We start from the raw sequence: 47567 nt of genomic DNA, 5'->3' as shown, positions 1-47567 counted from the left end.
GCTAAAGCTCAAGAAGCAGCTGAAGCTCAAGCAGAAGCTAAGGCTCAAGAGGCAGCTAAAGCTCGTGAAGCAGCTAAAGCTCAAGAAGCAGCTGAAGCTCAAGCAGAAGCTAAGGCTCAAGAGGCAGCTAAAGCTCGTGAAGCAGCTAAGGCTCAAGAAGCAGCTGAAGCTCGTGAAGCGGCTAAAGCTCGAAAACCAGCTACACAACAACCTGTTGCAAAGGAAACTGAAACAAGTGCACCATCATCTTCTCGTGAGTTACAAGTTGTAGCAACGGCTTACACAGCAGATCCACTTGAAAATGGTTATAAAGCAGGCGAGCAAGTAAAATCAGCAATGGGTCATAACTTAACAGCTAATCCAAACATGAAACTAATTGCAGTTGATCCAAGTGTCATTCCATTAGGTTCAAAAGTATGGGTTGAAGGTTACGGAGTAGCAATCGCTGGTGATACTGGTGGAGCTATTAAAGGACATAAAATCGACGTTTTAATGCCTGATAAAGGTACATCTAGTAACTGGGGACGTAAAACAGTTACAGTGAAAGTATTAAACTAGTTCGTATAAAAAAGGGTCAGTCTCATTGTTGAGACTGACCCTTTTTTTATGATTTTCACATTCTTTCTTTCTCTTGAAAGTAAGCAATATTGTCTCGAAGCCACTTCCTCTCCGCCATAAACAAGTTTCCACGTTTTTTGTACACTTTATCAAACGTCTTTAAAACTTCTTCATGACCAACAAACTTATGTAAAAAACGCAGGGCGATGACAATCTCTGATTCGTCAGTAGGCTCTACTTCATTTTTACGTCTTCTAGAAACAACTTTCGTTACACGTTCGCAAATTGGTTTAATCGCCATTTCATCTCCATATGCATAAATAGCTCGAATAGCCTCATATTTCACTATGACATTTCTATCAGCTAAACCATCAATATAAACTATTTGTAAGTCTGTTCTTCCGATTTCTGCTAAAGTCTCAATAGCTGCTGAACGAATATACGCACTATCGCAGTGTAAAAGTTTCGTTAAAGGTAGAATTGATCGCTTTGTTCCAATCTCATATAAAGTGGCACATATATTTACAATATCATCTCGATTCTCTTCCACTGTAAGTAACTTCAATAAAGCACCTTCTGCTCCCAACGATTTACACAACTTTAAAGCGATGACAGCAGAATAACGGACTCCACTATTTTTATGATATATGTAAGGAATAATTTTATGCGCATTGCTTGCTTCAGATAATTTACTTAAATCTATAAGCATGCTATTTAACACTATCCTGCTTTCTTCACTTTCTAACCGATCTATCAAATAATCCGCAATATACATCTCTTTAGTATTTATTGCAAGTTGTGTAATTAAAAAATAAAGGTTTGTTTTTATATATATTTTTCGTGCTCCCGTTACTTTCTCTTGCAAACAAGAAAAAAGCGATACATCATTTAACTGTCTTGCTTCTTCATACGCACATTGCTGAATACCTGCTTCTTCATCATCCATCCGCTTTAATAAATCAGCTATATACTCTTCCATCTCCTTCTCTCCCGTCCAAATTAAATCTATCTCTTTGCATTCTACATACGATAGACTACCATTTCAACAGAAAAAAGAGGATGCCATAGCATCCTCTCCTCTCCTACCTTTCCCTATTCCACACAAGTAAACTGTGTCCAAGCTCCTACATAATCTAGTAAGAATAACTCCTCTTCTGCAATTGTACCGACAATATTTTTCCGTTCATCTATCGGCATTTCTTTTAGAATGATTTGCAGTTCACCTTTATACTTTCCGAATGAGTTGTTACCAATTACAACTTGCCCTCTTTCCTGTAATACACTTTCGCGTACTGGGAAGTCATAGTCTTTATACTTTTTACGTACTTCTGTAGAGCGCACCATATATTCTGTTATGTCGCCGCGTCTTACGTGTAATTCTTGCAGCGTGGCTTTCTTCTCTACTTCAGTCGCTTCGTCTACAAAGTGTACCTTTAGCTGTAACATGTAACGATTTAAGTTTCCTAGTTTCTCTAACTCTTCTTCACTCGCATAAGCATTTCCGATAATCACATCATCAATAAGCCCTGTCGCCCATAAATGTTTCGCTTGTACTTCAATCGGTAAGTTACGGTGTTGTTCTAACGTACATAATCCGTCGTTAATATCCCATGGGCCAATGTCAACTGCATGTGACGTAATAAATGCTGCCGTACGAATACCGTGTTTTTTAAAGCGTTCACTACAGCGAATGAAATAATCATACGGAAGACCAGTGAACTTTTGCGGATAGAAGTTATGACAACCAATTAAAGCTGGCTTATTCGCCTGATGCGAAAGAATATTTTCTAAATATGCAATATCATTGCTTACGTTTAGTTCAATTTTTAAGCCATACGGATTATTCGTCATTTTTGCTTCTGTTAATCCGTCAAAACCTAAATCTAGACGAATACCATCTGCACCTAACTCTGCAAAGAATGATAGGTCGCTATAACTAATACCAAGTTGATCAAATACTGCCGGGGCTACATCTAAAATAACTTCCATATTATGATCTTTTGCATGATTAATAATTTCTTTAAATTCAGCTACAATCTCTTCTTTCGGTCGATTCACAGATAATAGACATGTGAATATTCTTGAAAAACCGTGTCGTGCCGCTGCCGAAATGTATGCCATATCTTGTTCTTTCGTTGAATGCTCTGGATAAAGTGAAATTCCTAATTTACGCTCCATGCTTTTGCATCTCCTTCACACGTTGTATTAATGCCATGCTCGTAAATCTATATTTTGCAGATAAACATGTTGCACATAAAATCGTTGGCACAATAATTACGTACGGTGATTGTAACCCTAACATTACATAGGCACCCATTGAACTACCGATAAATAAAATTGATACGAGTAGTAAAACTAATAAAGATTTACTTTGTACCCATTTTGAATAATGTGCAATACACTGCCCCGCTACGAATGTAATTAAGATGATAATTGCTCCGAGCATTCTGTTTTCTCCTCTCCTGCTAATTGTTGTTTCTCATACATTTTGAAGAATGGATAGTAAATAACGAATGAGATAGCAAAGTTAACAAGTACAAGTACACCAGCCATAATTGTCCAGTCCGTACTAATAATAGCTGCAATTGGTGCCAGCATCGTAAATGGCAGTTTCGCCATCATCAGCGGAATCATACCTGAAACAACTGCGAAATATGACACTGTCGTTGTCACTAACGGTGTAATAACGAATGGAATAATTAAAATTGGGTTCATTACAATTGGTGCCCCGAAAATAATCGGTTCGTTAATATTGAATAAGCCTGGCACGAATGATAATCTACCTAACTCTTTTAGGAACTTAGATTTAGAGAACATAAACATAATAACTAAAGCTAACGTTGAGCCTGATCCACCGATCCATACGAACCATTGAATAAATTGCTCTGTAAATAAGTTTGGTAATTGATGTGCATTTCCTGTAGCAGTGAATACTTCCATATTCTCAAGGATTGCTGAATCCCACATCGGACGAATGATTGGTCCTAAAATCGCTGGGCCATGTATACCGAATGACCAGAAGAACACGATTAAGAATACTGTTAATAAACCGCCGAATAAATTATTTCCTACTAATACTGATTTTAGTGGTGCGATTAAATATGTAATTGTTGTATTTACATCAAATTTTAAACCGTAACGAATACCCCAGAATAAAAGAATAACGACTAAAGTTGGAATTAATGCTGCAAACGAATTTGCAACTGCTGGTGGTACACTGTCTGGTAATTTAATCGAGATATTATGCTTAATCATAAAGTGATAAATTTCTACTGCAATTAGTGCTGTAACAATTGCTCCGAATAAAGACGTGGCACTTAATGTTCCTACTGAAATGTATCTACCTGCATCAATAACACCTGGTACAGCTTTCGTAATTTGAATTGGTTCAACTGATGCTAGTAAAAAGGCGAGTACAGATAACAATCCTGCACTTAACTGATTGAGCTGATAAAAATTCGCGAGTGAAGCTCCTACCCCAAATGCTGCGTATAACGCCATTAAACCTACTGTAAATCGGAATGGAATATCTAAAATATGGCGAAACGGTGCAATCCACTCCATATATGCATCAATTGGTAAATTTAAAAAGATAACGAAAAATGATCCGACAATCGTTAACGGCAATGTAGAAATCACTCCGTTTCGAATTGCTAATAAATGTCGTTGTCCTGCAATCTTTTGCGTTGTTGGCATAATCTTTTGTTCCATAAAACTCATAAAACTATTCATCAATACCCCTCCTCTTTCTCTTTACTACGAAAGAATGAAATAAAGTTATAACATTATAATGTTTATATTTAAAAAAATATAATTATGCTAAAACTAATTGTTCTGCTTGTTTCAATACTTTTAAACCGTCACACATGCCATAATCTCGTTGTTCTATAATTGCAACCGGTATATCGTATGAGTTCGCAAGAAACTGTACAGCTGGAAACAAATACTTCACCTGTGGTCCGATTAAAACTACATCAGCATTTTTTATTTCCAGTTTCACAAGTTCTGAATCAACTGCTTTAATTTTATAATCCTTCCCTTGTTTCTTTGCCTCTTCTTGCATTTTTCTTACAACCATACTCGTTGACATGCCCGCTGCACAACATAATAAAATGTACATCTTATACTGTCACTTTCTCTTATACTCGTTTATGAAGAGTGATAAATTCTTCAGCAAGTTCTTTCACTGTAATTGCATTCATTAAATGATCTTGTGCATGCACTAACAGTAAACTGATTTCTGCATGATTTCCTCTTGCTTCTTCTTGAATTAAGTCTGTTTGAATGCGATGAGCTGCTGAAATTTCTTCACTAGCAAGTGTCATCTTTTCACTTGCATTCTCAAAATCTCCTTGTCTTGCAAAAGCGATTGCTTCAAGCGACGCGCTTCTCGCGTTGCCACCATGTAAAATTAACGCAAATGGAGTTTGCATATCAGTCATTTGAAATTCCCCCAACCTATCTTTTTTCTATATTGTTATCTTATTATGAAAACGCATACAATTAAACATAAAAAACTTCCGTTGTGTAACGGAAGTTTTTACATACTTTTCTTATAACGATAATAATATCTCTTGAAAATCTTCAATCACTTTAGCCTGAACTAATTTCTCTATCGTATTTTGACTAGACATAATATCATATAAAAAATCATACAGCCGTTGTAAATCTTCATTATTATTGCGCTTTACACTAAATAAAATAATAACTTGTACTTTTTTATCTCCCCAGTCAACGGACTTATCCAATGTACAAAACATCAAAAATGTTTTCTCACTTAATAACTGCATCGGGTGAGGTATCGCTACTAAATTCCCAACCGCTGTCGGAGATGTATTCTCTCTTTCCATAACAGAATCATAAAAATGTTCTGGTACATAGTTTTTCTCCGCAGCTTTCTCACATAAAAACTGGATAACCTCTTCCTTCGTAGAAGCGCTATGATGTAAAAAGATTAAATCTTCCTTTATATACTGCTGCACACTAGTATTCACATGTGTAAACAACTGCTGACCGATTGACTTAATCTCTTTATCATCAAATATTGAGTTTACTTTTATAACTGGAACGGGCAAACCACTCGGTATATGAATCGTACTAATAATACAATCTATTTTATCTTTATAAAGGTCTTCCACTTTCAATTGATAATAGCCTGTAATTCCCACAATCTCTAATTTATCTCGGAACTGTGATAGAATTTTATATTTCAATAGCTGGGCGCTTCCTTGGCCGGTCGCACAAACTAATAAACATCTTTTCTTTTGATTCTCTTCCTGTAAACGGCTCATCGCTCCACCGAAGTGAATCGCAATATAACCGATTTCACTTTCCGGAATCGATTCTCCCGTATATTCACCAATTATATCTCCAACAAGAACCGCAATTTCAAAAGCATACGGATAATTTTTTTTCACTTCTGCCAATAGAGGATTTCTCGTATTTAACTTATACTTCAAACGGTTTAATAACGTTTTTAAATGAACACCAAAACCAAATAATAATTCTTCATCATAATAAAAAATAAGATTCCGTTCTTCCGCTACTTTAAAAAGAATATGTTGCATGAATGCATATAAATCTTTCCCTAATAGTTCTTCCACATTTTCATAACGATCCTTCGCTGTAACAGCAGTACTTAATAAATGCATTGTTACATATAAAACTTCTTCTTCCGGAAATGAAAGTTGTAACGCTTTCTCTAAATCCCCTAAAATCTCTTTCGCAATTGTATATTCTTTCTTTATAATAAGTTCAGCTTGCTCTTTATTTAGCCCTTTTATATAATGTTGATCTTCACAACGCTTTAATGCGATTGCAATATGAATGACTAAATTATCAATTTCTATATCTGATAAATATATCGTTCCTCCCTCGATATACTTTAATATAACCGAACGGATAAGCGGTATATGAGGTAACGATACATATGTATCACTCTGATCAAATTGCTCATGAAACGGAGTATGGTCATAACGTGGTAAACCATATTGTGATAAACAAGAACGAATATTGAACTCTTCTCCCACAATACGTATACCATAATACGGTCTCTTTTCAATTTGTAATTTATAACGACCACATATATCTGTAACATCTTTCATAATTAAATTCACAGTCGATTTACTCACATAAATCTCCTCTGCTAACTGTGAAAGCTTCACATATCCCTCTGTCATTAAAATACGTTGCAGAATGTACGCTATCCTTTCTTCATAAGAAGTTGGGATTTTTTCTGTCTGTTTTTGAAATAGACCCACACAAAACTCTTCAAACTTCTTCGTTTGTATAATTTCTAGTTCGTATCCGGTCCTCTTTGCGATTCAATTTTCGCTCCGTTTTCTTCCAATATATCATTTAATAATTTTATATCTTTTTGAATCGTCTTCGTTGATACATGTAAACGGCTCGCTAAAAAAGCTCGATTTAACATCGATTTCTCTTCTAAAAACTCCTCTAAAATAGAAACTAATCGCTGATGCACCTTTGTCATAGCTCTTCCTCTCGCAATTTATATATAAAAAGGAAAAAGCTGCTGAAGTCAGTAGTTTTTTCCTTTTTTATTTAATCTATTTCTTTAAAGTAAATCCGAATTTATCCCATGCTTGTAAATAATCTAATAAGAAAATTTCTTCTTCCACAATTCGGCCAACTACATTTGTTTTTCCTGTATTCACCATATCTTTTAAAGCAATTTGCAATTCACCTTTATATTGACCATACTGTTCGTTATCAATTAAAAGATCACCGCGTTTAATTTCGCGTGTATTATGCGGTTTGAACTCTTCTTTCTTATATTTCACACGACTTTGTGTCGAGCGAATCATATATTCAGATACATCTCCGCGATAAAAATGCGGTTCCTCTAATACAATAATTTTTTCTAATTCTGTTGTTGTATCATATAACCCTATATCAAATGTTTGTTTCTCTTTATTTAATGCACCTAGTGCTTGTAATTCTTCTTCTGATGCATAAGCATTCGCAATAATGACATCATCAATTAATTCTGTCGCAAATAAATGCTTCGCTTGTGTTGTCATCGGTAATTCACGATGCTGCTCTAACGTACATAACCCTTCTGTTACTGGCCAAGGTCCGTATGTTGCATCAAATGATGAAATAAAAGCAGCTGTTCTCATACCGTAATCTTTAAATTGTTTCGAGCATTTAATGAAATGATCGTATGATAATCCTGAATAACGATGTGGATAAAAATTATGGCAACCAATTAAATTTTCACGGTTTGGTCTATGGCTCATAATGTTATCTACATATTTCGTACCATTACTCATATTAATTTCAATTTTTAAGCCGTATGGATTGTAAGTCATAATCGATTCTTCTAAACCAGAGAAACCGACATCTAACCGAATACCGTACGCTCCTAGCTCATGGAAGAACGATAAATCATTATATGAAATACCTAATTGTGTAAAGACAGATGGACTAATATCAACTAACACTTGGAACCCTAATGCATTTGCATGAGAGATCGTTTCTTTAAACTCTTCTATAATTTTCTCTTTTTCTCCATCTACAGACAATAAGCATGTGAATACACGATTAAATCCGTATTTACTTGCTAATGTTAAATATTCCTTATCTTTCTCTACTGTTGAATGTTCTGGATAAATAGAAATACCTAATCGTCTCATATGTACACGCCTCTTTCTTCATTGTTTTGTAAACCTTTTCAAATATATGTAGTGAAAAAGTATGTATCCCCTTCTCATTCACTACTTTTGAATCCGCTTTCTTTAAAGAAAAAACAATTTCTATCATTCATAACAACTACCAGTCTATACATCTATACTTTACATCTTTTTTTCATAGTTGTGTAGCTTTTACACAAATTTGTCAGTTTTTCACCTCAAAAATTGTTATACGTTTTCAAGGCACCTTCCTTGACTGTTACATTGACCAATACATATACTCGAAAGAACAGAGATAAAGTGAAACTTTAATCAATGGGGGGTGTTCATCCCCCACTGATGATTAGTTGAACCAATCGGGCATTTACGGGCAGCCCGACTCCCGCCTAACTTCTTTGCTCCAGCCGGATTTTGAGGTGGGAGTTTTACTGCCCGTTAATAGCGGGAAAAATTTATATAGGGGATGAATATATGGGAGAGGCAATACTCGTAAAACGAGAACCGTTATGGACAAAAGAGTTTGTTGCGCTAATTCTAGCAAACTTATGTATGTTTTTAGGGTTTCAAATGTTAATTCCTACTTTACCTGTTTATGTGAAAGAAATTGGCGGCACAAGTTCCAATATCGGATTTGTTGTCGGTATGTTTACCGTTGCAGCACTTTTTGTTAGACCGCTAACTGGTAATGCCTTGCAAAAGTTCAGCAAAAAAATCATTTTAATGATTGGTACTGCTATTTGTTTACTCGCTATGGGCAGTTATCTTTTCGCTTCAACTATCTTCCTATTGCTTGCCGTTCGAATTTTACACGGAGCTGGTTTTGGTATTACAACGACTACATATGGAACTGTCGTTTCAGATTTAATTCCGCAAGCTCGCCGCGGTGAAGGAATGGGATATTTCGGTCTTTCTGGAACGATTGCGATGGCGCTCGGTCCACTTATCGGACTTTGGCTTATGCAAACATATAACTTCACAATTCTTTTTTTATGTGCACTTTCCTGTACAGTAGTTTCATTAATATTAACGAAACTACTTCAAATCAAAAAATCGCCACAACCACCACAGCAAGCATCTGGTACCTTTCTCGATGGATTTATTGAGCGCAAAGCTTTACTTCCTTCATTATTAATATTATGTATTACATTAATGTACGGAGGAATCGGGAGCTTTATTACATTATTTGCTACGGAAGTCGGCATTGCTGATATAAGCCTCTTCTTCTTATTTAATGCACTTGCGATCGCTGTCACTCGTCCGTTTTCTGGAAAGTTATACGATGCGAAAGGTCATACATTCGTTATCATTCCAGGAGTTATTATTACGTTTGTAGGTATTATTTTATTGTCGTATACAACTACCATTCCGAGTTTAATTATTGCAGCAGCATGCTACGGAAGTGGATTTGGAGCGATTCAACCTGCACTACAAGCATGGATGATTGACCGAGTAGCACCGCACCGACGAGGAGTTGCAACAGCTACATTCTTCTCAGCATTTGACCTCGGAATTGGCGCTGGCGCAATTATATTTGGATTCATTGCACATTTTACAAACTATGCAACTGTATATCGCTATTCCTCTCTACTCCTTATTGCTTTCCTGTTCATTTACATCACAAGTGTAAGGAAACAAAAGCATGGAAATAAAAATACAGAAAAAGCTGCTGGATAATTTCAGTGGCTTTTTTTATCGTATTTTTGCTGTTATAAAACTACATGCATTTTCCTACATATTTTTTAACTTTCATCAAAAAATATAAGATGAATTCGCAGACACTTTCCTTCATATTCAACCGAACAATACTATTCTAAAAAGTGTGATTTCTTTACAAAAATACGATTTGCAAAAGATAAAAACCAATTAAATCCAGCTGTTTCTTTAAAGAATTGTAAACTTTTCATCCCTTTGTAAATTTAGTGTAAATTTTACTGATAAACCGTTTACAGTGTCTCAAGGTTTAGTTAATAATTACATCGTACATGAAATTTAAGGAGTGGAATGCGTGGAATATAATGTTCAAGATATGATCTTCCAGTTCATTGGTGGATTAGGTATTTTCTTATTCGGGATTAAATACATGGGCGATGGACTGCAACAAGCAGCTGGAGATCGTCTTCGCGATATTTTAGATCGCTTTACAACAAACCCACTTATGGGTGTACTAGCAGGTATGTTAGTTACTGTATTAATCCAATCAAGTTCAGGAACAACCGCTTTAACAGTCGGACTTGTAAGTGCCGGATTTATGACATTAAGACAAGCAATCGGTGTTATTATGGGTGCGAACATCGGAACGACAGTTACTGCCTTTATTATCGGAATTAAAATCGGAGAATACGCTCTCCCAGTTATGGCAGTTGGAGCAATTTTACTATTCTTCTTTAAAAATAAAAAAGTACATTCTGTAGGTCAAGTTGTATTCGGTTTTGGTATGTTATTCTTCGGTTTAGAATTAATGAGCGCAGGTATGAAACCTCTTCGTTCTTTAGAGTCATTCCAAGAGTTAATGGTTAGCATGAGTGACAATCCAATTTTAGGAATTATTGTCGGTACAGTGTTCACTTTAATTGTACAAAGCTCAAGCGCCACAATCGGTATTTTACAAGAACTATTCGGTCAGGGCGCTATTGATTTACAAGCTTCTCTTCCTGTATTGTTCGGTGATAACATCGGTACAACAATTACAGCAGTATTAGCAGCAATCGGTACTTCTATTGCCGCAAGACGTGCAGCATTAGTTCACGTTATCTTTAATATTATCGGTACCATTATCTTTACAATTTTATTAGTACCATTTACAAGTTTAATCCAATATTTCCAAACGTCATTAAACTTAAATCCAGAAATGACAATTGCATTTGCACACGGAACATTTAACGTAACGAATACAATTATTCAGTTCCCATTCATTGCAGTATTAGCATGGATTGTAACGAAAATTATTCGTGGTGAAGATTCATCTATTAACTTCAAACCGCAACATTTAAATCCAATCTTTATTGAGCAATCTCCAGCTATCGCTTTAACTGAAGCTCAAAAAGAGGTTGTGCGTATGGCTGAATTTTCATTACACGGCTTAAAAGAAGCGAATCAATATTTAAATACACAAGACAAAAAGCATGAAAACATGGCTACTCAATTAGAAGGAGCTATTAACAATTTAGATAAAAAAATTACCGAGTATTTAGTTTTACTATCGGAAAAGCCACTTTCACCAACAGACTCTGAGAAGCATTCTGTTTTAGCAGGTGTAGTCGGAGATATTGAACGTGTCGGTGATCATGTAGAAAACCTTGTAGAACTTGTAGATTTCCAAATTTCGAACCGCGTTTCACTATCAGATGAAGCACTAGCTGAACTAAATGAAATGCTTGAATTAACGATTTCAACATTACAAGACGCAGTCGAAGCTTTAACAAACTTCGATACTGAACTAGCTCAAACTGTAATTGCGAAAGAACGTAAAATCGACCAAATGGAACGTGTTCTTCGTAAACGTCACGTACTACGTCTGAACGAACGTAGCTGTTCAGGTGATGCAAGTATCATCTTTGTTGATATGGTAAGTAACTTAGAGCGTATCGGTGATCACGCTGTGAATATCGCTGATGGTGTTTTAGGTGAACAAGGTAAAATCAATTTAAAACAATCATTATAATAAAAAAGGGACGCTAACTTAAGCGTCTCTTTTTTCATTTCATATTTACAACCGTTCTTCCTTTTAACTTTCCTTGCAATATAAGTGTAAACTTCTCATCTAACTCTTCTAATGTGCATTCTTCTGTATAAGATAGTAACTCTTTATTTTCCCATTCACTTGCTAAGAGCGTCCACACATCTCTTCTCACATCCACTGGGCATTGCACAGAATCTATCCCTAACAGGCTTATACCTCGCAAAATAAACGGATATACCGTTGTTTGTAATTCCTGGCCTGCCACATTACCGCATGTCGTTACGCAACCACCATACTTTACCATTTTTAAAGCGGTTTCTAGCATATGTCCGCCTACAGTATCGATAACCCCAGCGTATATCCCTTTTAACATTGGTCTTCCTGATTCATCATTCAATTCCGCGCGATGAATCACTTTTTTCGCTCCTAGATGTAGTAGCATCTCTTCCTCTTCCATTTTCCCTGTCGCTCCTACTACATTAAATCCTAACTTACTTAAAATACTAACAGCTACGCTCCCTACACCGCCTGTGGCACCCGTTACTAACACATCTCCCATATTAGGCGTGATGCCTGATCCAATAAGCTTATATACTGATAAAGCAGCTGTAAAACCTGCTGTCCCGTACATCATGCTTTCCTTTACTGACATTCCCTCTGGTAAAGGAATAATCCAAGATGCTGGCACGCGAATATATTCTCCGAAACCACCAGAAGTATTCATCCCTAAATCATATCCCGTTACAATGACTTGATCTCCTGCTTTAATGGTAGCATCTTCACTACTCACAACCACTCCTGCTGCATCAATGCCTGGCGTATGAGGATATGTTCTCGTAACACCTTTATTACCTGTGGCTGAAAGAGCATCTTTATAATTTAATGAAGAATAATGAACCAGTATTAATACGTCTCCCTCAGGTAAACTACTTACTTCTCTCTCTACAACGTTTCTTACAAACTGCTTACTTTCTATTTCGTTTACAACAATTGCTCGGAATGATGTATGATTCATTATGCTCTCTCCTTTATCTGTAAATTTCTTCTTTATTATATAGAAGAAATAAGTAAACCTACACATTTCTTCTTGGCTATATTTCAACAAATCTTACTTCTCTATTACTTTCTCACAATACATATTTTCATTTCTACCAAAACAACTTATACTTATTCTACATCTCAAAAATAAAATATAAAAAATCTGACTTTTTATAAATATATTGAATTTTTACGAAATGTAAATGTTTTGTAATGTTTTTTTTCGTCAAATTTCATTATAATAAGTGGATATGAGTGTCGTATTTCAATCCAAATGAAGGAGTACAAGAAATGGAGCAAAACCCATCTTTGCAAGAAAATACACGCAGTAAACCGAAAAAAGGTAAGAAAAAAACAAAAATTATTATAAGCGTTATTCTATTCTTTTTAATAATAGGTGGCGGTTATACTTGGTTTTTAGTAAATAAAGCATCTTCTGCTGTTCGAAATGCCGCACACGATTTAGCGCGCGGTGATAAATCTGATTTACGTGATAAAGCTGTAAAACCTATCGCAAATAACGTCTCTGTCTTAGTCATGGGTGTTGATGAAAGCGATGTCCGCGGGAAAGAATATGGTGAAGCTATAAGAACGGATGCACTATTACTTGCAACGTTTAATAAAGATAGCAAAACTGTAAAACTATTAAGCATTCCACGAGATACATATACTTATATTCCAGTGGAAAAGAAAAAAGATAAAATTACACACGCTCATGCATACGGTTCTACTAAAAACGGAAAAGATGGTGGACCACAAGCAAGTATTGATGCAGTTGAAAAATTAATGAATGTTCCTGTTGATTACTTTGTAAAGTTTAACTTCAAATCATTTATGAAAATTGTCGATGATTTAGGCGGGATTGAAGTCGATGTACCAGTTGAATTTACTGAACAAGATAGTAATGATACTGCTGATGCAATTCATCTGAAAAAAGGTGTTCAAAAGCTAAATAGTGAAGAAGCTCTTGCTCTTGCTAGAACGCGCCACATCGATAGTGATGCAATGCGTGGACAACGTCAACAACTCGTTATTGAAGCAATTTTAAAGAAACTAACAAGCGTTGGATCTGTAACAAAAGTTGGTAACATCATTGATGATATTAACGGACAATTCGTTACAAACTTAACATTCGATGATATGCTTTCATTCTATAAGTATGGCTCGGATTCAGAAATTGAAAAATTACAAATTCAAGGTGAAGACTGCTATATGGCAAAAGGTGACGATACATGTAGCAAATCTGCTGGCGGCGGCCGAACATATTACTACAATCCAGACAAAAAAGAATTAGCAAAAGTTACAAACGATCTTCGTGCTCACCTTGGATTACCTGCATATACAAAAACAGACTCTGATTCGAAGAAAACAAGCACAGAGAAAACAAAAGAATCTAAGTCAGAAAACTCAAGTGAACGCGAATCAAGTAACAATGAAGTGAAAAATAAAAATAGCAGTGAAGATACAGAAACATCGTCTAACGACAATGAATAAAAAGAAGCAGTTCTCTATGGAGGTAGAGAGCTGCTTCTTTTTTATTTCTTCAATACCAAAAATCAGAACTTTCTAACTATCTTTTTTAATATTTTTAAATTATAATAAATAATAGCAATCTATTCCAATTATCAGGGGGCTCATACATATGAAAGCTGCAGTAAAACATAACATCTCAGATTTTAAAGACTACTTAAAATCCAACGATATATACATGGAAGAAAATATAGATGAAAATGATGGTTCTGTTCATTTTTCAGTAGGATTAGAAACAGAAGCCGGCGCAAAAATTCAACTAATCGCTGCTTTCCAAAACGAACATCCTACTGTGGATATATACTGCTTCAATGTTGCTCACGTACCTGATGCAACATCAACAAATGATATTTTGCACGTTATCAATGAATTAAACACATCTTATCGATTTGCAAAATTCACATTAAACAAGCAAAATGCAATTGATATTTCAGCATCACTTGCGTTCTCAGAACCAAACTTTAATCCAGCACTTGTCTTTGAACATACGAGAATGCTATATAAATTAGCAAATGACGAATATAAAAACTTAATGAAAGTTATTTGGGCATAGATCAGCCTGCACCAATCAGGCGATTACTACCTTCAAATAGCGGGATAAATAAAAGGATGGGCTGCAAGCAGCACCATCCTTTTATTTCGATATCATATCAATCCACATCTTAACAGCAGTGCCTACAATCAAAATCGATAACATATATTGAAGTGCTTTTTGATTGATCCTCTTCCCAACTCGCGCTCCAAGCGGCGCAGCAAAGATACTTGCAATCGCAATAATGAGAGCTGGAATTACGACCACTTGTCCAGTTATCACTTTTCCAGTCGTAATCCCGATTGAGGAAATAAACGTAATAGCGATAGATGTTGCTATTGTTGTACGTATCGGCAATTTTAAAATAACTAACATAATCGGAACTAATAAGAAAGAACCGCCAGCACCAATAATACCTGATGCTCCGCCTACAATAAACGCTAGTAAACTTGCTAACCATTTATTGTATTTCACTTTATCACCATTATTTCGCTTCGGTACGAACATCATAATAGCAGCAATTGTTGCTAACGCGGCATAAACAACATTGACCGTGTGTTCCTCTAATACGTTAGCACCAAAACTCCCTATGAAACTTCCTACTAATATACTAGTTCCCATATACATAACTAGCGTTTTATCCATATCATTACTTTTCCGATAGGCCCATGCCCCTGCAAAAGTTGCAAAGAATACTTGCACCGCTGTAATACCACTCACTTCATGTGACGTATAGCCAGTAAATCCTAGCAATACCGGAATGTATAGGATCATCGGATAATTAATAATCGCACCGCCAATTCCAACCATTCCTGATATAAACGATCCTATAAACCCAATTATAAAAAGTAATACGACTAAACTCACCTTATATCCCCCGCCTTCTAAAAAGAAGGTGATTTAAATGAATAAGTTTACATTCCCATCTGAAGCATCTGCTAAATAAGCTCCTACTCCTGCAAACTCTACCCCTTCCATAATCTCTTCCTCTTTTAACCCTAATAAATCTACCGTCATTTGACAAGCTACAAGTTTAATCCCCTGTTCTTTCGCCAAATCCATTAAATCTGGTAAAGGCATCGCATTATGTTTTTTCATAATACCTTTAATCATCTTCGGTCCCATACCGGCAAAATTCATTTTTGATAATCCCATCTTATCCGCACCACGCGGCATCATTTTTCCAAATACTTTTTCTATGAACGTTTTCTTTACCTTCACATGTTCATCTTTCCTTAAAGCATTTAATCCCCAAAAAGTATGAAAAATAGTCACCTCTTGATCGTACGCCGCTGCACCATTTGCAATAATATAAGCAGCCATCGCTTTATCATAATCTCCGCTAAATAAAACAATTGTTGTTTTCTTCTGTTGTTCCATGTTGTTCTCCCTCCAATTACCTATAGGGGTATATTATTATTTGTAAAAAGGCTCAAATCATTTATCTCTGTAACTATACGACTTTACCTTCCCACGCTAACATACCACCTACCATATTGATTGCTCGGAAACCGTAGCTCTCTAAAAACTGAACTGCTCTTCCACTTCTTCCGCCAGAGCGACAAACAATAATATATTCTTTCTTTTTATCCAACTCATGCATTCGAAACTCTAATAATCCTAGTGGAATATTACACGCTTCTGGGATTTTCCCCTCGGCGACTTCTTCTACTTCACGTACATCTACGATATTTACTACTTCTTTACGTAACAATTTTTCTTCTAATTCTTTTGCTGTCATTTCTTTCATTTTAAATTTCCTCCTCACAAGCCATTCATCCCGCCTGAAACATTGATAACGTGCTGAAACCCTAATTTCTTTAATTCTTTTGCTGCTTGCTTACTTCTCATCCCGCTCTGACAAATAACGATTACTTCCTTATTTTTATCTAACTGATTTGCCTTACTCGCTAACTCATTTAGCGGGATATTTTGAAATCCTTTCATATGATTTCCTCTATATTCACCTACTGTGCGAACATCGATAAATTGTTTTCCTTCTTTTCCTGCTATACTCTTTAATTCTTTTCCACTTATATTTTGAACACCTTTCACCGGTAAAAAACGTGAAATAACAAGCGCTGCAGCCAGTACAATGAAAAGCGTACTTAATATTGTATTCATATAACCAACCTCTCTACATTTATAAACATGCTACGCCTTCTTAATCCAAAACTTTAGCACATCAGCTGCTTCTTCATGCTTTATGATGTCATGACCACCTTTATTTGCCCACGCTGGAATATCCTTAACTGACCCTTTATCTGTTACATGTACTTCTAACACTTCTCCAGTTTGTAAAGTATCCATCGCTTTCTTCGTTCTTACAATCGGCATCGGACATGCTAAACCTTTCGCATCTAATACTTGTTTTACATTCATCATCTATTCCTCCATTCTTTATTTTTTTATTATTCATGAACTGCACAACGGTTTGGACCAATCTCCATTTCACGCTCTTCATCCACACTCGGATGGATTTTACCCATATTCGTTTGACGAATTTCTTCGTAAGCATTCGGCTGAGGTGGTAAATTCTCCGTTACAACTTTACGAAACTCTCCCTCATCCTCAATGTTTAGTCCTGCATTATACGCAAACAAATCGTTTAACTTTGCGCTCACAACACCATTCTCATCCATTTCACTTATTTTTGAATAATGAGCTGGTAACACGATTAATTGTTGAGATAGTACTTTATATCGATCATATAAAGTTTCTCGTAAATCACTCACCCAATCTTCAGCCTTTCCAGCAAGATCTGGACGCCCGATTGAATCTACAAATAAAATATCACCTGATAATAAATAGGAATCATCTACAATAAATGATGTACTTCCAATCGTATGCCCCGGTGAGTATAATGCGTCAATTTCAATTTTAGTCCCCCCCACCGTAATAACAGATCCCTCAACAAGCGATTTATATGAGAAAACGACTTCCTCCGCATCTTTTGGCGGTAACCAATACGCACCACCTACTTTTTCAGCTAACTTACGTCCACCCGAAATATGGTCTGCATGTAAATGTGTATCCATTACATTCGTAATCGTAACGCCATGCTCTTTCGCAAACTCTTCATATGCTTCAACTGTTCTTACCGCATCAATAACTGCTGCCTCACCGTTTGAAACGACCATATAAGATAAACAGCCTTTTCCAAGACGGTTAAATTGATATATACTTCCTCCGCCCTGTACATCTCCTACTTTTAACGGCTTCACATATTCACTCCAAGCTTTCATACCGCCAGCTAAATAATAAATATTTTCTAATCCGGCCTCTGTTAATTGCTCTGCCACAAATATAGAAGACCCTTCTTTTGCACATACTACTAAAACATCTTTATCTTTAGGTAATTCACTTACAATATGATCTACACCATCTAACAAATCAAAATACGGTTTATTTATAGAAGAAATTTGTCTCCCTTCAATTTTCCAATCTTCATAATCCGTCTCATTACGAACATCTAAAATAAACAACTCTCCAAATAAAACTTTCTCTGCAACCTCTTTTGCATGTAACGAGTTAACATTCATCTAATTACTCCCATAGGTATATTTTCGTTTAAAAAATTTTACTTTTCCACATTTCCTTGCCACTCTAACATACCTGGAATGACATTTTTCACATTTAAATATCCTCGCTCTTTCAACATTTGGCAAGCTACATCACTACGGTTACCAGTTCGGCAAACAACATAAATTTGCTTCGTCTGATCTAATGCTGCACTGCCCAGTTCGCCTAATGGAACTGAAATAGCCGCTGGAATATGACCAAAAGCGAATTCCGCTGCTTCGCGAACATCTACTACAATACATTCTTCACCGTTTAATAATATATTTTGCAATTCCGCATTTGTAATTGTATGAGGATATTTCACTACTTCATTCACTTCATGCTCGTGTGCTTTTCTAACGTAATGTATCAATAGATTGCCTTCGTGTTTCGTCCCGATATATTGATGACCTACTTTACTCGCCCAACTTTGTATATCTACAGTAGACCCTTTATCTGTTGCCTGAACTTCAATCACTTGCCCTGATGTCAAACCTTCCATCGCCTTCTTCGTCTTCACAATCGGCATCGGACAAGCCAATCCTTTACAATCTAAACTCATATCCACTTTTATACTCATAGTCGATTCCTACACAATTTATATACTTATACCTGTATGGGTATATTAAAATGTTTTTGAAAATCTGTCAACACTTATGTTTGACAGATTATCGGCTTTTTACAAGTAATTGAACAGCTTCTTTAATTAACTCTTCATTTGAACCGTTACCACTTTCAAACTGTTCACGTAAACATTGCTCTAAATTTGTTCCCACAACAAGTCCAATTGTACGATCAAGTGCAGAACGAGATGCCGTTAACTGTGTAATAACCTCTCGGCAATCTTTTCCTTCTTCCATCATACGAAGTACACCACGAACTTGACCTTCAATACGTTTCAATCTATTTTTCATATCTTGATTGTATTCCACTGTAGACCACCTCCGTATTTATAACTACATTATACATTACTTTGTAACTTTGTATAATATCATATACCCTAAAGGGTATATTGTAAAGTGTTATGTTTTTTTGAACCTTTCTAACGTATAGTAAAAATGCAAAAGTCACTGATTTTATTGACCTTTGCATTTCTCAACTACACTGCATTATTATCTTATTTCTTATAAACTTTTTACAAAACTATAATCCATTTCCCCGCCTAGTGCTTCAGCCGTATCACCAGTTTCTCTAAAATCATGTGTATATATTTTTTCAAATGAACCGAAATCTACTTGCCTATAAAATTCAAAACAAGGGAATCCATCATGCTCTCCTTGAATATCAACACTACCATCCTTTTTCACACATACATGTAATAAATAATCTACAGGAGGTGCATATATATTTAACGGATTACTTGCGCTCGCACTCATTTTAAATTGCACACCATCAAGATTCCATACGATATTCTTACACACAATATGTTCAGTACTCGCTTTTCCTATTCTTTTATTCACAGAACCATCTGGATGCGTAACCCTCTCTGTCGTAATACCCGTGTTCGCATATGAAAACACTTCTTCTTTATAAAAATCAACTACTACCTCTTGCTCAACTCTAGAGCGCATAGTATTTACCGCATGTGGTGTAAATTCGCGTGAATCACCTTCGAATTGAATTATTTTTCCTGTTTCCATATCCTTCTTCGGTTCTGTCCAAGACATTGGAATAAATACGTTAGCTCTAATTTTTACGATATTAACCATATGAAACCTCCGTCGATTTTATTTATATAAATCATTATTTGTACTATACAAGATATAATCAATTTGATTGACTATATCTTGTATAGTACAATAGGTTTCACATGTAGTCAACTTAATTGACCACAATTACGGAGGTTATATACATGAATCATCAAACATTTAACGAACTAGACCTTACTTCACTTTTATCGTTATCTTTCAGTACATTAATTACTGAACTGCATGACAGATTAAATGAATTGGGCTTTGAAGATATTAGACCAGCACACGGTTTTATGTTCAAACGTATCCTTCCTAATGGAGCAACAGGTATAGAATTAGCTGATTATTTAGGAGTTTCTAAGCAAGCTGTAAGCAAAATGATAGATTCTCTTGAAAACAGTGGTTATGTGACACGCAAAAAGCATCCTACTGATAAAAGAGGCAAAATCATTATTTTAACTGAACGTGGTTTAGCCGTAATGAAAGCGAAAGAAGAAATAGTAGCTGAAATAGAGCAACGATGGATTGAAAACATAGGTGCTGAACGAATGCAAACGCTCAAAGAAGACTTAACAACATTCGTTACTAAAGAAAACACAGAGAAATTATCATCAAATATACGACCTGTTTGGTAAATAAAAACTCCAAATAAAAAAAGAACGGACATAGAATGCTATGTCCGTTCTTTTCATCACACATACTTCCGATGCACCATCTTCCCATCATAAGAAAACACAACGCCCTTACTCTCAACAATCGACTCCATATGCACCGTTCTTCCCCATAATTGATGAATATATGGCAATACTTTTTCTAAGTATTTTAAATCGAGCTCAATTCCTTCGTAACTATGTTTAATGTACAATTCTCCGTTCTTTAAGTAGTCCCCGTCTTCTACTACTAAGTACGGGAAGCCGCCATTTGTACGCATATTTACGAGCTGATCACGTACATGTTCCCATTCTTTATCTATTACTTTATATTCTTTTCCTTGGCGCTGGAATAAGTACATATCTTCTCTCATTACGAGATCTTTGTTTAAGTAGTTTCTTAAGAACGATACATCCCATTCAATTTCGCGTACTTCAAAGATTTTGTCACGACCAGATCCCGGTTTTACACCGCGTCGTTTCATTTCTTCTGTCGGATTGTTGTAACGTTCTTCAATATCTTCAAACATTTTAATACCAAGGTAGTATGGGTTAATGCTCGTTTTTGATGGCTGAACGACACCTGCATTTAATTTCGCAAATTCGATTGCTTCATCAGATGTTAAGTCCATTTCGCGAAGTATACGTTGATGCCAGTATGATGCCCAGCCTTCATTCATAATCTTCGTTTCAAGCTGCGGCCAGAAATATAGCATTTCCTCACGCATCATCGTTAATATATCTCGCTGCCAATCTTCTAGCTCACGGCTATATTCTTCAATAAAGAGAAGTAAATCTTTCTCTGGTTGCGGTGGAATTTTCTTCTTTTTACGTACATTGGAACGTTCCCTCTTTTTATTGCGATCATCTAAATTCCATAGATCATCGTATTGCGATGCCTTTTTCTTTTCTACTTCTTCTTCCAAGTCATCAATACTCCACGCAAGTTTCGGACGCATAAGCGACGGATCGATATGTTCTTGAATGGCAAGTACGGCATCCAAAAATGTTTCTACTTCTGCCTTTCCATACTTATGCTCATATGCTTTCACGCGATCAGCTGTTGCCGCCATACTCTCCACCATATCTCGTTTCGTATTAGAGAAGCGAATATTATTTTTAAAGAAATCACAGTGTGCTAAAACGTGCGCTACAATTAATTTATTTTGAATTAACGAGTTCGTATCTAATAAAAAGGCATAACATGGATCAGAGTTAATAACGAGTTCGTATATTTTACTAAGACCTAAATCGTATTGTAATTTCATTCTGAAAAACTGTTTTCCAAAACTCCAATGTGAAAACCGCGTCGGCATCCCATATGCACCAAATGTATAAATAATTTCAGCTGGACATATTTCATAACGCATCGGATAGAAATCAAGCCCAAATCCAGTCGCAATTTCCGTAATTTCCGCAATCGCATATTGCAGTGCTTTATCGTCACTTGCTCTCATTATTTTCCCTCCTTACACTTTCCCTTAAGAAAGTGTATGATGAGGAACAAGCTTTCATGAGGATTGATTGCATAATAAAAAGACATCCTCATAAAAACGAGAATGTCTCATCTATTAACCTTCAATAATCTCCATCTTCTCCATAATCGGTGTACGAGCTTTTCCTTCTGGTGCTTTATCGAAATAACCAAGGTGAAGAATTCCAATGATGCGTTGACCTCTTGTTAAACCAAGTCCTTCTATAAATAATGGATTGTAGTTTAATCCGCCTGATTTCCAAACACAACCTAATCCACGTTCCCAAGCAAGCAGTTGGAAGTTTTGCATAAATGCACATGTTGCAGCGTAATCTTCGTCACGTTGAATTTGACGTGGGTCTTCATTTATATATACAACGATTTGTGCCGGCGTGTTTAAGAAACGATCGGATAAAATTTTACCGCGTTTCGCTCTTTCTTCTTCTGTGAAAGAGTTTAATACTGCGTCTACTAATTTTTGACGGCCTTCTCCAATGTATAATTTACAATTCCATGGTTCACGGTGTTTATGATTCGGTGCCCATGTTGCGTCGTTTAATAGTTCAATTAATAACTCTTTATCTACTGCTTTATCTGTAAATGTACGAACAGAACGTCTTTCTTTAATCACATTTGCGATGGAAGTATATGTAGTCATATTTTTCTCTCCCTTATTCTTATCTATATGTATACGTTTGTTATTGATATTGATTTTCAATTTCGATTATACCTTAGTTTTTTACTATTAATCAATGTTTTATGTTGGAAAACTTCCAAAAACGACATTTTATACTGTGAATAAAAAAACTTCATTTGTTCACAAGTATTTCACATTTTATGGAAATGATATGTGTACAGTTTTCCACATTATCCATCTAGGAGGAATTTATATGTACAAAAAAATCGTAGTAAGTATGACTATGGCAGCATTATTATGTGGGATATCTACCTTCCCTGCTTCTGCTTCCGTTACCACACCAAAAGAAGTAGCATTCCATCATCATAAACTCATTTCAGAAGAAGAAATGCAGTCGCTCGAAAAAATCGGCTATAACAAACATGAAATTTGGAAAGCTGCTCATATTGCAAGCATGAGTAAAAAAGAGATAAAAGACGTTTTAGCTTACTATAAACAAAATAAATCTTGGGAGAAAACAGCAAAGCATTTCGGTGTAGATCCAAGTAAATTGAAAAAGCATCATATGAATAAAGAAACGAAAAAAGCACTACTGCAAGAATTAGCAAATATACAAAAATCTACACCAGACGGCCTAAAACAAAAAATGAAAGAATATAATATCGGATTACGTCAGCTCACGGTATTAACAATCATCTCTCAAAAAAGTAATACTCCTCTTGATGATGTACTAAAAATGAAAAAAGACGGAATGGACATTAAACAAATTGCAGAAAAACTGAATGTAAAAAAAGAAGATATACGAGCTGAAATGATTAAATTAGTGAAGTCTATTAAAGAAAAGAAAACAAATTAACATGCCAAAAAGGAAGAGATTTTCAATACTCTTCCTTTTCTTTATGAACTTTCAATTTTCAAGTATAAATTCCCGTCTTTCCCAAAAACTAACATAAGCAAATGATATATGTCGGGGGGTGCGCAAATGTTTCGTGTAACATCAAAAAAGAAAAAACAAACTGTCTGTTCTATTCCAGAATTTATCCATACTATGAAAGAATCAAGCGACTTTTCTTCTTATCACATCATAGAAGATGGGACATTATGTTTGTTTTATTATAAATCTACAGTTGAATCACTTATTATTAATCGATTCATTTTAACACCTATCAAAAAAGAGTTAGATCGCATTCAAAATATAAATGACATAGCTAATATCGTCACACTTGAGGAAATTATCACCAATCCTTCAATTGAGGATATCCGTGAAAAACTATTAGGTGGCTATGTACTTTTACAGCTGAAAATTGATTCTCAAACAACCGAATATGCGCTTATTCGTGCTAAAAGTTTAGCTTTAGGTACACGATTATATAACGATACAGAAAATGAATATAGTGTCATCGGTCCCAAAATTGGATTCGTTGAGAATATTGATACGAATATACATTTACTTCGCCGAAGCATTGTAACAGAGCAATTAATTTTCAAGGAGCTTTCCGTTGGCTCTATCTCGAAAACAAAGATTGTAGTCGCTTATATGGCGGATATTACAAATGAACAGCATGTGAATACTGCAGTACAACGCCTGCGAGATATTGACTTTGATTTTCCATTTGATGCAACTATGATTGAACAGTTTATTAGTGATAATAGTAACTCTCCCTTCCCTGTTTTGCTACCTACAGAGCGTTTAGATCGCTCCGTTTATTCATTACTGAATGGAGGAGTTGTCATTTTAACAGACGGTTCACCGTACGCATTAGCTGGACCAGCGACATTACTCGATTTCTTCGTCTCTCCAGAAGATTATTATTTACCATGGATAGCAGGCTCCTTTCTTAGATTAGTTCGTTTTTTCGGAGCAGCATTCTCTCTATTTTCATCAGCTATTTATACAGCTGTCTTAACGTATCACTATCAAATGATTCCTGCGGATTTACTTGGTCCGATTATTTATTCAAGAGCTAACGTTCCATTTCCCCCAATGTTAGAAGCTCTTTTTTTAGAAATTACAATTGAATTGTTGCGCGAGGCTGGAGCTCGTTTACCGACTAAAGTTGGGCAAACGATTGGTATTGTTGGAGGGATTGTAATTGGGCAAGCATCTGTTGAAGCTGCTTTAACGAGTACCATTTTATTAATTGCGGTTGCATTGTCTGCACTCGCTTCTTTTACAACACCGACAGTAAAAATGTCTTCTACTATCCGATTGCTGCGCTTCCCGCTCATTATTTTAGCTGGAGCGTTTGGCGGTGTCGGACTCATCGTCGGATTTGTATTTATATTAGCTCATTTAATTCGCTTAAAATCACTTGGATCGCCTTATTTATTACCCTTATATCCATTCCGCGGATTAGGTACAGCTGAAGGACTCCTTCGCCTTCCATTTAGTCAAACTGCAGGACGGGCTTCTTATCTAAGGCCGAAAAAGAAATGGCGCTATGATCCAAACAAAGCGAAAGAAAAGCACGACGGTGGGGAAAAATGAAAAATATTTTATTATGCTTTGCTATTATCGTTTTAATTTTCCAGACTGGATGTACACAGCCGAATATAGTAGACACACAGCGAATTATTCATGTAGGCGGATTTGACATAACGAAAGATAAAAAATTTCGCGGGACGATCCTTTATCCCGATTACACAAAAGGGGTCCAGTCAAAACCAGAAACGCAGTCAACTACTGCCGGCACGATTGAAACAATATCTTCACTTCTAAATGCAAAGTCACCACACACGATTGCCGTGGGACAAATGCGTGTTGCCCTGTTTGGAAAATCATTTGGTGAACGCGGCATTGGTGACATTATTAACAACCTACAACGTGATCCAAACGTTGGTCGAGACGTACAACTAGCACTTGTAGATGGTTCAACGGAGGATTTGCTCAAACATATCAAATCAAATGGGTCACTATATCTATCTGATTTACTGGAGCAAAATATAGAAACAGAGACAATTCCTCGGATGGCTTTAAATATTTTTCTATATGATTTTTATTCATCTGGCTGTGATCCATTTCTTCCTTACATTCAAGTGACAGAAGATAAGTCTGCTTCCATTAAAGGACTCGCTTTTTTAAAAAAGGATAAAGTAGCTATGTATACAGATAAAGCAGGCTCTTTCTTATTTAAATTACTCATTAATCCAACTAAAAATGGCCGTTACGAAGTCCCGATACGTCAAGGTAACCATAAAGGGTTAATTGCCACTCAAAACTTATCTGGAAATAGTGTTTGTTCCCTTTCCGACACTGGTGACATTCCGAAAGTTCACATTCGCCTGAAATTAAATGGACTTATAAAAAATGCCCCTGACTGGCTTGATTTATCAAAGAGTGAAAGTGTAACTTACGTAAAAAAACATGTAGAAAAAACACTTGAGAAACATTTAAACGAATTAATAAAACAATTCCAAGAAAAAGGAATCGACCCTATCGGTATACGAGAAGAAATTCGTAGTCACTCAAGAAAATGGAACATGAAACAAATTCAAGATATGTACCCAAACGTAGACGTTGCTGTTAAGGTAAAAATTAATATCGTACAATCTGGTATCGGAGAATAGTGAGGTGCTATCATGACTGGACAAGATAAAACACATACTGTTTCCCCTTATTTCACATTCCTTCTATTACACTCCCTTCAAATTGGGGTAGGTGTGCTAGGATACCAAAGGATTATTGCGCAATATGCTGGGTATGATTCTTGGATCTCCCTTATCGTTGCGGGCATTGCAACTCATATCGTATTATTTTGCATGCTTAAAATGTTAGAAAAAGATAATGATTTGATGAATATTCATACGACATGTTTCGGTAAATGGATTGGAACATTTTTTTCCGTATGCTTTGCCGCATATCTTCTATTATTTTGTCTTACTGTTCTTCGTACATATATTGAAGTTATTCAAGTTTGGGTCTTCCCTACAATTAAGCCATGGAAATTAACTTTATTATTTTTACTTGTAGCTTATTACGTAATTAGAGGTGGCTTTCGCTCTGTAACAGGAATATGTTTTTGGGGTGTTGTCATACCGATTTTCGTCCTATTTTTCTTAGTTTACCCAATGAAATATGCACATGTCCGTAACATTTTCCCAATTCTCACTCATTCACCTTTAGACATTTTAACTGCAGCGAAAGCATCTGCATTAGAGTTTCTCGGGTTTGAAGCGATTCTTATTTTTTATCCATTTATTAGAAAAGAAAAATCGGTAAATAAATGGGCACATGGTGGTATTGCTTTTACGACGCTTCTATACGTAATATTAGCGATTGTTTCTCTTATGTACTATAGCCAAGGACAACTACATCACACAATTTGGCCAACACTAACGATGCTAAAAATCATAAAGGTCCCTTTCATCCAAAGGTTTGAGTACATCATTATTTTCATATGGTATCTTATCATTTTACCTAATCTTTGTTTAACCATTTGGTCTTCTTGTTGCATTACGAAAAGATCGTTTCACATACCGTTTAAAATTACACTTCCATTTTTTATCGCAGCCATATTTATTTCGTCCCTATTTTTCACAAACCGTGAAAGTATCAATACATTAAATACGGTGCTATCTCAAGCTGGTTTATATATTGTATACGCTTATATACCAATTCTATTTCTATTCCATTCACTACGATGGCGCTTCAAAAATCAGTCGAAAAAATCTTCAACCGGTACACCATAATCTCTGATACAATTTGAGTAATACATTTGTAAAGGGGACAAGCGTATGAAGAAATATATATTTTCTTTACTTGCAGTACTGAGTTTAATTCTTACTGGTTGCGGAGCTACTAGTACAAACGAAAAAAAATCATCTGAATCAAAAGAAGAGCATGACCACGCATCGCATACTCAGCAAGCTGACATTCAAGAAAAAACAAAAGGAGTCGACACACTCCCTACCTTCCTAGACAAGCTTGATCCACAAATGAAAGATATCTACACTGTCGCTGGACAAAATGCAGAGCTATTAGATTGGATTCCATGTTACTGCGGTTGCGGTGAAAGTGTAGGACATAAAAATAATAAAAATTGCTTTATTCGTGAAATTAAAAAGAATGGTGAAGTTGTTTGGGATTCCCACGCGACGACTTGTGTCAATTGCCTAGAAATCGCGGTTGAATCTGCTTCGATGAAACAAAAAGGAAAATCAACGCTGGAAATTCGCAACTATATCGACAATAAATACAAAGAGGGTTACGGCAAGCCAACACCTACGCCAATGCCAAAAGCTTAAAAACGAGGAAATACCTCGTTTTTTCTTTTCATTCACTTTTTTTCTTAACAAATTCTTTCAAGTGTATTTCTCCTTGCTTTTCACACACTATATATAACTCCTCAGTAAGGAGGGTACACAGTGCAAACATATAACGACTATGATAAAGCTCTCTATTACACGTATTGCTGTAATTGGGATAAATTACTCGTTCTTATGGTTCAAACGAACGATCAATTATTTTCTAAGCGTATTGAACATTTTTTACACGCTTATCAATACAGTAAAGAACTACCAGAAGTTGATAAACAATTGCAGCTCCTATTTCAATATATTGACCATGCATCCCAAAAGTCACATATAGATGAAGTAGAGCAAATTCAAATGTAAAATATAGCGCTATTCTCTTTATGAGAATAGCGCTTTTTTAAAATGTTTATATCAATAAAAGTTTCCCCTTATAAAACTTTTATTGATAAACATATTTTTTCTTTCTTTTCTGTACCACTTTATACTATAATTTAGTATGTAACTATTATAAGAGAGGTATAAAATATGGGACGAGAAAAAAAGCAAGAATATGCTTTACTTACCGCATGGGGAGCTTCTTTTATCGCTACACTAGGAAGTCTTTATTTTTCCGAAATCATGAAATTTGAGCCTTGTGTACTTTGTTGGTATCAACGTATTTTTATGTATCCATTCGTTTTATGGCTTGGTATCGCTGTAGCAAAAAAAGATTATCGCATCGCAAGTTATTCTTTACCAATTGCAAGTATTGGTGCTTGTATTTCTTTATATCACTATGCAATTCAAAAAGTCCCAGCATTTTCAGCTGCTGGAGCAGCTTGCGGCCGTGTACCCTGCACCGGAGAATTTATAAACTGGTTTGGTTTTATTACAATCCCGTTTTTAGCACTTATCGGCTTTATTACAATCGCTGTATGTAGTTTTATTGTAATAAAAAACAAATAAGGAGATGAAACAATGAAAAAAATGCTTATATTTGGTGGTATTATTATCGCCCTGTTTGCAGCCATTTTCGCTGTCACACAAATGGAAGAAAAAAATGCTACTAGCCAAAAAATTGATAATGCTACTGATAGTAAAACAAATGGCCCTGACTACTATACAAATAAAATCTCTCTTTCAGATCTTCAAAAGAATTTAAAAGAGAAAAAAGAAGAAACAGTATACTTTTATCAAACATCTTGCGTTCATTGTCAAAAGCTATCTCCTGTCGTAGTACCAATGGCTAAAGACTTGAACGTTGATATGAAAGTTATGGATATTGAAAAAATAGATGCTCCTTGGGATGACTATAAAATTAAAGGAACTCCAACAATCATTCACTTTAAAGATGGCAAAGAAGTAAGTCGTATTAGCGGTGAACAACCGAAAGACAAATTACAAGAATGGCTCGAACAAACGAAAAAATAACGAGAAAAGGAAACTCCTTCTACACATGAAATGGGCGTAAAATCCCAAACTAATGTATAAGGAGGGGGTTTTATGCCAGAAGTAAAATGCTCTGTTTCCAATTGTTCATTTTGGGGACAAGGTAACTTTTGTCAAGCAAGTGCAATCGTTGTTCAACCAGATGCACAAGAATCTGGATCAAATGCAAATGATTCGTATACAGGCGCGGTTTTAACAAACGAGACGCTAGAAAGTTCTGTAACAACGAGTGTAGAAACTTGTTGTCATACATTTAAGCCAAAATATTAAACAAAAAAAGCATACGATTAACCGTATGCTTTTTTTTACATTCCCCTCCAAAAATCATGCATCATAAAAAAGTACAAAATAACGAGAATAACTGTCCCACATAAAGTAATGCGCCGATATATACTCTTCTCTCCTTCTCTTGCTTTCACAAATGCCCAAATAAATCCGAAGAACAATATTAAATCAACATATGGAACATAAAAAGAAAAGACGAGAAACGCATACAAATACACGATAAATAAACAGGTCGTTACTAAGAAAATTTTAAAAGCAAACTCACTTTTCATAATGTAACCGCCCCCTATCTGTACTGTATTATATTCAGCAAAATACAATAGTTGCAGTTAAACTCGAAGTAGAAATAAGCTACCGTCCTATAATACGGTAGCCATTACGGAATATTATATTTCCGTTTATATATATTACTTAAAGTCGAAGGAGGAATTTGCTCATAACGAATTTTTTCTCCTGTTTCATCCATAATATACAAATTGTTTCCTATATAATATATTCCATCTTTTCGTTTTGAATACACTGTATATCTTTCATTTGGCAATACCGTTTTCACTTTTGTCAACTGCCCATTTGGTTCTTGCCAATATATATCGGCGCGGTCTACTAACGTAAGTATGCCAATTTGGTCTTTTTCTACTTTACGACCATTCCAGCTTACAACGCGGTAACCAAGCTTATTCGCTTCATATTCAGGACTCGTATGAAAACGAGAAATGATTACTTTTGTTTGTAATTGGACTCGGTCATATAACCACTGTATATCCCTGTCATGCATGCGAATACAGCCATTCGATTCCCGGCTTCCAATCGTCCATTCCCGATTTGTTCCATGAATTGCATACTCCTTTTTATCCAGACCTAACCAACGCGTACCGAGAGGATTATTCGGTGCACCTCCAGCTATTTTTTTCCGATGGTATTCTTTATTTTTAAATTTAGTTATAATACAAAAATTACCTTCAGGCGTAGGTGTACGGTCTCTTCCAGTTGTTACGGGGAATGTCTTTGTATAATTTCCATTTTCAAAAAAAGATAATTGGTTTGTCGCAAGATTCACTAATATTAGATGATCTGTATCAGCAAAAGCACTAACCGGTAGGATGAAAAATAATAGTATGACGAAACATAATTTTTTCATCTATATCCCTCCCCTAGCGCTCACTATAATAAGTGGAATTAACTTTACTTTGCTCTTATCAATGAAAACTATCCATTTACAATAACGCCTCCATTTACATGTATCATTTGCCCGGTAACATAGGATGAATCCCCAGACGCTAAGTATACGTATGCTGGCGCTAATTCATATGGTTGACCAGGTCTTTGCATCGGAACATTGCTCCCGAACTGAGAAACTTTCTTCTCATCAAAACTCGATGGGATAAGTGGTGTCCAAATTGGTCCAGGCGCAACACCATTTACACGAATCCCTTTTTGCACTAATGATTGAGAAAGTGATCTTGTAAAAGCTACGATTGCTCCTTTCGTTGCAGAATAATCAATTAACGTTTCATTTCCTTCATATGCAACGATAGATGCCGTATTTATAATGACATCCCCTTGCTTTAAATGAGAAAGTGCTGCTTTCGTAACGTGAAAATAAGAAAAAATATTAATACGAAACGTCTTTTCTAGCTGTTCTGCTGTAATATACTCTAATCCTTGCTGCGCAACATTATTTACTAAAACATGTAAACTGCCTAGCTGCCGAACGGTCTCTTCTACAATACCTTTACAATGTTGTTCATTACTGAGATCACCTGGTAACAGCACACACTTTACACCTTCTTGTTCTACACGTTGCTTCGTCTCATTGGCATCTTCTTCCTCATCTAAATACGCAATCGCGATATTTGCCCCCTCTTTTGCAAAAGCGATGGAAACAGCTCGTCCAATTCCACTGTCTCCTCCTGTAATTAATATATTTTTTCCTTTTAACTTTTCACTTCCTTTATAATTTGGATCTTCAAACTGCGGTAGAGGATTCATTAACGATTCAATACCAGGTTGTTTATTTTGATGTTGCGCTGGCATTGTTACAAAGTTTTTTTGCTGTGGCATAGCTTCTTTCAACTCCTTTTCCTTATAATGCGCACAATAAAAACTGAAATTCACACATCGGTTTACGATTAATATTCGAATTTAAGACACAAAATATGAATTGTTATAAACTTTTTATGCAAAACTATTGCAAAATAGTTAAAAAACGAATATTATATATAACTGTTGTGAAAATTATTCGTAAACAGAAAGGATGTTTATATGTTTAACCTTTCAAAACATAAAACTTCTATTAAAACTGAAATTATGGCAGGTATTATTACCTTCTTAACAATGGCATATATCATTGTCGTAAACCCTGTCATCCTTGGGGATGCGGGAGTTCCATTTGAACAAGCATTTACAGCAACAATTATTGCTGCTGTTGTCGGAACATTATTTATGGCGATCTTTACAAACTTACCAATCGCAATTGCACCAGGTATGGGATTAAATGCTTACTTCTCTTACTCTGTTGTAAAAGCTCATGAAGGCATGACTTTCGCAATTGCATTCTCTGCTGTATTCGTAGCAGGTATGATTTTAATTTTGTTATCATTTACATCTTTCCGTACAAAATTAATGGAAGTAATTCCTGAAAACTTAAAACACGCACTGACTGCTGGTATCGGTCTTTTTATTGCCTTTATCGGTTTACGTTTAACAGGTATCGTTACAAAAAATGATGCAAACTTAGTTGGACTTGGTGATCTTCACTCTGCTCCAGTACTACTAGCATTAGCTGGACTTGGAATTACAATTGTTCTTATGTCTTTAAATGTAAATGGCGCACTATTTATCGGAATGCTATTAACTAGTATTATTGCTTACTTCACAGGACAATTAACATTCTCAAACGGCGTTACATCAATGCCTGGATTACCAGAAGGAATCATCGTTTCAAATCCAATTACTGCTGTATCTGATGTAATTAACTACGGATTATACGGCGTTGTATTTTCATTCTTCCTTGTTACATTATTCGATACAACAGGTACATTACTTGGCGTAGCTCAGCAAGGTGGATTTATGAAAGATGGGAAGCTTCCAAAAGCTGGACGAGCTCTTCTATCTGACTCATTCTCAGCAACAATTGGTTCTATGTTCGGAACAACACCATCAACAGCTTACATCGAATCATCTGCTGGTGTTGCAGCTGGTGGTCGTACTGGTTTAACAACTGTTACAGTAGCTGTTCTATTCGCACTAGCAGCATTCTTCGGACCATTAGTAAGTGCCGTTTCTGGTGTATCAGCTATTACCGCACCATCATTAATTATCGTTGGTAGTCTTATGATGGGTTCAGTTCGCCACATCGATTGGGACGCATTTGATGAAGCATTCCCAGCATTCTTAGTAATCTTAAGCATGCCACTTACATCAAGTATCTCAACGGGTATCGCACTTGGATTTATTTCATACCCACTTATGAAAATGGCAAAAGGACAATTCCGTGCTGTTCACCCGCTTGTGTATTTATTCGGAATCTTGTTCGCTTATCAATTAGTTTTCTTACCACATTAAAATCCCTCATAAAGAGGGATTTTTTTATACATAAAAAGTAGCGCATCGAAATTCGATGCGCTACTTTCCCTTTGCAACAATCAAACGAACTACTTTCAATACAAGAAGTAAAAGACCATTCACTATCGCTGCAATCCCTAAAAATACCGCTATTATCAGCTCTCCCATTCCATTATTCAATACAAACATAACAGAAGAAATGACAGCCAAAATAAACAATATTAACGTTGGTATATATTTAATAACAGGCTTCTTATATGATTTTTTTGAAAGAAGAAACGTAATTACTAATGTCATAATGATCACAAAATATACTGCAAATAAGAAAATCATAAGAAAGCCTCCACTATTCCTAAAGATAAAAGAAGTTAAAAATTATTAATAGTTTTCATTTACCTGTATTTCTTTACTATACTTTTGAATGAAAACTGATGAAATAACCATTGTCATCCCTACACTAAAACCAATAAGCTGATCTAATAGTATTTCATCATGAATGAACCAGCGCAGTAAAAATACGCCACCCAAAATAAACATCATAGTAAATCCAGTATGTCTAAGCCCTTTATATACATTTTCCATATGTATCACCTCTTCACACACTTTTATCCATATTATACCATATACCCATCAAGCAAATGTATTGTCCGCTGGCAGTATGCAGCTACCTTTTGATCATGTGTAACAACTAGTACCGTTTTTCCTTGGTTATTAATTTCTTTTAAAATACTCATAATTTTTTCTCCGTTTTCTTGATCGAGAGCACCAGTCGGTTCATCAGCAAGTATAATTTTTGTGTCTTGTGCTAAAGCCCTTGCTATCGCTGTTCTTTGCTGTTCTCCACCTGATAACTCGTAAGGATATTTGTTAATATGCCTCTCAATCCCTACCATTTCCAGCATTTCTGTTGATATTTGTATACGTTTCTTATGAGAAATTTTTCTATATATAAGCGGGAGCATTACATTTTCAATAATTGTATAATCATCTAATAGCGAAAAGTTCTGAAACACAAATCCAACTTCCTCATTTCTATACTTATGATAGTTTGCCTTTAATGTACTCGTATCCATGCCATCTAAAAAATACTTTCCAGTAGAGGGGCTATCAATTAAGCCAATAATGTTAAGCAAGGTTGATTTCCCTGAGCCAGATGGTCCCATAATGGCTATCATTTCGCCTTTTTCTATTGTAAGGTTAATATCTTTTAAAGCACTAAAATTACTCTTTCCGTATCCCTTAGCTACATTTGCGAGCTGAATCATCTATAACACCTCTTTCATATATGTATTTTTTATTTTTAGTACATTGAAATAAATGATTGCATATATAACGAGGATCATTACAATTGATAGAGCACCTATAACAATCAATGATTCTATAGAGACTTTTAACGTTCCAAAGAAAGATACTACACTATTTTCTAGCCCTTTCTGAATTTCAATTACTCCGCTATTCTCCCATTGGAAATACATAATTCCTATACATATAGATAAAATGAATAACAACATATACTCAATAACAAACGGAAGACATAGTTGAAAAGTACTTGCTCCTAATGCTGATTTAATAGAAATATTTTTACGTTCCATATAAAGCGTAGCCATTGATGTTAATAAAATAGATAGAAATGAAAAAGATAAGACTGTACCGCTTAATAATAAGGGATATGACATATTATCAATGCCCTGCTTTTCATTTTCTAACAATTTATCCGGATTTGTAACATAATACGAATACCCCTTACCTTCTGTTACCTTTAATACTTTCTTTTGAAATTCATTTATATTTATCTTCTCATTTGTTTCTATAATTAACCCATTGTATAAAAGTTCTACACTATAGAACTCTATTTCTTCTGTTCCAATTGGTAAAATCGCCATGTCATCTAATAATGTAATACGATTATCCAATATTTCACCGCTCCGGGGATATGTAAATGCTGAATTTTTTTCTAAAAAGCCAATTACTTTTAACTTCATTTTTCCAGATGGTATGATATCACCAATAGATACCTTTCCTTTATAATTAGCCCCTAATATAACAGGTCTACTATCAAATACTGATTTATGAAATTCCAATTCTTCAAAATATCTTCCTTGTGAAATTCGTATATGAAAGTATTTATTAATATCTTTATCAACAATAAGAGTCTTTATCGTTCCATTTTCTTTTTTTAAACTAAGTGAATAGTTACGGAACAAATAATTTGTTGTATTTGTTATTGGTATCATATTAGATAACCCTTGAATGAATTGTTGATAATCATCTTTCGCTTTTTCTTCGCTAAATAATGTTATATCTTGCGTCGCATAAAGTTCATAGAAATTTTTATGAGTCGATAAATTATTTGCTACTGTCATCATTTTTTGATATCCCGACAGATTACTAATAAATTCTATAGCTGAAGAAAATGCAACAATTAAAGAGATTACTATAATCAAACTTGGTAAAAACCGTTTTTTCACAGACCGTATAGAATCAAATATAAAAAACATGAAGACCTCCTACGTTCTTAAATGTTTTCCGGGATATATATTTATAATGTGCTTGATTGGAATTACAGTAACAAAAATTGTAAGAAAAATTATAAAAACAACATTACATATCAATACATATAGTGTTAACGGTTTTACTAAGTATGTCTGAAAATAAGTATGAATTGTTCCCGAAAATATTTCTAACGTAATAAAAACTAAGAACATCGCTGCTAGAGAAATAAACAAAATTTGAATATATAGTTCGCAGTAAATAGATATATTAGAAGCACCTACTGCTTTTTTTAATGAAATCTCCCTTTCTTTTTTATAAATCCAAAATAAAACCGCAGAAATGCCAGAAACAATTGCAACAAGAATGAATTTATAATAATACTTATTTGCTGGATCTATATGTGTCACATGTAGTTCCTGAAGATCTCGTTCATTCAGTATTTGAACATCTCCCGAAAGCAGTTCTTTACTCCTATCCATAAACTTTTTTATTTCGTTATGAATAGATGCTGTAGGATTAACAACTGTTAATTGTAATTGTTTACTCGCGATAATACCCTTTTTAGATATAGTAGGTAAGTTTTGAAGTGGAACATATATGCCCGCTACACCGACGTCACTGTCTTTTCTAGATATAGTTCCTATTTTTTTATATGTATCATCAAATTCATATAACTCCTCTACATTCGTTTGATCGCCAACCACCATATCGTTTACATTTTCACGATAAAAATATTGTCCTTCAGAAATATATGGCTTCCAATAATAATCATCTTTTAGGTTCACAGCTATGATCTTTGTTGCCCCTGAACTATTTAATGCTTTTAAATGCTCTACGTAAATATCACTTTTAACAAAAGTATCTTGTATGAAAGGGATTATCTCTTCCAATTCAGTTGCATTCGCTATCGGAACAGTTAAAATTTGATTCTTCTCTGGAAAACCAATTTGAAAAGCAGATATAAAGTTCAGTTTAGATTCTGTTAAAAGCGCGGCTACTGATATAGAAAGAAAAGAAATAAAAAATGCCATAAGAAGAATGACTGAAAACAGTTTGTTGTTTTTTATATTTTTAAAAGCTAAATACATGTCTCTGCTCCTTTTAGATAAGAAGGAGATGATAAACATCCCCTTCTCCTTATCCAAATATTTATAAAGACAACTGTTTAATGCTTTTTACCACTGTAATCGTAAGTTACCATTACTATCAAAAGTACCTTTGTGTGTATCTTCTTGATAGTCATTATTCTCATTAGCATAATGCTCAGAGTATAGTCCTTTTGCACCAAAGGCGTTATATGCACCATTACTCACAGTTGCGTTTAATGATCTTCCAGATTCATGGGATCCTAATTTGTCCGAAGCGCTTTCAATATATGAATTATTTCCATTTGATTTAATAAAAGAAATTGCTACTGAACAACGAGATGCATGTTGATTCGTAGTAGTTTGAGCTCTGTAAGATAGTAGGTTACCGCTTTTGTGACCGCTTAGAGTTGGATAGAATGCACTTGTTGAGATTGATGTTGCTAATATTACTAAAGTCGTAATTGAAAAAACTTTTCTTTTCATTAACAATCACCTCATAAATTTAATAGTTTAGTAGCGCTACATCATCATAATATCCTTCAAATAAATTCTCCTCAATAAGAAACCCGATGTTTTACAAACTCTTTAAACACTTAAACATTAATACATTTTTAAAAAGTAACGTATAAGTGCAATATAAAAAGGCTGCGGAGAAACTCTTCTCCACAGCCTAATCATTATTTTTGTAAAAACGACTGTAAATCTGCAAACTGTCTTTTTGCATCTTCATAGCCTTGCTCATATAAATTTTGTAGTTTTGCCGTATCTTTTTCCATACGATCTACTTGAAGTTGTACTTCTGGACGAATAACAAATAAGTTCCCAGCTTGCTCTTCTTTTTCAATGTAGTGAAGTGTTTCATTATATACTTCATAACGATGCAACATCGTATTAACAAGGTTAGGATATTTTTTATAAGCTTTCGCTGCCACCCATCCAAACTTTGATTTTTTCTTAGCATAACCATGATTTCTCGTTAAAATAACGACTGATTTCTTAAACCCATCTTCCTGCGCTTTACGAACTGGAATCGGATCAGAAATTCCTCCATCTAATAACTGCTTACCACGGTAATTTACTACAGGTGCAATAAAAGGTAATGAACTAGATGCTTGTAATAAATTTAGTGCATCATCATTCGTTCCCTCTTTTTCAAAATAAACAGACTGTCCTGTTTCACAATCTGTTGTGCCTACAAGGAAACGCTCTGGACTATTAAAGTATGTTTCAAAATCAAATGGCACATGCTTTTCTGGAATTTCATGAAAAATAAACTCCATATCAAATAACTGGCGTTTTCTCCATAAATTTTTATACGATAAATATTGTGGATGTGATGCATAATCAATATTTACTGTTTTATTTCTATTTCTTTGTCTGGAAAGATACGACGCTGCATGACAAGCACCAGCTGATACACCGATTACATATGGAAAATATAAATCTTGTTCCATAAAATATTCTAATATCCCGCCTGTATATACACCACGCATACCGCCGCCTTCTAATACTAATCCCGTATTTTCAAGCATGTTATTCTCTCCTCTTTATATATTGACTCTTTAATTATTCACTATGTTAAGTATCTGTTTCTATTATATATGAGTTTTTTTAGAAATTATATTCAAAAGGCTTGAAATGAAGGAGTTTTTTCTTCCAATTATATTTCCAAATGTTTAGAGACATCCTTTATAAACCTTTGAATAAAATCTTGCTCTTCTTTCGTATATCTATCTAACAATAACAGCCACTTTTCTTCAGCTTGTTTATGCAATTTATCATGCGCTTTATATATTTCATTTCCGCTTTCCGTTAAGCGGAAGAAAATTTCTTTTTGATTATCTAACATTTGCATCTTCTCAACGAATTGCTTTTGAAACAACTTTGTACAAATTTTAGAGATTGCGCCCTTCGTCATTCCCATTTCTGTTGTAATAGCAGTTACATTCATCAGAGTATTTTTTCCAATACACTCGATAACATGTAATTCAGATAAAGACATACCACTTATACCTGTTTCACGAAGAAACTTCTCATTTTGCCCTTTCGAATGTTCTTCTTTTTTATGCAAAAGTGTACGAATGTCCGAAAGTATTTCCACTTGTTTCATTGTATGTTCCAATCTGTTCGCCCCCTAGGTTTCCAAAGAAACAATTTAACTATATACCATTTTAAAATCATTTTTTCATATTTACAAGTGAGAAAATCATGTTAAAATAAATTTAGTTTCCTAGGAAACTAAATGACAAGGAGGTTAACATGATGAAAAAATCCAAACTACATTTCATTTTATATGTTGTCTGTATGAGTGCATTACTCGGTTCCTTCGCTCAAAATATTTACACACCTATCTTGCCTGTGATTCAAGCTTCTTTTCACACTTCTCTTTATCTTGTAAATTTAACAGTCTCCCTTTTCACATTTGTTCTTGCGATTATGCAGCTCATATATGGGCCTTTAATTGATACAAAAGGAAGAAAATCTGTCCTTATTCCTAGTTTAATCATTAGTACAATCGGTTCAATCGGATGTGCTTTTTCGCCGAACGTTTATTTATTTCTATTTTTTAGAGCTGTTCAAGCTATAGGAATAGCTGCTATACCTATAGTTGCAGCAACGATTATTGGCGATTTATTTGAAGGAAAAGAACGAGGAGAAGCAATGAGCCTTTATCAAATGTTACTTGCTCTCGCACCTGCGATTGGCCCTCTCATTGGTGGTTATCTCGGTAGTATAAATGGCCACGTATCCGTATTTCTCTTTTTATCTATACTTGCCATTCTCTTATTAATTATAAACATTTCACTACTTCCAGAAACAAAACTAACTGTAATTAAGCAACCGCACTCAAAAAAAGATTACTGGTTTATCTTAAAAAACAAAACTGGATTTTCCATTACTCTTATTGGCTTTATTCAATTTTGTATTTACTTTTGTTTCCTCGTTTTTTTACCAAGCATTTTAACAAATTCATTTCACTTAACTGCAAGTAAAATTGGTCTTATATTTGTACCGATGTCCCTTTCTATTATGTTAGGAAGTTATTGCTTCAAGCTTTTGCAAAAGCGCCTCACAACAAAACAAGCTTTATTCATTACTAGTTTCTTCAATATTATATGTGTCACTTTATTCTCTTTCACATATAACATCAATATCCCATTCATCATTATCGTTACATCTTTGTACGGTTTTAGTATGGGGATTTCTATGCCAACTCACACTACTTTATTAACGGAAGAATTCGTACAAGAACGCGCAACTGCTATCGGTATGTACAACTTTATTCGCTATCTCGGTATGGGTACAGGGCCACTTGTAGGTGGATTGCTTTTATTTAATCAAAGTTACTTTTGGATTTTCTTCCTAGGTGCAATTATGTTTCTACTCATAATCTTATATGCGATGAAAATGCTACGTTTTCATGTTGTGCAAAAAACAAAATAGAGACCTACAAATGGTCTCTATTTTAAGCTCTTTGATCCGCAACGATATGAATATCAATATACCTTGTTTGCCTCATAATCTCATTTACAATTGAACCTTTTCGTATTTCTTCCCAACGTGTTCTTGCCGATTGCCCTAGTAAAATTTGTGTTACTTGTAGTCTTTTCGCGACTTCAATAATAACATCCGCTGGCTTTCTTCCTTTTGCCTCTTCTAAAACAAAACTCGCATCAAATTGATTCGTTAGCAACTTCCACTCTTCAATTGTTTGCTTTTTCCCCGCTGAAAGGGAATCTATCTTTTCCCTTTCAACATTTAATACATACAATTCAGCGTTTAACCGATCAGCCATGCGCCATCCTCGTCTTATTAATTTCTCCGCCGTTGAGCTGTATTGTACACAAACGAGAATTTTTTCTTTCACGCCAATCGGTTCCCTAACGGTTTGGCTAATTTTCTCATCCATATCATCGGCAACTTCCCGAAGAGATAATTCTCTTAGTGCCCCTAAATTATTAAGCGTGAAGAAATTTTGTAAGCTTTGCTCTATTTTTTCTTCTTTATATATTTTCCCGTCTATTAATCTCTTCCTTAATACTTCCGGCGTTGCATCAACGAGCTGAATTTCATTTGCTTTTTGTAAAATAAAATCTGGAATACGTTCTCGCACTTTGACATTTGTAATTTGAGCTACAATATCATGAACGCTTTCTAAATGTTGAATATTAAAAGCTGATAAAACGGATATACCGGCATCTAGCAATTCCTGTACATCCATATAACGTTTCTTATTTTTAGATCCAGGAATATTACTATGCGCGAGTTCATCCACAACAACGATTTGCGGTGCACGTTTTATAATTCCTTCCACGTCTAGTTCATAAAATACTTTCCCTTTATACTCTATTTCTTTTAAAGGAACTTTTTCTAAATCAGCAATTGCTTCTTCTGTCTCTTTTCTTCCGTGCGTTTCAATTAAACCAATTACAATATCCGTACCATCCTTTTTCATCTCTCTAGCATCAAAGAGCATTTTATAACTTTTCCCTACTCCTGGAGCCGCTCCTACATATAGCTTTAACTTCCCACGGTTTTGCTGACGAATATATTCTAAATACTCTTCTGGTGTTCGCCTTTGAAAAGTGGGTTTATAGTCATCCGCATACAAAACACTCACAACCTTTCTTTCGAAACAACGCTACCTCAATCCGTTAGATTGAGGTAGCGTTGTTACTATTTCAGTAGTTTCTGTAATTCCAAATTTAACTTTAAAACGTTCACGCGATCTTCTCCAAATAAACCAAGTGCTGCACCTTCTGTTTGATCTTTAATCAACTGATCTAGCATTTCTTTCGGGATTCTCGTTAATTTTGAAATGCGCTCTACCTGTACGAAAGCCGCCTTCGGACTAATGTCAGGATCTAGCCCTGAACCTGAATTCGTCACTAAATCAATCGGCACTTCTGTAACTGGAACAGCCCGGTTTTGTTTCTTCCACTCTTCAATACTTTTCTCTACTCGTTTCACCAAATCTGGATTAGACGGTGCATAGTTATTAGACCCAGATGCTTCTGCTTTATATTCAATACTAGAAACACGTCCCTGAAAATAACGTGGATCTGTGAAATTTTGACCAATTAATTTAGAACCAATCACTTCATTTTTATCATTATATATTAGACTTCCATCCGCATTATCCTTCATTACTGCTTGTGCAATACCAGTAACAATAAGCGGGTATATAAGGCCGCACAACACTAAAAATGTAAACGTAATACGGATGATTGGTGATAGTATACTTTGTTTCTTCGCCATCTTTTTCCCCTCTTCCCTATATAAACAAGCCGACAATTATATCAATTACTTTAATTCCAATGAACGGTACAATAACCCCGCCAAGCCCATAAATAAGTAGGTTTCGGCCAAGTAGTGCATTCGAACTCATCGGTTTATATGCGATACCTTTCATCGCCAATGGAATGAGTAATGGAATAATAACTGCATTAAATATTAATGCTGATAAAATCGCTGACAGTGGTGATGTTAATCTCATAATGTTCAATGCTTCCATTTGCGGAATCGCAAGTGTAAACATCGCTGGAATGATGGCGAAATATTTCGCGATATCATTCGCAATACTAAACGTCGTTAACGCACCACGCGTCATTAACAATTGCTTACCGATTCCTACAACCTCAATAATTTTTGTCGGGTTCGAATCTAAATCAATCATATTTGCTGCTTCTTTCGCAGCTGTCGTCCCACTATTCATCGCTAATCCAACATCGGCCTGCGCTAATGCCGGAGCATCATTTGTACCATCACCCGTCATCGCTACAAGTTTCCCTTTATCTTGCTCTGCTTTAATAACTGCAATTTTATCTTCTGGTTTACACTCAGCAACGAATTCGTCTACCCCTGCTTCTTTTGCAATCGTTGCTGCTGTTAGCGGGTTATCTCCTGTACACATAACCGTTTTAATCCCCATTTGGCGCAATTGTTCAAAACGTTCACGCATACCTGGTTTTACTGTATCCTTTAAATAAATTAAACCGTAAATACGACTATCCACTGCAACGACAAGGGGTGTTCCGCCCTCTTTTGAAATGAAATCCGCTTTTTGATTTACATCTTTCGGAATCGTTCCACCTTGTGACCTAACCCACTCAATAACGGCACCGACAGCACCTTTTCTCACTTTCGTTCCGTCTTGTAAATCGACACCACTCATTCTCGTTTCTGCTTTAAATGGAACAAATTCACCTTGCTCTGCAAGTGCTCTATCATATGATAGAGATTTCGTTTTTACATATTCGATAACAGATCGGCCTTCTGGTGTTTCATCTAAAACTGAACTAATCGCAGCCCATTTTCCTACCTGCTCAATCGTTTCATTCCCTACAGGAAGCAGTGTATGTGCCATCCGGTTCCCGAAAGTAATCGTACCTGTTTTATCTAAAATAATTGTATTAATATCACCCGCAGCTTCTACTGCTTTCCCTGACATTGCTAAAACGTTAAACTTTGTCACCCGGTCCATCCCAGCAATACCAATCGCTGATAATAATCCACCGATTGTCGTTGGAATTAAACAAACTAACAATGCAACAAGTACAGCTGTATCAATTTGAAATCCTAAATAGTTCGTAAAAATCGGTAACGTCACAACAACGATTAAGAAAATAAGCGTTAAACTCGTTAATACTGTATTTAAAGCAATCTCATTCGGCGTTTTTTGACGAGCAGCTCCTTCTACTAACGAAATCATTTTATCAATAAATGATTCACCAGGATTACTCGTAATGACAATTGTAATCTCATCACTGACGACCATCGTTCCACCTGTTACGGAACAAAAATCACCGCCCGCTTCTTTTATAACAGGAGCTGATTCCCCTGTAATCGCAGATTCATCAACAGACGCTAACCCTTTTATGACTTCTCCATCACTTGGAATCATTTCTCCTTGTTTTACAATAACAACGTCACCTTTTCTCAGATCAGTTGCTGAAATTTGAACAATGTCCCCATTTTCTTTTACAACATTTGCAAACACATCTTTCTTCGATTGTTTTAAAGAATCGGCTTGCGCTTTCCCACGTCCTTCCGCTAACGCTTCTGCAAAGTTAGCAAATAAAACTGTGAATAAGAGAATGAGAGAAACTGTTATATTAAACCATCCTGGTACACTACTAGAATGACTTGGAAGAAAAGATAAAATGAACGTAATGATAAATCCAATTTCTACAACAAACATAATCGGATTCTTTATCATGACTTTCGGATTCAATTTCGCAAAAGATTGTTTCATCGCATGTTTCACGATATCACGATCCATCGTTTTCGCTTGTCTAACTTCATCTTCTACAGCATGTATTTGTGACTCATTTACTCTTTTTTCTTTTACTACTACCGGTCTCATCATTTACCCTCCATTACTTCAATGTAAGAAATTCTGCAATTGGGCCGAGTACTAACATTGGGAAGAATGTTAATGCACCGACAATTACAATTGTTCCGATGAAAATGCCGCCAAATAAACTATTATCCGTACGGAACGTTCCGACTGTTTCTGGCACAACCGTCTTCTCTTTCAATGAAGCTGCAACAGCTAGCATCGTAATTAAACTGAAATAGCGGCCTAAAAACATAACTAAACCAGTTGTAATATTCCAAAACGGTGTATTATCCGCTAATCCTTCAAATCCAGATCCGTTATTCGCAGCTGACGATGTATATTCATATACCACTTGCGTCAAACCGTGGAAACCGGAATGAGAAATAACATCCGTTCCTAAACTTGTTGAAAGAGCTAATGCTGAAAATCCTAAAATAAGCAGTGGATGAAATAGTATGGTTACCGCAATTAATTTCATTTCCTTACCTTCAATTTTTTTCCCTAAAAACTCTGGTGTCCGTCCAACCATCAATCCAGATATAAAGACTGCGATAATCGCATACATAATAATGTTCACAAAGCCAGCTCCAACGCCGCCGTATACTGTATTTAACATCATATTTACGAGTGGTACTAACCCGCCAATTGGTGTTAACGTATCATGCATCGTATTAACGGCTCCTGTTTCAGCAGCTGTCGTTACCGTTGCGTATAGTGAAGAAAATACTGTTCCAAATCGTACCTCTTTTCCTTCTGTACTTCCTTGTACATGCTCGATACCCATTCCATTTAACGCTGGATTCCCATGTAATTCAGATGTCGTAATCGTTATAAACCCTAGTAAAAACACCATGAATAGTGAAACGAAAAGGATGCGGCCTTGTTTTTTATTTCCTACCATTCGTCCGTACGTAAACGGAAGTGCTGTTGGTAATAACATCATAAGCATCATTTGCAAAATATTACTCATTTGTCCTGGATTTTCGAAAGGATGTGTAGAGTTTGCTCCGAAAAATCCACCGCCATTATTTCCAAGTTCCTTAATGGAAACGAATGATGCAACAGGCCCGCGTAATATACTTTGCTTCGCCCCATCAATCGTTTGTGCCGTAACGGCACCGTCTAACGTTTGTGGTACACCAAGTGCGACAAAGATTAGTGCCGCAATAAATGCAATAGGAAGAAATACTCTCGTTAAAGCTCTCGTAAAATCAACGAAAAAGTTACCGAGTTCTTTTCCAGCAAGCCCTCTTATAAACGCCATTACAAGTGCTAACGTCGTTGCCGGTGCTGCAAACATTAAAAATGTAATTCCGATTAATTGTGATAAATAAGATAAACCATTTTCACCGCTATAATGCTGTAAGTTTGTATCAGCCATAAAACTAATCGCTGTATTAAAAGCGAGCGTAGGCTCCATTCCTTCAATGTGTGCTGGATTTAATGGCAATACTCCTTGTAGCCTGAAAATGAAATATACGACAACAATCATAAATCCATTTAATAAAACTAATGATAGTGCGTACTGTTTCCACGTTTGATTGTATTCTTTTACACCCGTAATTTTAAAAATAAGTTTTTCAAAAGGCCCGAATATTTTATCTAGCTTTTTACTCCCTTGAAAGGCTTTCTCTAAATAAATTCCCGTTGGCTTTGCCACAAGAATAAACAACAGCATTGTAATAACAACTGCGACCCAGATCATAATGAATGACTCCCCCTAATTAAAACTTTTCCGGATTTAATAATGCATACACTAAGTACACCGTAATTGCTCCAACAATAACCGATAAGGCAATCGTCATGATTGCTTCCCTTCTTTCACAACTTTATCTGACCAACTTGCAAGACTTGCCATCGATGCGACTAATACAACAAAAATCCCGATCATTACAATATCTAACATAGCCATCCCTCTCTTTTGTAAAAATTTACCATTAATTAATCGAAAAAAGAACACTAAGCTCTACTTAGTGTTCGAAATGAACAACACAAAGTAAACCTCCTCTCTAAACGCTTACGAGGTTAGCTGTCGGATTCGGGCCTAAAGAGTAGCCCTACTTTCAAAACTGAAAGATTCACCCCAAGTGACGATGCACAAAATTGGTTCCCCCGCTCCATTTCTGGAACTCAGCGATTTTAGGTTTTTTTGGAAATTTTATGAATGATTTATGAGAGTAAATATACTCCTCTATATTTAACTTGTAAAGAGGCAAATTACTGAAAATAAGAAAATATCCATCTATTTAAACGCTTACATTGAGTATTATTAATATTATTTCATCTGTTTTCTCGTCTTTTCTTTTTTTTTCATAGAAATGATCTTTTAAATACGAAATAAAAAGAGCGAATGACATGAAGTGCATAGCTTGTTGCACTTCGCATTCGCTCTTTTTTCAATCACTATTTATTCCCCTCGTAAAAAAGTACGTAAATTTCTCCCGCGAATATAAACTTGTGACAATTCTGCATGTAGCTGCTCATATTCAATAACATCTGTTTTTAAATATAAAGCGTCTTTCGATGGCAATATAATATAGGGCCTTGGAAAAATAGGATCGAGCACCACCAATTCTTGAACTCGCTCTACCGATACCGCCCAACGATTCGCTATATCTCCTAATAACAACACTTTCATTTTCTTTTCCCCCGCCCTATTCAAAAAATAAAAAAGAAATATTATCACAATTCGTAAACACGACAAATGTAGCTCCCATTATTTCATAGAGCCTCGCTGGATATCGTTTATTCCTCGTAACAACAGTAATAGGTGCTTGAAAAGAAAAGCGAATGTGTTCTGTGAAGAAGCTAACGATTTGGAGCTCATCCCCTAGTAAAATTACCTTCTTAATACACTCACAAATACTAGTAAAATCCTGCTCCTTGCTACAACTATACGTCCAATCAAATCCACAATCCCTAACTTCAGCCGCTATCTCTTCATTTGCTGTAAAAATAATTAACTCATGTTGAAATGCTACTAAATCTCTTAAACTATTTACCTTGCTTTCTTCTCCAACACAAATAAGTGTTATATAGATCAAGTTTAATATTTTAACAATTGTTCAACACCTAATCTTTGTAAAACTTTTTCTGGACATTGAGCGAT

Annotated in this window: 55 protein-coding genes, 1 pseudogene and 1 riboswitch; of the genes and pseudogenes, 17 read left to right on the top strand and 39 right to left on the bottom strand. The window is 35.4% G+C overall.

From position 1 onward, the window contains the following. The coding region (locus PDL00_RS31870; protein WP_270733550.1) for a 3D domain-containing protein at nt 1-558 on the top strand (558 nt) is incomplete at its 5' end. Between the two features lie 55 nt (nt 559-613). On the opposite strand, the gene PDL00_RS31865 is transcribed toward PDL00_RS31870, so the two are convergent. The 8 genes and pseudogenes from PDL00_RS31865 to PDL00_RS31830 all read right to left on the bottom strand — a co-directional run bounded on the left by PDL00_RS31865 (nt 614) and on the right by PDL00_RS31830 (nt 8216). Beyond that, nucleotides 614-1537: a HEAT repeat domain-containing protein gene (locus PDL00_RS31865; protein ID WP_270733548.1), complete on the bottom strand. Its 924-nt coding sequence runs from the start codon at nt 1535-1537 to the stop codon at nt 614-616. Nucleotides 1538-1650: 113 nt separating this feature from the next. Beyond that, a complete protein-coding gene (locus PDL00_RS31860; protein WP_270733546.1) occupies nt 1651-2736 on the bottom strand; it encodes a DUF871 domain-containing protein in 1086 nt (361 codons plus the stop codon). Then, nucleotides 2726-3004 (bottom strand): hypothetical protein, encoded by a 279-nt coding sequence (locus PDL00_RS31855; RefSeq protein ID WP_061680153.1) that lies wholly within the window; start codon nt 3002-3004, stop codon nt 2726-2728. The genes PDL00_RS31860 and PDL00_RS31855 overlap by 11 nt, the downstream gene beginning before the upstream one ends. Continuing rightward, on the bottom strand, nt 2980-4290 hold the full coding sequence (locus tag PDL00_RS31850; RefSeq protein ID WP_270733544.1) for a PTS sugar transporter subunit IIC: 1311 nt from the start codon (nt 4288-4290) through the stop codon (nt 2980-2982). The genes PDL00_RS31855 and PDL00_RS31850 overlap by 25 nt, the downstream gene beginning before the upstream one ends. 82 nt (nt 4291-4372) lie before the next feature. Continuing rightward, nucleotides 4373-4678 (bottom strand): PTS sugar transporter subunit IIB, encoded by a 306-nt coding sequence (locus PDL00_RS31845; RefSeq protein ID WP_061680155.1) that lies wholly within the window; start codon nt 4676-4678, stop codon nt 4373-4375. A gap of 19 nt (nt 4679-4697) precedes the next feature. Next, on the bottom strand, nt 4698-5000 hold the full coding sequence (locus tag PDL00_RS31840) for a PTS lactose/cellobiose transporter subunit IIA (protein WP_270733542.1): 303 nt from the start codon (nt 4998-5000) through the stop codon (nt 4698-4700). Nucleotides 5001-5111: 111 nt separating this feature from the next. Beyond that, nucleotides 5112-7051 (bottom strand): annotated as a pseudogene (locus PDL00_RS31835) (BglG family transcription antiterminator). Between the two features lie 76 nt (nt 7052-7127). Next, entirely contained in the window at nt 7128-8216 is a 1089-nt protein-coding gene (locus PDL00_RS31830; protein ID WP_270733541.1) for a DUF871 domain-containing protein, read from the bottom strand. A gap of 468 nt (nt 8217-8684) precedes the next feature. On the opposite strand from PDL00_RS31830, the gene PDL00_RS31825 reads away from it, so the two are divergent. Both PDL00_RS31825 and PDL00_RS31820 read left to right on the top strand, forming a co-directional pair. Then, complete coding sequence (locus PDL00_RS31825; RefSeq protein ID WP_242254527.1) at nt 8685-9887, top strand: MFS transporter; 1203 nt, start codon at nt 8685-8687, stop codon at nt 9885-9887. Between the two features lie 331 nt (nt 9888-10218). Next, on the top strand, nt 10219-11874 hold the full coding sequence (locus PDL00_RS31820; protein ID WP_242254526.1) for a Na/Pi cotransporter family protein: 1656 nt from the start codon (nt 10219-10221) through the stop codon (nt 11872-11874). A gap of 34 nt (nt 11875-11908) precedes the next feature. On the opposite strand, the gene PDL00_RS31815 is transcribed toward PDL00_RS31820, so the two are convergent. Then, the gene (locus PDL00_RS31815; RefSeq protein WP_270733539.1) at nt 11909-12907 is read right to left on the bottom strand and encodes a YhdH/YhfP family quinone oxidoreductase; all 999 of its coding nucleotides are present in this window, start codon (nt 12905-12907) and stop codon (nt 11909-11911) included. A gap of 314 nt (nt 12908-13221) precedes the next feature. Between PDL00_RS31815 and PDL00_RS31810 the strand changes: the two genes are divergently transcribed. Together PDL00_RS31810 and PDL00_RS31805 are read left to right on the top strand one after the other, a co-directional pair. Beyond that, nucleotides 13222-14424 carry an LCP family protein gene (locus PDL00_RS31810; protein ID WP_242254524.1) on the top strand — a complete coding sequence of 401 codons (1203 nt, stop codon included), beginning with the start codon at nt 13222-13224 and terminating at the stop codon, nt 14422-14424. A 148-nt stretch (nt 14425-14572) separates the two neighbouring features. Beyond that, the gene (locus PDL00_RS31805; RefSeq protein WP_000642361.1) at nt 14573-15013 is read left to right on the top strand and encodes a hypothetical protein; all 441 of its coding nucleotides are present in this window, start codon (nt 14573-14575) and stop codon (nt 15011-15013) included. 81 nt (nt 15014-15094) lie between these two features. On the opposite strand, the gene PDL00_RS31800 is transcribed toward PDL00_RS31805, so the two are convergent. The 9 genes from PDL00_RS31800 to PDL00_RS31760 all read right to left on the bottom strand — a co-directional run bounded on the left by PDL00_RS31800 (nt 15095) and on the right by PDL00_RS31760 (nt 20262). Further along, nucleotides 15095-15859, bottom strand: a complete 765-nt coding sequence (locus PDL00_RS31800) for a sulfite exporter TauE/SafE family protein (RefSeq protein WP_270733537.1) — start codon at nt 15857-15859, stop codon at nt 15095-15097. A gap of 33 nt (nt 15860-15892) precedes the next feature. Next, complete coding sequence (locus tag PDL00_RS31795; protein WP_000437730.1) at nt 15893-16372, bottom strand: DsrE/DsrF/DrsH-like family protein; 480 nt, start codon at nt 16370-16372, stop codon at nt 15893-15895. 73 nt (nt 16373-16445) lie between these two features. Further along, on the bottom strand, nt 16446-16742 hold the full coding sequence (locus PDL00_RS31790) for a rhodanese-like domain-containing protein (protein ID WP_061680163.1): 297 nt from the start codon (nt 16740-16742) through the stop codon (nt 16446-16448). 14 nt (nt 16743-16756) lie between these two features. Then, nucleotides 16757-17116, bottom strand: coding sequence for a rhodanese-like domain-containing protein (locus tag PDL00_RS31785; RefSeq protein WP_242254522.1), 360 nt, complete (start codon nt 17114-17116; stop codon nt 16757-16759). Nucleotides 17117-17146: 30 nt separating this feature from the next. Continuing rightward, entirely contained in the window at nt 17147-17377 is a 231-nt protein-coding gene (locus PDL00_RS31780; RefSeq protein ID WP_242254521.1) for a sulfurtransferase TusA family protein, read from the bottom strand. Between the two features lie 26 nt (nt 17378-17403). Then, nucleotides 17404-18534 (bottom strand): MBL fold metallo-hydrolase, encoded by a 1131-nt coding sequence (locus tag PDL00_RS31775; protein ID WP_270733534.1) that lies wholly within the window; start codon nt 18532-18534, stop codon nt 17404-17406. Nucleotides 18535-18572: 38 nt separating this feature from the next. Next, nucleotides 18573-19133: a sulfurtransferase TusA family protein gene (locus PDL00_RS31770; protein ID WP_242254519.1), complete on the bottom strand. Its 561-nt coding sequence runs from the start codon at nt 19131-19133 to the stop codon at nt 18573-18575. Between the two features lie 88 nt (nt 19134-19221). After that, nucleotides 19222-19485, bottom strand: coding sequence for a metal-sensitive transcriptional regulator (locus PDL00_RS31765; RefSeq protein WP_000456206.1), 264 nt, complete (start codon nt 19483-19485; stop codon nt 19222-19224). 192 nt (nt 19486-19677) lie between these two features. Next, entirely contained in the window at nt 19678-20262 is a 585-nt protein-coding gene (locus PDL00_RS31760; RefSeq protein ID WP_242254518.1) for a DUF3238 domain-containing protein, read from the bottom strand. Nucleotides 20263-20405: 143 nt separating this feature from the next. Between PDL00_RS31760 and PDL00_RS31755 the strand changes: the two genes are divergently transcribed. Then, a complete protein-coding gene (locus PDL00_RS31755) occupies nt 20406-20879 on the top strand; it encodes a MarR family winged helix-turn-helix transcriptional regulator (RefSeq protein WP_270733531.1) in 474 nt (157 codons plus the stop codon). A gap of 56 nt (nt 20880-20935) precedes the next feature. Here the strand turns inward: PDL00_RS31755 and spoVR are convergent, their stop codons facing one another. Together spoVR and PDL00_RS31745 are read right to left on the bottom strand one after the other, a co-directional pair. Continuing rightward, nucleotides 20936-22351 carry a stage V sporulation protein SpoVR gene (gene spoVR / locus PDL00_RS31750; protein WP_242254515.1) on the bottom strand — a complete coding sequence of 472 codons (1416 nt, stop codon included), beginning with the start codon at nt 22349-22351 and terminating at the stop codon, nt 20936-20938. 114 nt (nt 22352-22465) lie between these two features. Further along, entirely contained in the window at nt 22466-23026 is a 561-nt protein-coding gene (locus PDL00_RS31745) for a nitroreductase family protein (RefSeq protein ID WP_270733529.1), read from the bottom strand. A 232-nt stretch (nt 23027-23258) separates the two neighbouring features. Here PDL00_RS31745 and PDL00_RS31740 point away from each other — a divergent pair, with 232 nt between their 5' ends. The 9 genes from PDL00_RS31740 (at nt 23259) to PDL00_RS31700 (ending at nt 29956) form a co-directional block, all read left to right on the top strand. Then, a complete protein-coding gene (locus PDL00_RS31740) occupies nt 23259-23861 on the top strand; it encodes a hypothetical protein (protein WP_270733527.1) in 603 nt (200 codons plus the stop codon). Nucleotides 23862-23987: 126 nt separating this feature from the next. Further along, nucleotides 23988-25493 carry a spore germination protein gene (locus tag PDL00_RS31735; protein WP_270733525.1) on the top strand — a complete coding sequence of 502 codons (1506 nt, stop codon included), beginning with the start codon at nt 23988-23990 and terminating at the stop codon, nt 25491-25493. Beyond that, the gene (gerYC, locus tag PDL00_RS31730) at nt 25490-26572 is read left to right on the top strand and encodes a spore germination protein GerYC (protein ID WP_242254504.1); all 1083 of its coding nucleotides are present in this window, start codon (nt 25490-25492) and stop codon (nt 26570-26572) included. The genes PDL00_RS31735 and gerYC overlap by 4 nt, the downstream gene beginning before the upstream one ends. A gap of 12 nt (nt 26573-26584) precedes the next feature. Continuing rightward, a complete protein-coding gene (locus tag PDL00_RS31725; protein WP_242254503.1) occupies nt 26585-27694 on the top strand; it encodes a GerAB/ArcD/ProY family transporter in 1110 nt (369 codons plus the stop codon). 45 nt (nt 27695-27739) lie between these two features. Then, a complete protein-coding gene (locus PDL00_RS31720; protein ID WP_242254502.1) occupies nt 27740-28249 on the top strand; it encodes a PCYCGC domain-containing protein in 510 nt (169 codons plus the stop codon). A 120-nt stretch (nt 28250-28369) separates the two neighbouring features. Continuing rightward, a complete protein-coding gene (locus PDL00_RS31715) occupies nt 28370-28618 on the top strand; it encodes a YhdB family protein (RefSeq protein WP_048526289.1) in 249 nt (82 codons plus the stop codon). Between the two features lie 165 nt (nt 28619-28783). Then, entirely contained in the window at nt 28784-29203 is a 420-nt protein-coding gene (locus PDL00_RS31710) for a disulfide formation protein C (RefSeq protein WP_000532264.1), read from the top strand. A gap of 12 nt (nt 29204-29215) precedes the next feature. After that, nucleotides 29216-29668 (top strand): thioredoxin family protein, encoded by a 453-nt coding sequence (locus PDL00_RS31705; protein WP_097818492.1) that lies wholly within the window; start codon nt 29216-29218, stop codon nt 29666-29668. 72 nt (nt 29669-29740) lie between these two features. Continuing rightward, complete coding sequence (locus tag PDL00_RS31700; protein WP_098273367.1) at nt 29741-29956, top strand: DUF1540 domain-containing protein; 216 nt, start codon at nt 29741-29743, stop codon at nt 29954-29956. Nucleotides 29957-29991: 35 nt separating this feature from the next. Here the strand turns inward: PDL00_RS31700 and PDL00_RS31695 are convergent, their stop codons facing one another. The 3 genes from PDL00_RS31695 to PDL00_RS31685 all read right to left on the bottom strand — a co-directional run bounded on the left by PDL00_RS31695 (nt 29992) and on the right by PDL00_RS31685 (nt 32032). Beyond that, nucleotides 29992-30243 carry a hypothetical protein gene (locus PDL00_RS31695; RefSeq protein ID WP_242254501.1) on the bottom strand — a complete coding sequence of 84 codons (252 nt, stop codon included), beginning with the start codon at nt 30241-30243 and terminating at the stop codon, nt 29992-29994. 104 nt (nt 30244-30347) lie between these two features. Then, a complete protein-coding gene (locus PDL00_RS31690; protein ID WP_270733522.1) occupies nt 30348-31109 on the bottom strand; it encodes a L,D-transpeptidase in 762 nt (253 codons plus the stop codon). A 68-nt stretch (nt 31110-31177) separates the two neighbouring features. After that, on the bottom strand, nt 31178-32032 hold the full coding sequence (locus PDL00_RS31685) for an SDR family oxidoreductase (RefSeq protein WP_270733520.1): 855 nt from the start codon (nt 32030-32032) through the stop codon (nt 31178-31180). Between the two features lie 201 nt (nt 32033-32233). On the opposite strand from PDL00_RS31685, the gene PDL00_RS31680 reads away from it, so the two are divergent. Then, entirely contained in the window at nt 32234-33535 is a 1302-nt protein-coding gene (locus PDL00_RS31680; protein ID WP_270733519.1) for an NCS2 family permease, read from the top strand. Between the two features lie 60 nt (nt 33536-33595). On the opposite strand, the gene PDL00_RS31675 is transcribed toward PDL00_RS31680, so the two are convergent. From PDL00_RS31675 to PDL00_RS31640, 8 genes are all read right to left on the bottom strand, one after another. After that, nucleotides 33596-33868 (bottom strand): sugar ABC transporter ATPase, encoded by a 273-nt coding sequence (locus PDL00_RS31675; RefSeq protein ID WP_270733518.1) that lies wholly within the window; start codon nt 33866-33868, stop codon nt 33596-33598. A gap of 45 nt (nt 33869-33913) precedes the next feature. Continuing rightward, nucleotides 33914-34117, bottom strand: coding sequence for a hypothetical protein (locus tag PDL00_RS31670; RefSeq protein ID WP_242242525.1), 204 nt, complete (start codon nt 34115-34117; stop codon nt 33914-33916). Nucleotides 34118-34149: 32 nt separating this feature from the next. Continuing rightward, nucleotides 34150-34800 carry an ABC transporter ATP-binding protein gene (locus tag PDL00_RS31665; protein WP_270733516.1) on the bottom strand — a complete coding sequence of 217 codons (651 nt, stop codon included), beginning with the start codon at nt 34798-34800 and terminating at the stop codon, nt 34150-34152. Continuing rightward, nucleotides 34801-36033 carry an ABC transporter permease gene (locus tag PDL00_RS31660; protein WP_242254493.1) on the bottom strand — a complete coding sequence of 411 codons (1233 nt, stop codon included), beginning with the start codon at nt 36031-36033 and terminating at the stop codon, nt 34801-34803. A 9-nt stretch (nt 36034-36042) separates the two neighbouring features. Then, nucleotides 36043-37116: an ABC transporter permease gene (locus tag PDL00_RS31655; protein ID WP_270733514.1), complete on the bottom strand. Its 1074-nt coding sequence runs from the start codon at nt 37114-37116 to the stop codon at nt 36043-36045. An 87-nt stretch (nt 37117-37203) separates the two neighbouring features. Further along, complete coding sequence (locus PDL00_RS31650; protein ID WP_270733512.1) at nt 37204-37599, bottom strand: hypothetical protein; 396 nt, start codon at nt 37597-37599, stop codon at nt 37204-37206. Between the two features lie 194 nt (nt 37600-37793). Beyond that, nucleotides 37794-38648 carry a patatin-like phospholipase family protein gene (locus tag PDL00_RS31645; protein WP_270733510.1) on the bottom strand — a complete coding sequence of 285 codons (855 nt, stop codon included), beginning with the start codon at nt 38646-38648 and terminating at the stop codon, nt 37794-37796. Between the two features lie 128 nt (nt 38649-38776). Then, a complete protein-coding gene (locus PDL00_RS31640) occupies nt 38777-39238 on the bottom strand; it encodes a MarR family transcriptional regulator (RefSeq protein WP_270733508.1) in 462 nt (153 codons plus the stop codon). Between the two features lie 140 nt (nt 39239-39378). On the opposite strand from PDL00_RS31640, the gene PDL00_RS31635 reads away from it, so the two are divergent. After that, complete coding sequence (locus tag PDL00_RS31635; RefSeq protein ID WP_270733506.1) at nt 39379-40560, top strand: MFS transporter; 1182 nt, start codon at nt 39379-39381, stop codon at nt 40558-40560. A 22-nt stretch (nt 40561-40582) separates the two neighbouring features. Here the strand turns inward: PDL00_RS31635 and kdpDN are convergent, their stop codons facing one another. The 8 genes from kdpDN to PDL00_RS31595 all read right to left on the bottom strand — a co-directional run bounded on the left by kdpDN (nt 40583) and on the right by PDL00_RS31595 (nt 47499). Next, the gene (kdpDN, locus tag PDL00_RS31630; protein WP_242254484.1) at nt 40583-41737 is read right to left on the bottom strand and encodes a KdpD-like non-kinase potassium sensor; all 1155 of its coding nucleotides are present in this window, start codon (nt 41735-41737) and stop codon (nt 40583-40585) included. A 56-nt stretch (nt 41738-41793) separates the two neighbouring features. Then, nucleotides 41794-42375, bottom strand: a complete 582-nt coding sequence (kdpC, locus tag PDL00_RS31625; RefSeq protein WP_242254482.1) for a K(+)-transporting ATPase subunit C — start codon at nt 42373-42375, stop codon at nt 41794-41796. A gap of 16 nt (nt 42376-42391) precedes the next feature. Beyond that, nucleotides 42392-44482 (bottom strand): potassium-transporting ATPase subunit KdpB, encoded by a 2091-nt coding sequence (gene kdpB, locus PDL00_RS31620; RefSeq protein WP_270733502.1) that lies wholly within the window; start codon nt 44480-44482, stop codon nt 42392-42394. A gap of 13 nt (nt 44483-44495) precedes the next feature. After that, nucleotides 44496-46163: a potassium-transporting ATPase subunit KdpA gene (gene kdpA / locus PDL00_RS31615; protein ID WP_270733500.1), complete on the bottom strand. Its 1668-nt coding sequence runs from the start codon at nt 46161-46163 to the stop codon at nt 44496-44498. A 19-nt stretch (nt 46164-46182) separates the two neighbouring features. Continuing rightward, nucleotides 46183-46263, bottom strand: coding sequence for a K(+)-transporting ATPase subunit F (kdpF, locus tag PDL00_RS31610; protein ID WP_000150657.1), 81 nt, complete (start codon nt 46261-46263; stop codon nt 46183-46185). Then, nucleotides 46260-46364 carry a SipW-dependent-type signal peptide-containing protein gene (locus PDL00_RS31605; RefSeq protein ID WP_270733499.1) on the bottom strand — a complete coding sequence of 35 codons (105 nt, stop codon included), beginning with the start codon at nt 46362-46364 and terminating at the stop codon, nt 46260-46262. Before PDL00_RS31605 ends, kdpF begins: the two co-directional genes overlap by 4 nt. A gap of 94 nt (nt 46365-46458) precedes the next feature. Continuing rightward, a riboswitch (cyclic di-AMP (ydaO/yuaA leader) is annotated at nt 46459-46604 on the bottom strand. 261 nt (nt 46605-46865) lie between these two features. Further along, nucleotides 46866-47096, bottom strand: coding sequence for a hypothetical protein (locus PDL00_RS31600; RefSeq protein WP_000866316.1), 231 nt, complete (start codon nt 47094-47096; stop codon nt 46866-46868). A gap of 16 nt (nt 47097-47112) precedes the next feature. After that, entirely contained in the window at nt 47113-47499 is a 387-nt protein-coding gene (locus PDL00_RS31595; protein ID WP_270733552.1) for a hypothetical protein, read from the bottom strand. Nucleotides 47500-47567 lie beyond the last annotated feature (68 nt).

The sequence above is a fragment of the Bacillus cereus group sp. TH152-1LC genome, assembly GCF_027710505.1.
Classification (GTDB): Bacteria; Bacillota; Bacilli; order Bacillales; family Bacillaceae_G; genus Bacillus_A; species Bacillus_A mobilis.
The sequence above is the reverse complement of the archived record's forward strand: the minus strand, read 5'-3'. Positions and strand labels throughout refer to the sequence as shown.

Coding starts and splice junctions, on each gene's coding strand:
- PDL00_RS31865 (WP_270733548.1), bottom strand. CDS start 1,537: ATGGAAGAGTATATAGCTGATTTATTAAAGCGGATGGATGATGAAGAA.
- PDL00_RS31860 (WP_270733546.1), bottom strand. CDS start 2,736: ATGGAGCGTAAATTAGGAATTTCACTTTATCCAGAGCATTCAACGAAA.
- PDL00_RS31855 (WP_061680153.1), bottom strand. CDS start 3,004: ATGCTCGGAGCAATTATCATCTTAATTACATTCGTAGCGGGGCAGTGT.
- PDL00_RS31850 (WP_270733544.1), bottom strand. CDS start 4,290: ATGAATAGTTTTATGAGTTTTATGGAACAAAAGATTATGCCAACAACG.
- PDL00_RS31845 (WP_061680155.1), bottom strand. CDS start 4,678: ATGTACATTTTATTATGTTGTGCAGCGGGCATGTCAACGAGTATGGTT.
- PDL00_RS31840 (WP_270733542.1), bottom strand. CDS start 5,000: ATGACTGATATGCAAACTCCATTTGCGTTAATTTTACATGGTGGCAAC.
- PDL00_RS31830 (WP_270733541.1), bottom strand. CDS start 8,216: ATGAGACGATTAGGTATTTCTATTTATCCAGAACATTCAACAGTAGAG.
- PDL00_RS31825 (WP_242254527.1), top strand. CDS start 8,685: ATGGGAGAGGCAATACTCGTAAAACGAGAACCGTTATGGACAAAAGAG.
- PDL00_RS31815 (WP_270733539.1), bottom strand. CDS start 12,907: ATGAATCATACATCATTCCGAGCAATTGTTGTAAACGAAATAGAAAGT.
- PDL00_RS31810 (WP_242254524.1), top strand. CDS start 13,222: ATGGAGCAAAACCCATCTTTGCAAGAAAATACACGCAGTAAACCGAAA.
- PDL00_RS31805 (WP_000642361.1), top strand. CDS start 14,573: ATGAAAGCTGCAGTAAAACATAACATCTCAGATTTTAAAGACTACTTA.
- PDL00_RS31795 (WP_000437730.1), bottom strand. CDS start 16,372: ATGGAACAACAGAAGAAAACAACAATTGTTTTATTTAGCGGAGATTAT.
- PDL00_RS31790 (WP_061680163.1), bottom strand. CDS start 16,742: ATGAAAGAAATGACAGCAAAAGAATTAGAAGAAAAATTGTTACGTAAA.
- PDL00_RS31785 (WP_242254522.1), bottom strand. CDS start 17,116: ATGAATACAATATTAAGTACGCTTTTCATTGTACTGGCTGCAGCGCTT.
- PDL00_RS31780 (WP_242254521.1), bottom strand. CDS start 17,377: ATGATGAATGTAAAACAAGTATTAGATGCGAAAGGTTTAGCATGTCCG.
- PDL00_RS31775 (WP_270733534.1), bottom strand. CDS start 18,534: ATGAATGTTAACTCGTTACATGCAAAAGAGGTTGCAGAGAAAGTTTTA.
- PDL00_RS31770 (WP_242254519.1), bottom strand. CDS start 19,133: ATGAGTATAAAAGTGGATATGAGTTTAGATTGTAAAGGATTGGCTTGT.
- PDL00_RS31760 (WP_242254518.1), bottom strand. CDS start 20,262: ATGGTTAATATCGTAAAAATTAGAGCTAACGTATTTATTCCAATGTCT.
- PDL00_RS31755 (WP_270733531.1), top strand. CDS start 20,406: ATGAATCATCAAACATTTAACGAACTAGACCTTACTTCACTTTTATCG.
- spoVR (WP_242254515.1), bottom strand. CDS start 22,351: ATGAGAGCAAGTGACGATAAAGCACTGCAATATGCGATTGCGGAAATT.
- PDL00_RS31745 (WP_270733529.1), bottom strand. CDS start 23,026: ATGACTACATATACTTCCATCGCAAATGTGATTAAAGAAAGACGTTCT.
- PDL00_RS31740 (WP_270733527.1), top strand. CDS start 23,259: ATGTACAAAAAAATCGTAGTAAGTATGACTATGGCAGCATTATTATGT.
- PDL00_RS31735 (WP_270733525.1), top strand. CDS start 23,988: ATGTTTCGTGTAACATCAAAAAAGAAAAAACAAACTGTCTGTTCTATT.
- gerYC (WP_242254504.1), top strand. CDS start 25,490: ATGAAAAATATTTTATTATGCTTTGCTATTATCGTTTTAATTTTCCAG.
- PDL00_RS31725 (WP_242254503.1), top strand. CDS start 26,585: ATGACTGGACAAGATAAAACACATACTGTTTCCCCTTATTTCACATTC.
- PDL00_RS31720 (WP_242254502.1), top strand. CDS start 27,740: ATGAAGAAATATATATTTTCTTTACTTGCAGTACTGAGTTTAATTCTT.
- PDL00_RS31710 (WP_000532264.1), top strand. CDS start 28,784: ATGGGACGAGAAAAAAAGCAAGAATATGCTTTACTTACCGCATGGGGA.
- PDL00_RS31705 (WP_097818492.1), top strand. CDS start 29,216: ATGAAAAAAATGCTTATATTTGGTGGTATTATTATCGCCCTGTTTGCA.
- PDL00_RS31700 (WP_098273367.1), top strand. CDS start 29,741: ATGCCAGAAGTAAAATGCTCTGTTTCCAATTGTTCATTTTGGGGACAA.
- PDL00_RS31695 (WP_242254501.1), bottom strand. CDS start 30,243: ATGAAAAGTGAGTTTGCTTTTAAAATTTTCTTAGTAACGACCTGTTTA.
- PDL00_RS31690 (WP_270733522.1), bottom strand. CDS start 31,109: ATGAAAAAATTATGTTTCGTCATACTATTATTTTTCATCCTACCGGTT.
- PDL00_RS31685 (WP_270733520.1), bottom strand. CDS start 32,032: ATGCCACAGCAAAAAAACTTTGTAACAATGCCAGCGCAACATCAAAAT.
- PDL00_RS31680 (WP_270733519.1), top strand. CDS start 32,234: ATGTTTAACCTTTCAAAACATAAAACTTCTATTAAAACTGAAATTATG.
- PDL00_RS31675 (WP_270733518.1), bottom strand. CDS start 33,868: ATGATTTTCTTATTTGCAGTATATTTTGTGATCATTATGACATTAGTA.
- PDL00_RS31670 (WP_242242525.1), bottom strand. CDS start 34,117: ATGGAAAATGTATATAAAGGGCTTAGACATACTGGATTTACTATGATG.
- PDL00_RS31665 (WP_270733516.1), bottom strand. CDS start 34,800: ATGATTCAGCTCGCAAATGTAGCTAAGGGATACGGAAAGAGTAATTTT.
- PDL00_RS31660 (WP_242254493.1), bottom strand. CDS start 36,033: ATGTTTTTTATATTTGATTCTATACGGTCTGTGAAAAAACGGTTTTTA.
- PDL00_RS31655 (WP_270733514.1), bottom strand. CDS start 37,116: ATGTATTTAGCTTTTAAAAATATAAAAAACAACAAACTGTTTTCAGTC.
- PDL00_RS31650 (WP_270733512.1), bottom strand. CDS start 37,599: ATGAAAAGAAAAGTTTTTTCAATTACGACTTTAGTAATATTAGCAACA.
- PDL00_RS31645 (WP_270733510.1), bottom strand. CDS start 38,648: ATGCTTGAAAATACGGGATTAGTATTAGAAGGCGGCGGTATGCGTGGT.
- PDL00_RS31635 (WP_270733506.1), top strand. CDS start 39,379: ATGAAAAAATCCAAACTACATTTCATTTTATATGTTGTCTGTATGAGT.
- kdpC (WP_242254482.1), bottom strand. CDS start 42,375: ATGGCGAAGAAACAAAGTATACTATCACCAATCATCCGTATTACGTTT.
- kdpB (WP_270733502.1), bottom strand. CDS start 44,482: ATGAGACCGGTAGTAGTAAAAGAAAAAAGAGTAAATGAGTCACAAATA.
- kdpA (WP_270733500.1), bottom strand. CDS start 46,163: ATGATCTGGGTCGCAGTTGTTATTACAATGCTGTTGTTTATTCTTGTG.
- kdpF (WP_000150657.1), bottom strand. CDS start 46,263: ATGACGATTGCCTTATCGGTTATTGTTGGAGCAATTACGGTGTACTTA.
- PDL00_RS31605 (WP_270733499.1), bottom strand. CDS start 46,364: ATGTTAGATATTGTAATGATCGGGATTTTTGTTGTATTAGTCGCATCG.
- PDL00_RS31600 (WP_000866316.1), bottom strand. CDS start 47,096: ATGAAAGTGTTGTTATTAGGAGATATAGCGAATCGTTGGGCGGTATCG.